The sequence below is a fragment of the Geomonas oryzae genome (assembly GCF_004117875.1).
GTDB classification, from domain to species: Bacteria; Desulfobacterota; Desulfuromonadia; order Geobacterales; family Geobacteraceae; genus Geomonas; species Geomonas oryzae.
On record NZ_RAHW01000003.1, the window covers coordinates 57,672 to 114,810 of the forward strand.

Here is a 57,139-nt window from a genome sequence, read left to right on the forward strand (position 1 = left end):
TGTCATAGCCACCGGCGTCCTCCCAGAACGCCCTGCGGAACAGTGCGTTGCCGCAGCAGTTGTTGTCGGCGAGGAAATTTTCCACCCCTCCCCCCTCAGGAAGCCAGTAGCCGTGGTGGATGCCGAACTCCTGGATGCCGCAGGTCACCACCCCGACGCCGGCATCGTTTTCGAACACGGCCAGCGCCTTCTCAAGGAAGGAGGGCGCGAAATGATCGCCGGAATCCAGGGTCAGGATGTAAGGAGTCGCCGTCGCCGCGATCCCCTGGTTGCGCGCGTTGCCGGTCCCGCCGTTTTCGGCGAGGCGGATCACCTCGACGCGGCTCTTTTTCTCTAATTCGACAAGGACCTCGCGGGTCGCACGATCTGTGGAGGCATCATCCACGATCACGATGCGAAAATCCTGACAGGTCTGTTCGAAGGCGCTGCGCACCGTCTCCGGCAGGTAACCGCCGTCGTTGTAGCAGGGGATCACTATGGTGACCTTCTCAGTATGTTCCATCATATGTGTCCCCCCACTCATCGAAGCTTCCCAAAACTGTCGCGGATGGTGCGCAAAATCGCCATAGCGTCCACCACTGAATTGCATTGCCAATAGATCGCAGCCAAATGGTGCCCAAGCGCCGCCATCCCCTGGCCACGCTCCGCGTAGGCGCGTGCGAAATGCCTGTGCAGGTCGGCGTAGAACCTGATTTCGTCGCGCCCCTTTTGTACGGAGCTTTTCCGGGGCCAGATGAAATGCCAGCTTTCACGCGGCGCCGGGCCCGCCGCACCGTACCTAAGCCACTCGCGCCTCCTGATGATCGCGGAGTTTTCCGACTGCAGTGCGGTTTTGCGCAGCGACTCCCCTTGCGGGTTGATCCGGTACTTAAGTAGCGGCACCGGCAGGTTGCGGAACTCCCCCTCCACGGCCAGTCGCGTCCAGAGGTCGTAGTCCTCGGCAGCGTGAAACTCCTCCCGGTACCCCCCGACCTTCAGCACCGCTTCCCTGCGGAACACCACCGTGGGGTGGCCAATAGCGCAGATGACGGACAGTGCGAGCTTCAGCCCCACGTCATCGACCGGCTTTGGCTCATACCCTATCGGCACCCCGGCCGCGTCGATGATTTCCAGATCGGACCCCAAAAGGACGAGGCCTGGACGCTCCCTGAACTCGGCCACCTGCCTTTCCAGCCGGTGCGGGCAGGCGACGTCGTCGGCATCCATCCTCGCCACCAGATCGGCACGGGCGAGCTCGAGCCCCTGGTTCAGGGTCGCGATCAGCCCCATGTTCCTTTCGCGCCGGACCAGGCGGATCCTCGCGTCCTCACAGGAAGCAACCAGTTCGGGGCTGCCGTCCGTCGAGCCGTCGTCGATGACGAGCAGTTCGAAGTCGGTGAAGCTCTGGGCGAGTATGCTATCCAACGCCTCGCGCAGATACCTGGCGCCGTTGTACACCGGCATCAGCACCGTGACCGCCGGCTTATGGGCCTTGCACTCTTCAATGCACATGAGAAGCCGTCACCCCGGAAGGTACTTTTTGAGCCGCGCGGTGAACCTGCAGAAGGGACATTCGTGCGGGATAAAAAGCGGAGGGAGCTTGGTATAGTGATGGAGCTTTTGCAGCATCCTTTCCCGGGTCTGCGCATCCCCGCGCTCCATGATGAAATCCAGGTGCTTTATCTTGTCAGGGCGCACATCGTACCACTCCGCGAACTCGAGGTACCTGATGAGGAGGTCGTCGACCGGAGCGGGGACCTTGACCTCGACCTGCACCTCTCCCATCGGGAAAAAAGCGGAAGCGGCGTTTTCCAGAACGCTTTCGAAGAGCGCCGGCTTGACCATGAGCTTTTCATAGGCCGGCATCGCCTCGTACAGGTCGAAACGGAAATTAAGCGCCCCCTCAAGGAGCAGGTCGACGTGCACGTGCTGCCTTTTGTGCACGTTGCTCACCTTTATGCCGTACCCCTTTGCCGCGTACCTCTTCGCCCAGGAGACGACCTTGGCGGCGACGTCGTTTACCGAATAGCAGAAAAGGTCGATGTCCTCCCCCGCCTTGTACTGCGGGAAACTTGGGGACATCTTGACGACGCAGTACGGAAGCCCCGCTATGTCGCCGAAAAAGGTCAAAAGGTCGAGCATGTTCACTCCTTGTTGCAGATAACGGCGGCGGCCAGCGAGGTCACGCCGCGATGCTTCAGGATGGCGACACGGTGCGCGCCGTCCAGCACCGCGAAGATTCCAGGCTCCTCTTCCCGCACGATGACGTAGGCGTTATCGAAAGGAGGGGCGAGGTAGTCAAACGATGCGGCGAGACGCAGCAAGCCCTCCAGGGTGTGATCGTCCGTCAGGGCGGTGCCGAGAAAGGTCCGCAGGTAAAGCCGGTAGGCCTCGCCGTCACCGCAAAGGGCGCGGTAGTGGGGGGTATCCTCCACGGCCACTACGGTCGCCTCGGGGTGATGGCGCTCTCCGGTCACCATACGGCACCTGAGCGCGGAGATGTGTAGCTCGCGGATGCAGTAATCGGTGATCTCCCCCAGGTGGTACGGCGCGCTTAGGACCACGTTCCTGTCCGCGAACAGCTCGACGCCCGGGTACCCAAGATACCTGAGGATGTGGTCGGTCTGCAGCTGGTTGTCCGAGGCGTGGATCACGTGCTCGTCGGTGCGCTTGCCGTTGCGGTAAGGGTTGAAGCGGTCGCGGATGCGCTCCTTCAGCGCCTTCATCGTCCTCGATTCGAGATGACGGAAGCTCCCCTCGCCGAAATAGTCCTCGTCGGGATCGCGGTTCTCCAAGAAAACGAGGTAGCTCTCCCTAGGCGTCGCTCTCAGGTACTCGGTCTTGTCCTTCAGGTGCTCGATGGGGGCGTAGTCGAAGCTGTACACCGCGTGCACCAGCAGGTCGACGCTCTCAGGGACATGGTGCAAAACCTTCACGATCTTGAACGCGGGATGTTCACGGATCATGGCGGCGATGGCCTCCATGTGCTCGACACCGTGCCCCCAGACCAGCATATAATCGAAACGCCTGCCGATCATGGTGCGTCCGCCGCTTCATCCCCTTCCACCTTCCAGGAGAAGCGCGCGAGGATCGGGAACGCCGCCTGCTGCCTCACATGGTTGTCGAAGGTCCCGGACTCGACGGAAAACCTGAGCGCCGAAGGGAGGTAGTCCTCGACCTGGTCGTCCTTGAGTATGGTGACATTCACGAAATACTCGCCGTAGTTGAGCGGAGGAGCGAACACCGTGCAACTGAGCGTCGTGACCGAGTTCGCGGCAAGCGTGTGGGTCTCGCCGGTCAGGTAGGAGTCACAGACGATGAGGCCGATATCGTTGCTGCTGCGAAGGCTCAGGCACATCCTGGCCGACACCGGGTGCCCGTAGCGGTTCTCCACACTGAGCGCGAGGCGCAGGTCGTCACCGACCGAGCAACTCCCCCCGACAGCGGCGCCCACGGGGCGTATCCCGGTGAGCCGTACCATCCCCTTGCCGCTGCGGTCGGATCGCTTTGAGACCTCGCTTGCCGCGGAAACAGCCATGTCGCCCAAATACCTCTCGATAACCTCTCGGGCGGGGCCGTGCGCCTTGGTGCCGCCGTTACGCAGGTAGAGGGCGGTGGAGCAAAGAGCCTCGATGGCGGCCATGTTGTGGCTCACTAGGAGAACCGCCCTCCCCTCCTCGCGGGACGCCTGCTCGAGCTTCCCCAGGCATTTCTTCTGGAACTGGGCGTCGCCCACCGCAAGCACCTCGTCGACGATGAGCACATCCGGCTCCAGGTGGGCGGCGACCGAGAAGGCAAGCCGCACGTACATCCCCGAGGAATAGCGTTTGACCGGGGTGTCCAGGAACCTTTCCACGTCTGCGAAGGCGACGATCTCGTCGAACTTTTTCTTTATCTCGAGCCGTTTCATGCCGAGAATGGCACCGTTCAGATATATGTTCTCGCGCCCCGTCAGCTCGGGATGGAAGCCGGTGCCGACCTCGAGCAGGCTCGAGACCCGCCCCCTGATCCTCGCCACCCCCTCGCTCGGCTCGGTGATGCGGCTCAGGATCTTCAACAAGGTGGACTTGCCGGCGCCGTTGCGTCCGATGATCCCCAGCCGGTCACCCGGCTGCAACTGGAAGGAGACGTCGCGCAGTGCCCAGAACTCGTCGCGGGTCTCGCGCCCTCCCCTGCCGAGACGGCAGACCCTTCCCATCCCCTCGACGATGCTGTCGCGCAACGTCGCGTACGCGTCCTTCTTTTGATGACGCAGGTAGTATTTCTTGCCGAGCCCCTCGGCATGGACCATAGCGTTCATAGCGGCCTCAGATCTCGTCCGCGAAGGCGCGTTCCGTGCGGCGGAAATACCAGACACCGCTTAGGAAAAGAAGTGCGGTGCTGGCAAGGGAGAGGACCAGAGCGTAAAGGGGAACCGCCGGCTGGTTCCCGGCCAGGGACCACCTGAAGCCGTCGATTACGGCCACCATCGGGTTTAGGGCGTAGACCAGGCGCCACTTTTCCGGGACCACGGTGCTGGAGAAACCGACCGGCGAAACGAAAAGGCCGAACTGCACCACGAACGGGACGATGTGCTTGAAGTCGCGGTAACGGATACTGAGGGCCGCAAAAAGGAGGCCGCCCCCAAGGGAAGCGAAGCAGGCGATGCCCAGGTAGAGCGGCAGCCAGAAAAGGCGCCAGCCTGGGTTCACCTGGTAAAACACCATGAGCCCCGCCATGATGCCGCAGCAAACGAGGAAATCGGCCAGCGAGGCGGCTACCGAACTCGCCGGGATGATGAGTCGCGGGAAATAGACCTTGGTCAACAGGTTCGCATTGCTGATCAGTGAGACGCCGCACTCGTTGATGGCACCGGCGAAGAACTGCCACGGAAGCAGCGCGGCGAACACAAGCACCGGGTAGGCGACACCGTGCGAAGGAAGCCCGGCGAGCCGGCCGAAGATGACGGTGAAGACGACCATGGTGAGAAACGGCTTCAGCACGGTCCAGAGCACCCCGAGCACGGTCTGCTTGTAACGGACGGTGACGTCGCGCCAAGCAAGAATGGCGAAGAGCTCGCGGTAAGCCCAAAGGTCGCGCCAATAACCGGCGCGGCTCCCGCCGGGGCGGATCAGTACTTCTTCTCCCTGCGCACTCAACCTTTCACCTCGTCGTTCATCGCGTCCGGCACAAGGCGGGCAAGTTCCGCCTCGAACCGCGCGCAGCAGCGCTGCTCCGTATTGTCGCGGGCAAAGGAGAGCCCTGCCGAGGCAAGACTCGCGGCAAGCGCGGCGTCATCCAAAAGACGCAGCACGTCACGGGCCAGGGACTCCACGTCGCCTATAGGGCTTACCAGCGCGTTCTCCTCGTGGCGAACGTAAGTGACCGCCTCGCTCGTCACGACCGGGCAGCAGCAGGCGAAGGCTTCGAGGACCATGAGGGGAAACCCCTCGGACCGGCTAGGGTAGAGGAAGAGGTCGGCGCTGCTCATGATCTCCCGCATTGCATCCACGTTCACCCGGCCGAAGCTGCGACTTGGCACGTCCGGGTTGTTCCAGGCGATGTCTTCTCCGACCGTCCACACCTCGATCGGCCTTGACGGGGCAACCATGGAGACCGCCTCGCAGGCGAGATCGAATCCCTTGCGGTGGTCGCGGCGCGCGAGCACGAGGATCGCCTTGCGCCCCTGCTTGCTTGCGACCAGCTGCTGCGACCTTGCGGGGTAGAAGATTGAGGTATCGACGCCATTTTCGACCACAAGGCACCGGGCGCCGAACCTCGCTGTGAACGTTGCCGCGAGTGCGTGCGAAACGGCGATGGTCGGGATACGGAACACCCTGAAGGCAAACAGGTACATAAACCGCAACAACAGATACACCGGGAACGGATAGGCGGTCTCGTTGTCATCCTGGGCGAAGTAGACGACCCGGCGGTTGCGCAGACGCAAAAAAAGCGCGGTCGGTACGATCGTGGCCAGGACGACGTCGCATCGCTGCGGCCTAAGAAGCGCGCTCGCGAGGGTCCCCCCTTTCCCTGGCAGGAGCGGCTTGTCGATATCGATGTACGGGTGCAGCGGGTAACCTGTGGCAACCACGTTGGATCGTATGGTGACCCGGTGCCCGGCCTCAGCCAGGTGACGCAGGTGGGCCAGCACCATCTTGTCCCCGCCCCGTTCAAGGACGCTGTGCGCGAAGTAGACGAGCTTCATAATCTCCTGAACAACCCGTCCAGATCTCGGGGACGCCGCTGTCGGCAGGGGGATAGCGCCACGAGTTCGAAACCGCGCTCCTTAAGAAAAGCGCCGACCTGGAAGAGATCGCCCGAGCAGTTGCGGAAAACACTCATCTCCACCAGGACGAACTTGCTGCGGCGCAGGAGTTCCGGCGCGGATCTGAGCACGTCGAACTCGCTCCCTTCGGTGTCGATCTTGAGAAGGTCCACCTCCCCCACTCCGAGTTCCGCGGCGATGCCGTCCAGGGTCCTGGCGGCAACGGTATGACATGCGCGATAGACGCAGTCGGGCTGTTGGACGTAGGAGCTTAGCTGCGTCGTTTCCTGCGCGACATGTATTGTGACGCTTCCTTCCCGGTCGGTTACGGCGCAGCAGAGGCTGTCGCCAGGGACAGGCGTGTTGCGTAGCAGCATCTGGTGGCTCTCGGGAAGCGGTTCCACGCTGATCACGCGCGCAGCTTCTAGGTACTGCCTTGCGAAGAAGGCGAACTGGCCTATGTTGGCACCGACGTCGACCACCACTGGGCGATTGGGCAGGTAATCCTTCAGGTGATGACTGTCGCAGTACACCCGCTGCAGCGAGGCGACCCCGAGGGGATCGTCGCAGTAAAACGGGGCGCCGAACACCGTCGCGCATCTTGGCCGCTGCCCCGGACCGGAAATGCGGCTTGCCAGGTAGTGGAGATACTTCCGCTGTATCAACCAGGCCTTGGCCGGCAGGGACATCCCCCGAACCCGGAAAAGCAGCTGAAAATCCAGTCTCAAAGACCAGGCTAGCATCCGCAACACTTTCATCGGTAGACGATCCAGGAAACCATCAGGGTCCACGCCACGCTCACGGCGAGGAGTTGCCGGTCCTTGAGAAGCGATTCGGTGGGATCCCCCCCCATGCCCGACTTCACGCGGAAGATGAAGCGCAAGAGCCCGAAGCAACAAAGGATGACGGTGTACACCAGGGCGTGGCGCGTGATGACGTACATGGTGTAGGTGACGAGGACGGCAGCCCCGGAAAGGACCAGGACTCCGTCCAGAAAACCTTCGGGATAAAGCTTCAGCGACCTGCGGTGCGCGCCTGCCACGCTCCCGAGCGAGGTGGATTCCCCGAGCCTTTTGCCGGTGCTAAGGAAAAGGGATAGGAGAAACACAGACAAGAAGAGCCATTGTGAAATGACCACGCCGAACACCTCGCCGCCGGCCTGCAGCCTAAGCAAAAAGCCAGAAGAGATGCAAAACAGGTCGACGACCGGAATCTCCTTCAGCTTCAGCGAATAGAGGGCGGATATGGCGAGGTAAGCGAGAAGCAGCGCGGTGAAACCGGCGGAGACGCCGACCGCTAGCAAGAGCGCGGGCACCAGGAGCGCGAGGCAAAACACCGCGGCGGCGGCGGAGGTGACACGCCCCGACGCGATCGGGCGCAATTTCTTCTTCGGATGGTGGCTGTCGTTCTCGCGGTCGCAAAGGTCGTTTAGCACATAGGTGGAACTCGCGGCAAGACAAAAGGCGACGAAGGGCGCAACGCCTCTTAGCAGGAGTTCCGGGTTGATGAAGTACCCGCCCAGAAACGGGGGGAAAAACAGCATCAGGTTCTTCAACCACTGCGCGGGTCGGATCATTCTGGCGACGTCGGTAACTTTCAAGCCCACCTTTCCCATCTCAGGTAGCCCCCGCGGAAAGCCTGTCGAACATCTTCTGTGCGAAAGGGCGATAGTACCCGTTGCGCGCCTTTTCCAGGTAGATGCCGAAGTACTTCCTCGCCTCCGCCGGTTCCTTGTTGGCCAGGCAGAGTTTCCCGGCGTAGTAGTAGGCATCGACGTATGTGGGATCCTTGGAGACGGCGAGGAGATGGTACCCGACCGCCTTTCGATACACGGCGCCGTCTCCCTCCTTACCCGGGGCGGACATCAGGGCGAGGATCAGATCCGTGTAGATGCTGGTCGGGCGCGGGGACAGCGAGGCGGCGCGCAGCATCGCCTCCTCGTATTTCTTCATGTCCTTTCTCGCCTGGTACACGAGAGCGAGATTCTGCCAGACCAAGGGCTCTTCACTCAGGGAGAGCGATTGCTTCATGTAGCGCTCGGCATCGTCGTAGCGCTGCTGTTCATAGGCGTAGACGCCAAGCGCCGAGTGGCTCTTCGCGAGCCCAGGTCCCTTTTTGAGCGCGTCCTTCCAAAACGCGTCCGGATCGCACCAAAGCGCAACCCTCGCCATAGTGGGGATGGCAAGCAGCATGACGCAAGCAATGGGAACGATGCGCGGCAACGACTTGAGCCTGGAAAGCCCCAAGGCGACGAGAAGCGAGAACCCGACCATGGGCAGGTAGAGGTAGCGCTCGCCAAAGGGAGTCCACGGGATCCTTCCGAGGTAGGCGAGCACCGCCGGAGCTATCCCGATGAAGATGATGAGAAGCGGCAGCAGGGTTTCGCGGCGGTGACGGCGCAAAAGGTACAGCGCGACGAGACACCCGGCGAGAAGCGCCATATATGCGACGGGCCGGTCGTAGCGCAAAATGGTGAAGTTGAGCGGGAAGGGAAACACGAGCTTTTGCAGGTAAAACCCGAAGGCGCCGACGCCGTCCAGAAGCGGAGGGGTGGTCGCGGAGCCGTTGGCTATCGCACCCTTCACCACGCTTTTGACCCCCTTGTCGACCGACACGGTACGGCCGAAGCGCAAGAAGAGGTAGATGCCGGTGGTGACAAGAACCGGCGCGGCGAGAAGAACCGCATCCTTCAGGCGCTCACGCCGGGCCTGTGAAAGCAGGTACAATGGGGCGATCGCCGCCATGGCTATGGAGGCCTCCTTGGCGCAAAGCGAGGCGAGGTAGGCGATGCCGACGAAGACCATGGCACTCGCAGTCGCCTGCTCACGCACCTTGACGAGGAGCACCGTGGCAAGAAGGAAGAAAAAGGTGCAAAGAAGGTCGGGACGCGCCGAGACCCAGGAGGCGGCCTCGCTGTTTATCGGTGCGACGAGGAAAAACAGCGACGCTATGAAGGCGAGCGAATCGACATCGTCGCGCCTAAAGAAGAAAACCAGCGCGAACCAGTAAACGAGCAGGGCGTTGGCGATGTGGATGACAACGTTCACCAGGTGGAAGTAGAAGGGATCGACTCCGGTAAACGAGGCGTTGGCAAAATAGGAGATGACGGTGAGCGGCCGGTAGTACTCGCTTGCCCCGGAGAAAAAGAGCCCCCCAAGGGTGTAGCTGTTGCTCTTTATGTTCTGGACCATCCCGACGTCATCGATGGCAAGGAAACCCGCCTGGGTGGCGCAGAGATAGGTCAGGGCACCAACGACAACCAGGGTGAGGATGGCGAGGAGACGCGGTTTCATTCACCGACCTTTTGGCCGTCGGCCGACTTGATCAGCTCGACGAAGATCTGCTCGAGGGTCCTTCTTTCCGGCTCTACGGAAAGCAGTTCGCCATGATGCGAAACCTTGGCGATCACCGCCTCGAGGTTTTGCTTCGGGACGGACAGCCTGACGGTTTCTCCCTCCCGCGCCTCGCTGAGCACGAAGCCGGGTTCCATGGCAGCTGCTGCGGCGCCGTTTCTAACCACCACTTCATATGTGCCGTAGCTCTGGTCCACGACGGTCTTCACCGGGCCGTGATACCTGACGCTGCCCCCCACGAGCAGGAGCACGTCGTCACAGATCCGTTCCACGTCGTTGATGATGTGGGTGCTGAAAAAAACTGTCTTCCCGCGCCTTTTGAGTTGCTGGATGATGTCGGCTACGAGCACCCTGCCGAGCGGGTCCAGCCCGGACATCGGCTCGTCGAGGATGTACAGGTCCGGGTCGTGCACCAAGGTCTGGCCGAGACCTATGCGCTGCACCATACCCTTGGAGAGGCTGCGGATGGGGCGGTCGGCCGCGTCGGTGAGCCCAACCTGTTCCAGCACTTCGGCGACGCGGTCGCCGCGCGCCGAAGCGGCGTCGAAATGGCATGCCACGAACTCGAGCAGCTCCCGCGGCGTCAGGTAGTCGTAGTAGGCGGGGTTCTCGGCGAGATAGCCGACCCTCTTGCGGGCGGCGGGCTCGAACGAGTTGCGGCCGTAAAAGAAGGTGCTCCCCGAGTCAGGGCGCAAGAGTCCCATGAGGATCTTTATCGTGGTGCTTTTGCCCGCCCCGTTTGGCCCGATGAACCCGAAGGCACTACCCTCCGCTACGGAGAAGGAAACGTCATTCAAGGCGCATACTTTCTTGGTGAGTTTCTTGGTGAAGGTCTTGCCGATGGAACGTACATCAATGGCGGTCATTCTTTGCTCCCTGTAAGGCCATTTTGCTCGAGGTCTTGATACGACCGTCGCTGCGGTCGTAAAAGAAGTGCCCACCGTACGGATCAGGCGGAATCCCTTTGAGGATCCCCGCGCTTACCAGTTCATCCAGCTCGGCAGGTCTGCGTCCGGTCTTCTGTTCGAATTTACGGACCGCACCTTCGAGGAACTGAATGCTTTCCAAGGTCGCAATGCGCACAAGAATCGACTTGCGCAGCTTCTGATCGAAGGTTCCCTCGTAGACCACCTTCAGATACTGGATGGCTTGCTTCGTCTTGTCAGCCTCGTAGTACAGGCGCCCCACATAGGTCGGCAGGAAGGTAGCGCGCGGATTCAGCTTCGCCGCCTGCGACATGTACTCCGCCGCCCCTTTGGGGTCGTTTAGGAAGTAAGCATGGTTGAAACCGAGGAAAAAGGGAAGATAGAAATCCCAGTCGCGCCTCTTGGCACCCCGCTCCAACATCAGGTTCATGTCCTTGACCAGCCCCGCCTCCCAGACGAGGATCGCCTGCCCCAGGTAGTAGGCGTCGATGTTGAAGGCGTTCAGTCGGGTCGCGTAGTCGATGTATCTCCCGATCATGATGTAGTCTGGGCGCAGCCCGGGCTTCTCGAGGATTGTCCCGTAATAGAAGGTGGCATCGTAGAAAAGAAGTTCAGACAGCAGGTACCTATATTCCAGGGAGGAGAAGTATGTCACTTCGAAGGATGGCTTGTAACCCAGCCGCTCAGGGGACGGTGCGTCGTTGCGCGCCGCGGTAAGCCACGGCAGGGTCGACATCAGCAGCAGACCGATACAGAGGCAGAGCAGACGCTTCATACGAAATCTCTACGGCTGAATGCGAAGGAGGCGAGCACGAGCATGACGACGATGTAGCCAATCCCGTAAAGCAAAGCCAAAAGCATGATCTTCGGGTCCACGGGGAGCGCATAAATCATCTGCACCTTGAAGTCGAAGGGAGAGAGGTTCGGGCAGATGTAGTAAAGCCACTGCACAACCACCTTGAGCGCGGGCGAAATGTTCTTGGCTCCCTCGGCAGACTCCACGTACAGCTTCACCTTCTCCGTGGTCAGGCCGATGGCATAGACGGCGACGGTCAAAACCTGGGGCAAAAAGGCGGAGGTTGCGATCGAAGCTAAGAAGATGAGGACGGCGGCCAGCACGAGCAGCTTCTCCAGATCAAAGAAAAGGTAGACCAGATAGTTTCCCCAGGCCAGAGGCTTGTCGGGGGGATAGTAGGATGCCATGAGCCCTAAGGCCGCGAGATTCACGACGCCGAGAGCACCCATGGAGAAAGCGAGCAGGTGGGCGAGTCCCAGGTACTTTTCCAGCAGGTAGCGGGTCCGCGAGACAGGGAGGGTGACGGCGGAATAAATAGTGCGGCTTTGGATGTCGCGGGGAATCAGGGTGCCGCCGATGAAGATGACCAACAGCACGCCGAAAGCCGAGACCAGTGACAGGCCGTAAGTAGTGGCCGCACCGGCAACATCGCGCATGGAAAAGGAGCCGAAGACGGGCATGGTGCAGACGAGAAGCATTGAGACGATGCCGAGCCCTAGCAGAAACTTGTCGCGCATGCCCCCCTTGAAGGTGGCTGCCGCGATGGGAAATCTTTGCTGCATGATGCAGGCGCTCCGTTTTGAAGAGGGGAATAAAAAAATGGGGCACGACAGCATGCCCCATTTCGTGTCTGCAAGTTAAGCGGAGATTACATCGTTTGGTAGCCGGCGGCTGCGTTGGTGAACACGGTCTCACCCGCGTTCAGGCCGGTTACCGGGGCAGCGGAGAAGTACTCGGAGAGGGGGTGCCCCATGTAAACGCTGTCCGTAATCTTGTAGATCGCCGTGGAAAGGTTCGAGGTCGCGTAAATGGTGTCGCCCGACAGGTGCTTGGCGGTGATGGTGTACTTCTGCGGACCGCTGGTGATCCCGTCGTTTTTGTAGCCGACCACCACCTTGGAGGAGGTCTTGAAGTTGATGCCGTCGATGGTGCTGATGTCCTGGAAGGTATTGGTGCCGGCGGCGCCGAAGGAAACCGCTGCAGTCACGGCAACAGCGGAAACGGCTAAAGCTATTTTTTTCAACATAGGTTCTCTCCTTTTAGATTAAGCTGTGCTTGTCGTTGCGGGTTCAGCCACCGATCAGGGATACTTCTGGTTGTCGGCGTAGTACGCCTCGAGCGCCGTTTTGACGTTCTTGAGGTCGCTGGCGGCTGCCGTGTTGTACGACTTGACACGGTAAGTCGAGAACTGCGGGATGGCGATCGCGGCCAGGATGCCGATGATCGCAACGACGATCAACAGCTCGATCAGGGTGAAGCCCTTTTTGCTCCTGAGTGTTCTTAACATCTAGTTTCTCCTTTTCGTGGTGGATTGCCGATTAAAAATCTGTTCTTGGCTACGGCGTTGACCGTTTTCTCAACAGCAAATTGCGCGCCAGAAATATAAACACCGATAAAGCGGCGAAAATTCGCATCTACCTACGTCACAAAGGGCTTCACGTGCTGTCACAAAACGTCACAACGACATTTTAGGCGTCCCAAAGTGACGTTTTTTGTCACTATGGGTATCTGCCATTCTCCTGGTAATAGGACTCAAGGTTCATCTTCAGAGAGCGGATATCCGCGAGGGCGCTGCTGTTATAGGCCTTGATGCGGTAAGTGCTAAAGCTGGGAATAGCTATGGCAGCGAGGATACCGATCACCGCCACCACGATCAGCAGCTCGATCAAGGTGAAACCTCTACTGTTGCCCCGAATTTGAACCATATAATCCCCCCTTATGTTGCATCCTGGTCTTCATCTTCCATGCCGAACTTGGCAAGCCGGTACCTAAAAGACCTGAAGGTCATGCCAAGGAGCACCGCGGCCCGCTTCTTGACGCCGCCGCTTTTCTCCAGGGCCTGCACCAGAAGTTTCCGTTCGAGCGTGTCGAGAAAGGCCTGCAGGTCCATCCCCTCTTCTGGAATTTCCATTTCACTGCAAGGGCGGACGGCGATGCGTTGCTCCCGCACGTTTTGAGGCAGGCAATCGAGGCTGATGACACGGCTCCCCAGCACCACGCAACGCTCCACCAGGTTCTCGAGCTCCCTCACGTTGCCAGGGAACTGGTAGTTGAAGAGTGCGTGCAGCGCCTCCGGCGTGATGATCTCTCCCGAGCCGGACCAGATCGCGTACTTGCGGTAGAAATGCTCCACCAGGGCCGGGATGTCCTCGGTCCTCTCCTTTAAGGACGGCATCCGGATCTGCACCACGTTCAGGCGGTAGAAGAGGTCCTCCCTGAAGGTCCCCTCCCGGACCTGCTCCTCGAGGTTGCGGTTCGAGGCGGCCACGATGCGGACATCGGCCTTAAGCGACACGCCTCCCCCCACGCGCCGGAATTCGCGTTCCTGGAGCACGCGCAGCAATTTCGCCTGCAGCAGCAGCGGGAGCTCGCCGATCTCGTCGAGGAAGAGGGTCCCCCCCTCGGCCTGCTCGAACAGACCGGGGCGGTCCGCAATGGCGCCGGTGAAAGCACCCTTGGCGTGTCCGAAGAGTTCGCTCTCGATGAGGGTGTCGGGTATGGCACCGCAGTTGACCGCCACGAAGGGGGCGTTTTTGCGCGGACTGTTATAGTGGATGGCCTTGGCTGCGAGCTCCTTGCCGGTCCCGCTCTCCCCCGAGATCAGCACGTTCGCCGTCGAGTGCGACACCTTGGCGATCAGGTCGTAGACCTCGCGCATGAGCTTGCTCTTGCCGATCAAGCCGCTAAAACCGAAACGCTCCTGCACCTCGGCCTTCAGACGCTTGTTCTCCTGAACGAGGCTCCGTTTCTCCAGGGCCTTTCTGACCAGCACCTTCACCTCTTCGACCTTGAAGGGCTTGCCGATGTAGTCATAGGCGCCAAGCTTCATCGCCTCCACCGCCTGCTCTGCCGTGGTGAACGCGGTGATCATCAGGACCGCGGTGTCGGGAGAATCCGTTTTGATCCTCCCTAGCAGTTCGATCCCGCCGAGCCCGGGCATGCTGACATCGGAAATCACCAGGTCGTAGTATTCCCGGGCCATGCGGCAAAGCGCGTCCTCTGCGCTCTCCGCCTGGTCCACCAGGTACCCTTCGCCATCGAGCAGTATGGCGAGAAATTCCCGCATGCTCAGTTCATCATCAACAACCAAAACCCTGGCGCGCATTTCCACAAAACCTCACTTGCTTTCGGAACGTTCCGACGGCGGCGCCGCCTCAAACCATCCTGCCTCTACGAAGGGAAATGCAGGGTGACCGTGGTTCCCTTACCCTGCGTGCTGTTGACGGTCATCCTCCCGCCGTTGGTCTCGACGATGCGGTAGACCGTGGCGAGCCCCAGTCCGGTCCCCCCCTTCTTCGTGGTGAAGAACGGTTCGAAGACGCGTTTCACGTCTTCGGGATTCATCCCCGCCCCGTTATCCCGAACCCTGATGCAAACCTCGCTGCGACCGCCGTTCTCACGGGTTATGCCGCCGGAGATCCAGATCTGCCCTTCCCCGCTCATCGCCTCGGCGCTGTTCACGAGGAGGTTCCAGAAAACCTGGGAGCACTGGTCCTTGTCGAACTGCACCGCGAGGTCGTCGGGAACCTGGTTGTCGATTTCGACGCTCTCCAGACGCGGATCGGTGGCAAGGAGCGCGCAGAGATCGACGATCACCCTGCGCAGTTGCAGCTTCACCTTGGTGGGCTGGTTCGGCTTCGCGTAGAAGAGAAAATCCCGCAAAAGGCCGTCGAGCCGGTCGGTCTCCCTTACGATGATGGAGAAAAGGCGCTGATCCTTTTCATCGACCCAGGGCCTCAGGGACACCAGCTGCACGGAACCGCTGATGGCGGCGAGCGGGTTGCGGATCTCGTGCGCCATGCGCGCGGAGAGCTCACCGAGTGCTGCCAGGCGGTCCGCCCGCTTCAGTTCGGCAGCCATCCGTTTCATCTCGGTCAAGTCGTGCAGGTCGAACAAGGCCCCCACCGTTCCGCCTTCTTTGTCGAGCAGGGGCACCGACTTGAACGACAGGAGCAGTTCCCTGCCGTCGGTCGCACCGTGGCGGAACTCGCCCTGCCCCGGTTCGAAAAAGGAGGACTCGAAGCCGGCTATGCCGGGAAGCACTTCAGCGAGCGGGCGGTCATAGGCGTCGGTCTGCGAGACGCCGGTGAGGAGTTCGGCGAAGCGGTTGAACACGCGGATCCTGCCGGCGGTGTTGATGGTCAAAAGGCCGCTGTCGATCGTGGAAACGATGGAGGTATTGAGCCGCTCCAGTTCCTCGTAATCGATCGCCTTTTCCTTCAGCGCGCTCTCGGAGACACGGGCCCGCTCCGCCATGTGTCCGGCGAGTACGGCGGTCAGGAAAAAAGAGGCCCCGTGCAGAAAGATGAGGTAGAAAAGGTATCCCGCCCCCCACTGCTGCGCAGGAGCCGAATCAAGTCCCAGCGGGGCAAGTTTGTCGTAGTACTGGAAGTCGAGGATGGCGCCGTAGAGGATCACGCAAAGCGACGCCGTGTAATACGCCTGCGAACGCGCCAAAAGAGCGCTCGCGCTGATGATGGAAAGAAAATAGAGAAAGGCGTAGTGCGAGGTGACCCCGCCCGAGACGAGGATCAGCACGGTGACGAGGATCAGGTCCCAGACGATCTGGAGGTATGCCAGGGTGCGCACACGGCGCGGAGTCGCCGGACGGAGGGCGACGAGCGACAAAAGGGAGAAGAGGTAGGTGGCGCCGATGAGGCGCAGCAGCACCTTCCCGGCCACTTTGCCGCCCACGTCGTAGGTATGTACGTCAAGATAAACGGTGGTGACCAGGAATACGGTCACCACCAGCAGTCTGAGCAGTATGAACCAGAAGACTTTCTTTTTTTCGATCATCCAACTAACCGCTGACGGCGCCGGCGAGTTTGAAAATCGGCAGATACATGGCGACGACCAGGCCGCCTACCGTGGTGCCCAAGAAGACCATCAGCAGAGGTTCCATCATGGCGGTGAGGGCTCCGACGGCGTCGTCGACCTCGTCGTCGTAGAAGTCGGCGATCTTGTTCAGCATGGCGTCCATGGCGCCGGTCGCCTCGCCCACCGAGATCATCTGCACGACCATGGGGGGAAAGACGCCGCACTCGGCGAGAGGCTCGGCGATGGTCTTACCTTCGGAAATGGACTGGCGCACCTTGTAGATGGCCTCTTCCACGATCTTGTTCCCCGCGGTCTTCGCTACGATCTCGAGGCCGTCCATGATGGGGACCCCCGAGCTGATCATGGTCCCCAGGGTACGGGTGAACTTGGCCACGGAGACCTTGCGGATGAGCGGCCCGGCGATGGGGGCCTTGAGGGCGAAGGCGTCGAGCACCTTGCGGCCGTTGGGCGTGTTGTAGTACTTGCCGATGGCGTACTTGATGCCGAACAGGATGGCGATGATCACCACGATGTACTTGACCAGGAAGTTGGAAAGCGCGATGACGAACTTGGTGGGCGCCGGGAGATCCCCTCCGAAGTCGGCGAACATCTTCGCAAAGGTCGGTATGACGAAGATGAGGATGACGCCCACGACGATGACCGCGATGGAGAGGATGGTGATCGGATACACCATGGCCCCCTTCACCTGCTTCTTGAGTTTCATCGCCTTTTCGATGTAGGCGGCGAGACGGGCGAGGATGGTGTCGAGGATACCCCCCACCTCACCTGCGGCCACGAGGTTCACGTAAAGCTGATCGAAGGCCTTCGGGTGTTTCGCCAACGCATCGGCGAAGGTGGAGCCGCTCTCCACGCTCTCCTTCACCTTGACGAGGATCTCCTTGAAAGTCTTGTTTTCCTGCTGGCTGGAAAGGATATCGAGACACTGCACGAGTGGCAGGCCGGAGTCGATCATGGTGGCGAACTGCCTGGTGAAGACCACAAGGTCCTTGGTCTCGATCTTCTTCGGACCGCCGAGCCCCGGGATCTTGAGCTCCATGGAGAGCCCCTTGCCCGCCTCCTTAACCGTGATGCCGGTAAAGCCGTATCTTTTAAGCTGCGCCTCGACCATGCCGGCGCTGGCGGCTTCCATGACGCCCTTTTGGACGTTACCCGCCTTGCTTCTTGCTTCCCAATCGAATTTTGTCATTTGTGACTCCTTTCCCGGACGGGCCGGGACTGGCTGACGCTATCTTTGCGGCGGTCTTCTCATCTGCCCCGCCGCCGCGCCGGGAGCCAGCATCTGCTTCAGCTCGTCCGGTTCGGAGGAGCGTCCGAGCGCATCGTCCACGGTGATGAGGCGCCTGGAGAGCAGGCCCATCAGACACTGGTTCATGGTCTGCATGCCGAACTTCTCCTGCCCGACCTGCATCTGGGAGTAGATCTGGTGCACCTTGTCCTCGCGGATCAGGTTCCTGATCGCGGGGTTCGGGACCATTACCTCGAGGGCGAGGGCGCGCCCGGGACCGTTGGCCCGAGGAATCAGGGTCTGTGACATGACCCCTTCGAGCACGAAGGAGAGCTGGGTCCTCACCTGGGTCTGCTGGTAGGGGGGGAAGACGTCGATGATCCTGTTGATGGTCTGGGCGCAGGAGTTCGTGTGTAGTGTCGCGAAGCAGAGGTGACCGGTCTCGGCCAGGGTCAGCGCCGCCTCGATGGTCTCCAGGTCGCGCAACTCGCCGATCAGGACGACGTCGGGGTCCTGGCGCAGCACGTACTTGAGCGCGTGCTTGAAGCTCTTCGTATCAGCCCCCACCTCGCGCTGGTTCACGATGCAACCCTTGTGCGGGTGCAGGTACTCGATCGGGTCCTCGACGGTGACGATGTGGTCGTGCCGGTTGATGTTGATGTGGTCGATCATCGAGGCGAGCGTGGTCGACTTGCCGCTGCCGGTAGGCCCGGTGACGAGGATCAGGCCGCGCGGCTTGTCGCAAAGCGCCCGCACCACGGGGGGAAGCCCCAGTTCCTCGAAGGTGAGGATCTTGTAGGGAATCACCCTGAAGACGCCGGCCACGGCGCCGCGCTGGACGAAGATGTTCCCCCTGAAGCGGGAGAGTCCCTTTACGCCGAAGGAGAGGTCGAGCTCGTTATCCTCCTCGAAGCGGTGCTTTTGGGCGTCGGTCAGGATGCTGTAGCAAAGCTGCTTGGTCTCGATGGCGGTGAGCGGAGGAACGTCCATCGGGGTAAGCTGGCCGTCGATGCGGATCTGCGGCGAGGTGTTCGTGGTGATGTGCAGGTCGGAGCCGCCCCTCTCCACAAGTTCCTTGAGCATTTGGTGGAAGTTGATCATGAAAACCCTCGTCTCAGTTTGTCTTCTTGAAAGCGTCAGTCATCGGCCACGGTCACCCTGAGCACTTCCTCGAAGGAGGTGACCCCTTCGATCAGCTTGGTGAGTCCCGACTGGCGCATGGTTTTGATCCCCAGGCGCATGGACTCCCTCTTGATCTCCGCGGTGTTGGCGCCGTTCAGGATCATCTCCTTGATCGGCTCGAGCATCGGCATGACCTGGTAGAAGCCCACCCTCCCCTTGTAGCCGGTACCGTTGCACTTGGGACAGCCGGTGCCGCGATAGCATACCACGGAAGGGGCCTGTTCCTCAGAAATACCCGCTTCGACGAGCGCTTGGACCGGCACCTCCTCGACCACCTTGCACTCGCCGCAGACGCGGCGCGCGAGGCGCTGGGCGGAGATGAGGTTGACGGCGGAGGCGACCAGGAACGGCTCGATCCCCATGTTGAGGAGACGGTTGATCGTCGATGGGGCGTCGTTCGTATGCAGCGTGGAGAGGACCAGGTGGCCGGTGAGGGCCGCCTTCACCCCGATCTCTGCTGTCTCGAAGTCACGGATCTCACCGATCATGATCACGTCCGGGTCCTGGCGCAGGAAAGCCCTGAGCGCCGCTGCGAAGTTGAGGCCTATGTCCTCGTGCATCTGCACCTGGTTGATCCCGGCGAAGTTAAACTCGACCGGGTCCTCTGCGGTGGAGATGTTCTCGGTCACCTTGTTCAGTTCCGAGAGCGCGGAGTAGAGCGAAACGGTCTTGCCGCTACCGGTAGGGCCCGTGACCAGCACCATGCCGAAAGGCTTGTGGATCTCGCGCTTGAAGTGGGCGAGCGCATCCGGCTCGTAGCCGAGCTTGGACATGTCCAGTTGCAGGTTGCTCTTGTCCAGAAGACGCAGAACGATCTTCTCGCCGAAAAGGGTCGGGAGCACCGAGACGCGGTAGTCCATGTCCTTGCCACCGCCGAGCTTGATCTTGATGCGGCCGTCCTGCGGCAGGCGGCGCTCGGCGATGTCGAGCTCGCTCATGATCTTGATGCGGGAGGTGATGGCGTTTTTCAGCTTCAGGGGCGGTTTCATCACCTCGTAGAGCACGCCGTCGATGCGGTAGCGCACCCGGAAGAACTTCTCGTACGGCTCGATATGGATATCCGAGGCCTTCTTCTTGATGGCGTCGGTAAGGATCAGGTTGACCAGCTTGACGACCGGGGCGTCCTCGGTGGCGCGCTCCAGCGAGCCGACGTCGATATCCTCTTCCTCCCCGATGACCTCGAGGTCTTCCATCTCCAGGTCGCTCATGACGTCGGCCAAAGACGCGCTCTGGTCGTAGAGCTTGTCGATGGCGGCCTTAATCGCGCTCTCGGCGACCACGACCACCTCGACGTTGTAGCCGGTCATGAACTTGATGTCATCGATGGCGAAGATGTTGGAAGGATCGCTCATCGCTATGATGAGCGTGGAGCCGGCCCGGTTCACCGGAACGATCTGGTATTTGTGGGCGATTTCGGCGGGGATGATCTTAACCACCGCGGCATCGACCTCGTAGTCGGCAAGGTTTATGGTGGGAACGCCGTACTGCTTGGAAAGAAATGAGGTGAGGTCCGCCTCGTTGATCAGCCCGTCCCGTACCAGGATGGACCCAAGGCGCAGTTGCCCCCCCGCCGCCTTCTGCTCAGCGAGGGCCTGCTTCAGCTGTTCCTTGTTGATCAGATTGTTCGTGACCAGCAGCTCACCGAGTCTGCTTACGTGCATATACTACCTCAGGGGGGTGGAGAATCCTGTGAATGGTATTTTGTAATTGCCTTAATGTCAAGGCTTACATGGTTCCGGCAGAAACGCCGCCAGTGCCCGTTCCATGCACCCTTCGGGCGGCGCTACCCCGGTCCAGATGCGAAAGGCCGCTTCGCCCTGCGCCACGAGCATGCCGAGACCGTTGGCGCACGGGATGCCAAGTGCGCCGCATTGCGCCAGAAGCGGCGTAACCGGCGGTGCATAGACCATATCGTAAATGCAGGCGCCGGACTTTAGCAGGGCCGGGTCGAGCCCGGAGAAAGAGTCGCCTGACATGCCGACCGAGGTGGTGTTGACCACGAGGTCGAAGGAGCCTATGAAGGCAGGCTCGGCGAGAGCGTCGAGGGAACCGGCGCCAAAGGCGACTCCATCGAGCCTTCCTGCGACGAGGTCGACGAGGGCAAGCGCCGCATCCGTGCTGCGATTCGCGACATGCACCCGCACCGCACCGGCACGCGCGAGCGACACGACGGCGCTTCTGGCGGCCCCGCCCGCCCCGAGCACGAGGACGCTCTTACCGCGCGGGTCGAAGGAAAGCTTCCCGGCAAGTGCCGCCACGAGGCCGAGGCCGTCGGTGTTGTAGCCGGTGAGCCTCCCTTCCCTTACGAGCACGGTGTTCACCGCGCCGATCAGTTCCGCGTCCGGGTCGATTGCGTCCAGAAACGGCATGATGGCGACCTTGTGCGGAATGGTGACGTTGAAGCCGGCGACTCCCGCGGCGGCAAGCCCCGCCACTGAAGCCGCAAGACGAGCCGGTGGTACGGGGAAAGGCACGTAGACCCAGTCCAGACCCAGTTCCTTAAATGCCGCATTGTGCATCACCGGCGAAAGCGAGTGGGCAACCGGAAAACCGATGATACCGGTAACCGTGGTCTTTCCCGTAATGGTCATTGGGCCACCCCGTTCGCGCTCAAAAGCGCTGCCACGCGCTGCCTGATCTCAGGCGCTATGCTTGCCGCCACTTCCAGGTCGCGCGCCCCCGCCTCGCGCTGCCCCATACGGAGGCGCGTCTCCCCCGACTCCAAAAGGGAAGCCGCGTAAATGAGGATCGCCTTCCCCGTGTCGAGGTCGCGGAAGAACATGTCGCGGTCTCCGAGCACGCCGCGCAGGGAGAAAAGAGGCCATACGTCGAGATCGGGAGGAGTCGCGGGGGTGCCGGCCGCCTGGAGCGCGAAAAGGATGCCGCGTTGGTGCACGACGTAATCCTTGAACTCGATGGAGTACTTGGTGGAGAAGTCGACGTAAACCGGCCGCTTGCCGTACTGCTCCCCGACCGCCATCATGAGCGTCCCGTCAGAGGTGCGCTGATCCGCGGGAAGCCCGTACAGCCCAGAGTTCTTGAAAAGGCGCGGCATGCTGTCCAGGTACCAGTCGAAGACGAGGTGCGGGGTGTGCGGCAGGTCGACATCCTCGCGCATCCTTTCGACGCCCTGCAGATACCAAAGCGGAAACGCTCCCGAATCCCCCCAAGTGAAGAGCACGGCGTCCTGCGGCAGGGACCTGAGCGTGTTGGAGGCGTAGTCGAAGGCGATGTAGTTTCGATGCTGGTCGTTCTCACGGTAGTTCAAAAGACAGACGGCGACCGGGAGCACGAAGAGAAGTGCCGGCAAAAAAAAGCGTGCGGCAGGTGCGTCTGGAAGATGCTGCACGGCCTCTTTGACGAGCGTAAAGAGCCCGACACCGATGAAGACCGCCGAGAGGAGGTACAGCGGGGTGAAGAACTCCTCGGTCAGGAAGATCATCTCGCCGGGCGTGTTGAAGTAGCCGACGATGATGAGCAGGAATGAGCCGAGTGCGATCAGGTAGCCAAGTACCAGGTCGCGCTTCGTCCGCATCAGGGCCCACAGACCGACGAGGAGGAGGAGAAGGCCCACGACGGTGAACTCGTGGGGGACGTTGAAGGCGTTCATCTGCGCCCAGAGGAGATCCAGGTCGCGGTGCGGCTTGTCGACCGGGTACCCCTTGCGCAGGATGTTCCAGAGGAACTGGGTGAGGTTTTTCGAGTCGCCCCAGTTCAGAATCGGCTTCTTGAGCGCGCGGACCACGAGGTGCAGGTGGATGCCGAAGCCCAAAAGGCCGAAGGCGAAGGCGATGAAGAACTCGCGCACCCGGAAGATGACGCGCCGGTCCGCGGACCAGAGCAGGAAGGCGTAGGTCGGGATCATCAGCACCATGATCTGGTGCGCGCCGGTGCCCAGCCCGCAGAGGAAGGCGCCCAAATAGACGTAGGCTGGGCGCTCGTTTCCTTCCAGGTAGCTCTCGCGCCAAAGGAGCATCAGGTAGAAGATGACGGCGCAGATGAAGGCGAGCAGCGGATAAGGTTTGTCGTGGTTTGACTGCAGCCAAAGCCTCGGCGTGAAGGCGAAGGTGAGCGCCGCCGCAACGCCGGCGAGTTTCGCGGCAAGCGCACCGAACCGCCCCTGCCAGAGAGTCTCCTCACCCTTTAAAAGCTGGATGGTGAGGAGATAGACGCCGAAGCAGGCAAGTCCGGCGGAGACTGCGGTCGCGAAGTTGACCCGGAAGGCTATGTTGCCGAGCGGGAGAAAGGTGAACGGCTTCGCGTAGTTGATGAAGAGCGGGTACCCCGGCGAGTGCGCCGTGCCTAGAGAAGAGATGGCGGTCAGGAACTCACCGCTGTCGAAGAAGGTGACCGTGGGCGCCAGGGTAAGGAGATATACGAACAGCGGGATGACGAAGGCCGCGATGGCGCACGGGTCGAGCCTGCGCAGGATTCCGTTAGGGTTCACGCAACTGCTCCTCGGTGTTAGTGACGCCGATGCTCCTGATGGAGACCTTGTCCCGCCAGAGGCAGTAAAGACCAACGACGGTGACCGGGAAAAAGCCCATGGCGTGAATGACGATGGCGATGCTGAGCGCCTTTTCGCTGCCGATCTGGAACGCGGAAAGGGCGGTGACGCAGGCGATGTGATACGTCCCGATGAAACCGGGTGATGCCGGTACCATCACGGCGAACACCAGGAAGACCATGATGAACATGGAGGCCGAGGGAGGCAGAAACAGGCCGAAGGAGCGCAGCATCAGGTCGACCGGCCAGATAGCGGTGGCCCACACGAGAAGCGAGGTGACCGCGACCCCGGAAATGCCGGAGATACTGGTCGGAATACGGATCCCGGAGATGAAGGAGCCGAGGAGAGCGCCGGCATGCTCAGCCAACCGCGCCGAGAAAGGATGCAGCACGCGGGTCACCACCTTGATGGTGAACTCGGTACGCCACCTGAGCAGGAAAAGAAAGGCAAGAACGCATACGTAGAGGGCGAAAGTGACGTACCCGCCGGTGACGAGCCCGTGCTGTACGCGTTCCATCCCGCTTGGCAGCTTAATGGTGAAGAAGGTGATCAGGAGCACGAGCAGCACGGTGAAACCGTCACAGAGCCGGTCGAGCACCAGGGAGGCGAAGACCGCGCTGGTGCCGATCCCCTCCTTCTGTCCGAGCGAGTGGGCCCGCACCAGTTCCCCCAGGCGCGCCGGAAGGAGGTTGTTCGCCATGTATCCGATGAGGGTCGAGGGGAAGAGGTTCCCAAGGCGCGTGCTCTTTATCGGGGCTAGCAGGAACTTCCAGCGCACCGCGCGCAGGTAGTAGCTCACGAAGGTGAGCACCACCGCGGGCACCAGGTAGCGGTAATCCATCGCGGCAAAGGCGTCCGCCATCTTTGCGAAGTCGATCTTCCTGAAGAGGAGAAAGAGGCAGAGAGCGCTGATTGCGATGCCGAGCAAGAGCTTCTTGTCTGGTTTTTGCGTGGTCAATCGGGCTCCTGTCATCGGTTTACTTGTCAATCGGCGCGGCCCGTTTCGGGGCTTGCGCAGTCCCAGTCTCCGCCGCTTTCGGACGGAACCGGGCGCGCACCGCCGAGGATCTCACGGCAACGCGCGACGTCCGCGGCAATGGCCTCTTTCAGCTCGTCGATCCCCGAGAAGCGTTTCTCCCCCCTCAGCCTCTCGATGAAGAAAAGGGTCAGCTCGCGTCCGTAAAGGTCGTCTTCGAAGTCGAGGAGGAACACCTCGATGGAGAGCTGCTGGTTGCCGAAGGTCGGGTTGGGGCCGACGTTGCAGGCACCGTCGAAGAGCCGGTCGCCCATGCAGACCTTCACCGCATAGACCCCGACCGACGGGATGAGGTCCTTTTCCGTTTCGATGTTGGCGGTGGGAAAGCCTATGCTGCGGCCGCGCTCGTGTCCGTGCACCACTCTTCCGGAGATGGAGAAGTGCCGTCCCAAAAGGCTCGCGGCGCACGAGACGTTTCCGGCGCTCACCATGCGGCGCACCGCCGTGGAGCTGTAGACGGTGGAGCCGTCCGAGATCGGCTCCAGTTCCTCAACGGTATAGCCGTGACGCTCGCCTAACTGGCGCAAAAGGGCGACGTCCCCTTCCCTGCCGCGGCCGAAGGCGTAGTCGTAGCCGATCACCAGGCGCTCGACGCCGATGGCGTCGACCAGCACCTTTTCCACGAAGACGGCGGCCGGCACCGAGGCGAATTCCTTGTCGAAGGGGATCTCGAGGAGGTAGTCGATGCCGGACCCCTCGATGAGGGCTTCCTTCTCGCGGCTCGTGGTGATGAGCCGCACCTCCTTGTGGGCCGCGACGACCTTGAGCGGGTGCGGCACGAATGTGATCACCACGGAAACGCCGTCGATCTCGCGGGCGATTTGCCGCACCCTCTTGAAGATCTCGCGGTGCCCCAGGTGCACGCCGTCGAAGTTGCCGATGGTGACCACCGGATGGCGCAGTTTTTCCCTGATCTCAGAGATGCTTCTAAAAATTTCCATGGACGATGGGGGTCCTTAGGCTTCCGCCGCCTCGGTCTCCACCTGGGGCGCCTTCTTCTTACCGAAGACGAGGGCAACCCAGATGCTGATCTCGTACATGAGGTAGAGCGGGATCATGATGACGAACATGGTGACCAGGTCGGCATGGAAAGCGGCGACGATGGCGCTGGCCAGTAGCGCGTATTTTCTGCGCGTGGCGAGCATCCGGTAGTTGACGATGCCGAAACGGGCCAAAAGGAGCGCGAGGATCGGGAGTTCGAAGATGAGGCCGAACATCAGGATCAGGCGCAGACAGAAATTTATGTAGGCCGAGATGTTGTACCAGCTCTGCAGCCCGCTCGCCTCGTAGGAGAGGGAGAAGTTTATGATGACGGGCCAGATGATGAGCAGGAAGAACATCGCCCCGACGCAGAAGGCGACGGTGGCCGTGGTGACGAAGGGAACCACCAGGCGCCGCTCCTTGCGGGTGAGCCCGGGCGCCACGAAGAGCCAGAACTGGTGAAAGAGCACCGGCAGCACGATGACGAAACCGGCCAGCATGGAGATCTTGCACTGCACGAAGAACGGCTCGAGCGGCGCGCTGTAGTTCAGCATGCGCGGCTTCTCGGCGACCTGATGTTCCTCGCCGAGCTTCATCTGCTTGTACGCCTCCGGGTAGCGCTGTTTGACCTTCTCGTAGAGGGATTTCTTCATGTCGGTCAGGTAGGTGTGACCGGTGAGCGGCTGCTCCACGAACTTCAAAAGGTCGGTGGAGAAGTTCCAGGCGACCCCCATGCCGATGACGATGGCAATTACGCTGACGATGAGCCGTTTCCTGAGTTCGACCAGGTGCTCCATGAACGGCAATACCTTTTCTTCCATATACCTCGCTTCTCCTAATTAATGCCGTGCAGAGCTCAAACAGCTTTTATATCACAGCGCTCAAATTCAGCGCAACAGCTTTCAGCGCCGTTTCGGCTTGGGACGCTTCCCCTTGATGGGGATGCGCTGGTAGGCGCTCCTGACGTCGGCGATCGGCTCGACGGGACGCTTCTCCAGGGTCCCTACGAGGGCGAATTCCACCTGCCGCGCCGGCTCGTTGACACCCGCAACCTTCACCCGGATCTTGTCCGCGATGCGGTACATGGCGCGGCTTCGCTCCCCCACCAGGGCATGGCTCTTCTCCAGGTGCACGTAGTAGTCCTGCGGGAGGGTGGCGACCGGCACCATCCCCTCCACGAAGAGATCGACGAGCTCCACGAAGAACCCGAAGGGGGCGACCCCGGTGATGTACCCGTCGTACTCCTCGCCGATCTTGTCGCGCATGAACTGCATCTTTTTCAGATCCACCATCTCGCGTTCCGCCTCCATGGCAACCCGCTCGCGCTTGCTCGTGTGCAGCGCGGTCTCGGGGAGCCGCGCCTCGAGCCGGTCCTTGTCCGCCTTATTCATCTTGCCGGCGAGCACGCGCTTCAGGATGCGGTGCACCACGAGATCGGGATAGCGGCGAATCGGCGAGGTGAAGTGGGTGTAGCTCGCTGCGGCGAGGCCGAAGTGACCGAGGTTCTCGGCGCTGTAGCGCGCCTGCTTCATGCAGCGTAAAAGCACCTCGTTGATGAGCCGTTCCTCCGGCTTTCCCGCCACCTCTTCCAGTAGCTTTTGCAGCGCGGTAGGGCTCACCTTCTCGTCCACCACTTTAAGGATGTAGCCGAAGCCGAAGACGAACTCTGACAGGTCCTGGAGCTTGACCGGGTCGGGGTTCTCGTGGATGCGGTAGAGCGAAGGGACCGGCGTCGTTTCGAGAAAATGGGACACCGCCTCGTTCGCGGCGAGCATGAACTCCTCGATGATGCGGTGCGCGAGGTTTCTCTCGGCACGCACGATCGCCGTGGTTTCCCCCTGCGTGTCGAGTATGATCTGGGGTTCCGGGAGGTCGAAATCGATGCTCCCCCTCCCCGCACGCACGCGGTTCAGCCTGAGCGCCAGGTCCTCCATCACCTTGAGATCCTCGACCAGGTGCCGGTTCGCGGCGATGGACTCCTCGTCGCGGTCCACGAGGACCTTCTTCACCGTCGTATAGGTAAGACGGGCGGAACTCTTGATGACGCTGGCGTAGAACCTCTGGTCCACACGGGCGCCGGTCGCGTCGAAGAGCATCTCGGCGGTCATGGTAAGGCGGTCCACCTGGGGGTTCAGCGAGCAGATCCCGTTGGAGAGCTCTTCCGGGAGCATCGGTATGCAGCGGTCCGGGAAGTAGACCGAGGTCCCGCGCAGGTACGCCTCGGTGTCCAGGCGCGACCCTTCGGTGACGTAGTGCGCGACGTCGGCGATGGAGACCCAGAGGCGGATATTGTCACCCTCGCGCGCGACGGAGACCGCGTCGTCGAAGTCGCGCGCCGTCTCGCCATCGATGGTCACGATGAGCCTCTCACGCAGATCGACCCGTCCCTGCCGCGCCTCCTCGCTCACCTCCTGCGGCTCGCGCTCGGCCTCCGCCATCACCTTCGCGTCGAAGACATGCGGGAGCTCGTACTTCTTGATGACGGAGAGGACTTCGACTTCGGGGTCGTCCGGCTCGCCGAGCACCTCGACGATGCGCCCCTCCAGCGGGCGCACTCCCGAAGGATACGAGGTGATCTGGGCGAGCACGATCTGTCCGGTACGCGCCTTGGCCGCACCGCCGGAGGGCCCGGGGGACACGAAGAGGTCGCGGCCGAGCTTCGGGTCGTCCGGGATGACGCGCCCGCCCTTTCCGGCCGCCTCGAAACGGCCGACGATCTCGGTGACACCTCGCTTCACGATGCCGGTGACACGCCCTTCCCTTTTCCCGTCGCGGCGCGTGGATACCACCTGCGCCTCCACGATGTCCCCGTTCATGTATTCGGTGAGATAGCGGGCCGGGACGAAGAGATCCTCGCCGCCGTCCTCGGGCATCACGAAACCGTAGCCGTCGCGATGGGTGGAGAGCCTGCCGCGCACCGTGCCGCCTGCGCCCGCCATGGTGTAGATACGCCCAGGCAGCTTAGCGATCTCCCCCGTTTCGACCAGGTAGTCCAGCTGGTCGTCCAGGTGCTGACGTTCGTGCCGCGAGACGTTGAGGGCCTTAAGCATCTGCCGGTACGGCACCGGCTCCCCCTTGCCCAGCAGTCTCAAGATCGCGTCCTTGCCTTTGCGCATAATACAAACCTCCGGGAAAAACAGTAAATTCAACATGGTGGATAATGCAGAAGGGGCGAAGGAAAGTCAAGGAAGGCGATGGAAAGGCAATTGACGATTTTGACGGTTGACCACCTGAGGCCAAAAACGGCGGCTCGACCGATCGGAATGGGAGCATATGGCGGTAGGAAGGTGTTCGTCGTCAATCGTCAATCGTCCATTGTCCATTGCATTAACAATTGCCTTTTGCGCCGCGCTTCGGTACAACTACGGGTTAGTTTTGCAACGTAAGGGAGTCTCCATGTTTTGCCGTACCATCGCAGCAGCAGCACTATTGCTTTGCGCCACCCTTCCCGCCTCCGCAGCAAACCTCAGCAAACCGGCCGACGAGGCTCTCACCACCGCCGCCAAGCGCATGCAGGTCAAGGACTACCGCGCCGCCCGCGACGCGGCCCTTGCCATAAACGACCCGGCCATCCGCTCCTTCATGACGGGCATCGCCGCCGCCAAAATGGAGCAGTGGGAAGAGGCCGCGGCACAGCTACCAGCCGCTGCGGAAGGGTATCCGCTCTTAGCCGACTACGCCCTCTACTACCAGGGGCTCGCCCTTTCCAAGCTGCAACGCCACGCCCAGGCACTCCCGCCGCTTTACAAGCTCCTAAAAGACTTCCCGGCGAGCAGGCTTTCGCGCCAGGCGCTCATCCTCTACGCCGATTCGCTCGCCGCGGCCGGCTACCCGAAGGAAGCACAGCAAAGCTACGCCACCTTCGTCGAGCGCTACCCATCCGGCAGCGATTCCATCTCCGCCCTTTACGGTTCCGCCCTCTCCCGCGAAAAAATCGGGGACACGGCGACCGCCGTTACCGTTTTACGCACCATCTACCTCAGCTACCCCGCGTCCCCCTATGCCGACAAGGCAGCCGCCGAACTGCAGAATCTCGCGGCAACCGGCATCAAGGCGGAGCCTTACAGCAGCGCGGAACTCTACAAGCGCGCCTGCACCCTTTCCGATCTCGGGCGCCATCTAAAGGCCGCCGAGGCGTTTGCCGCGATCCCGCTGAACGGTGAAAACGACGACTTCATCCGCAAGGTGAATTTCAAAAAGGGACAAGCGCTTTACAAGGCGAGGCGCTACCAGCAGGCGCAGAGCACCTTCGCGGCCCTTTCCGGATACGGCGAGGCCGACCTGTGGTTTGCCCGCACCCTCGACAAGGAAGGCAAGGGAGAAGAGGCGTTCCAGCTCTATCAAAAACTCTCCCAGGACGCGAAGCGTGGAACGGTGGCCCAGGAAGCGATGCTCGAGGCCGCCTACCTGAAACGCTTCCAGAGAAAATGGGGTGAAGCGGCTTCGTTGTTCAAGCAGTACCTTGGCGCGGCGCCGAACCAGAAGAACGTCAACGTCCTCTGGGAAGCCGCCTGGTGCAGCTACCAGTCCCGCGACTACGCCGATGCAGCGGCACAGTTCAGGAAACTTGCCGAGCGCGACGACCTGCGCGACAAGGCGCTTTACTGGCTCGGCAGGACCCTTGCCCGAAGCGGCGATGAAAAGAGCGCACAGGTGATGTTCACCGCGCTGGCTGCCGAATACCCGCTCGGATACTACACGCTGATCAGCAACCAGAGCCAGAACGCCGCCTCGCTCCCCCAGCCTCCCCAGAACCTGGCAGACGTCCTGCCGATGCCTTCGGGCTTCGAGCGGGAGAAGGCGCTCATCGCGCTCGGCCTTTTCGAGGAGGCGGCGCGTGAACTCTCGCTTTCCAAGAAAGGGAAGAACCCCGCGGGTATCGCACGTCTGTACCTCGAGATGGGGAACTACAACGGTGCCTATCACGCACTAGGGAACGAAAAGCCCAAGCGCGGTGACAACGCCACCGTGCTCGGCGCCACCTTCCCGCTCGCCTTCCGCGAAGAGGTGGCAAAACATGCCGCCGCGGTCGCGGTCCCCGAAAGCCTCGTCTACGCCGTGATGCGCACCGAGAGCAACTATTTCCCCGCCGCACTTTCGCCGGTTGGCGCGGTCGGTCTCATGCAGATCATGCCCGCCACCGCCGAGTCGATCTCCAAGGGGGACTCGAACCGTTTGACCACCCCCTCCCTCAACATCAAGCTCGGCGCACGCCACCTGAAGGACCTGCTGCAGCTGTACGACAAGAACCTCACTTTCACGGTCGCGGCCTACAACGCGGGCTCCGGGAACGTGAAGCGTTGGCAGAAAGCGTACGGCGACCTGCCGCAGGACGAGTTCGTCGAGAGCATCCCCTTCAGGGAGACCCGCGAGTACGTCAAAAAGGTGGTGACCAGCATGCAGATGTACCAGCGGCTGTACCGCCTCCCCCCCTACCAGGAGCCTGGTGCACCGAAACCGGTAATCCCGCAGCAGGCGGTCGAGGAAAGCAAGGTCGCTCAAGACGTGCCCGTGCAGCCCGCAACGTCCCCGCAATAAATAAAATCTCCCTCCCGCTCATCTAGCGAAAACAATCGAAGAATTCCTGGCCCGGCGGCAAGCGGGTCCGCGAAGATCGTAAGTGACAACGCGCTCCCCCCCTTTTCGAAGGGGGGACGGGGGGTATTTTACTTCCAGCCGGCCCCGCAGTGGCAACGACCTAATCACCACAAAAGCCCCCCTTTTACATCCTGTAAAACCCCGCTATCAAAGGCTCATTTTGCCGATTGACAGCATACTGATTATGTGCATAATGCTCTCCTTTGCCGGCGCAGCTTTTCGCCCGTGAAATCAGTTCGTTGCCCTTCGTCGGGAGGAGCTATGGAAACACGACAGACACCCACCATGGACATAGAACAGACGGTAGGCTTCCTGCTGGCTAAGGCCTACCAGCGCGCCTGCCTCATCTTCAAGGAACAGTTCGACCAGTATGAACTGACCCCGCAGCAGTTCGGGCTGCTTGGCTTTCTGTGGCAGGAGGACGGTATCAGCCAGTCGCTTCTTTCCGCGAAAAGCCAGATCGACAGGACCACGATGGGGGGGCTCATCGACCGGTTGGAAAAGGAAGGGCTCGTGATGCGCCGCCCCGACCCGGCCGACCGCCGCGCCTACCGCATCTGCCTCACTGAAAAGGGAAAGGCGCTCGAGCCCGAGCTCGTGCCCGTGGCGCTCAGGGCGCAGGCGGAGTTCATCGCGAGACTGGAACCGAACGAAGTCGAAACACTGACGTCGCTGCTGCAAAAATTACGCAGCTGATCCCGGAGCTTTCATGCATAAAGTTGTAGTTCTACTGGCGCTTTTATTCTGCGCCATCTGCAGTGCCGCAAACGCGGAAACGCTTACGCTGAAGGAATGCCTCGACAATGCGGTCGCCTCGAGCCGCGGCCTCAAGTCCGCCTCGCACGACGTCGAGATAGCGCGGGAGCAGGTCGGCGTCGCCCGCTCGACACGCCTGCCGCGCGTCGATCTGCAGGCGGGTTACGTGGCACAAGCCAAGGCCCAGGCGTTCAAGTTCGGCTCACAGTCCCAGGAGACCCAGGACCCGCGCTACCCCTTCGCCAACTTCAGCGTTTACCAGACCCTGTACGACTTCGGGCGCACCGGCGCAGCCGAGGGGATGGCGCGCATGCAAAGCGAAGCCACCCGCTACTCCTACACCGGAAACGAGCAGGACGTCTTCATGCAGGTGGTGCAGGCCTACTACGGCATCCTGACCGCAGGAAAGCTCGTCACCGCGGCCGAGGACGAGGTCTCCCAGATGCTCTCGCACCAGAGGACGGCGCAGGCGCTCTTCGAAGAGGGGGTCGTCACCAGAAACGACCTCTTGCAGGCCGAGGTCCGGGTGGCTTCCAGCCGCCAGAGCCTCTTGAGCGCGAGGAACGAGGTGCAAAAGGGGTGGCTGCTGCTGAACTACCTGACCGGTGCCCCACCCGAGCGCCGCGCGGAACTCAAAGACGACGCGCAACTCCCCAATACCCCTTCCCTTTCCGAGGCTCCCGACATGTCCAAGCGGGGCGAGCTCTCCGCGCTCAAGGCCGTGGTGGGCGCCGACGAGTACGCGGTCAAGGAGGCGAAGACCATCCACTACCCGGAGCTTTTCGCCAAGTTCGGCATCGACTACCTCTCCAACAGCAAGGTACGCGAGCAGGCCATCGTTGCCGCCACGGTCGGTCTCAAGGTGAACCTCTTCGACGGCCAGGCTTCCTCGGCACGCGTCAGACAGGCGGTACAGGCACGATCGCGCGACGAAGAAAGGCTTAGGGACATGGAGGAGCGCACGAGGCTTGAATACGCGCTCGCGGTGAGCGACATGCTGGTGGCCAGGGACAGGATCTCGGTGGCCGAAAAGGCGATCACCCAGGGGGTGGAAAACCTCCGCATCACCAAGGACCGCTACCAGGAGCACGTGGGAACGGCAACCGAGGTGATCGACGCGCAGACCCTTTTAACCAGAACGAGAACCGATTACTACCGCAGCATCTTCGACCTGCAGGTCGCCGCCGCCAGGGTGAAGAGGGCAACCGGCGAGCTTTGATCCATCTCTAACCATCCAGGGCCTTCCGTTTTACCGGATACCGGCCCGACCGGAGCAAATACCATGGCAGACGAAACCATAGAAAAAAAGCAGCCCCAGGCCAAAGGCGGACTGAGCAAGAAACAGCGCGGCGGGATCATCCTGCTGATCATCATCCTGGTCGGCGCACTCTTCGGCATGCGCCAGTGGGTGCGCAGCAAGACCCATATCGAGACCGACAACGCCTTCATCGAGGCGCACGTCCATTCCGTGGCGAGCCGGGTCCCCGCGATGGTGCAGCGCGTGGCCGTAGTCGACAACCAGTTCGTGCACAAAGGGGATCTGCTGGTGGAACTCGACCCGGCGGACTACCAGGCGCGGGTGACGAGCGCCGCGGCGTCCCTCGAGATGGCCAAGAACGAGACCTCCGGCGATTACGCAAGTGTGGAGAGCGCACGCGCCAACGTGAACCTCGCCGCCGCCCGCCTGGAGCAGGCAAGCCTCGACCTCAAGCGCGCCGAGGCGCTGTACGCGAAGGAAGTGATACCCAGGGAGCAGCTTGACCGCACGCGCACCGCGCACAAGGTGGCGGAGGCGCAGGTAAGGGAGGCGCGCGAAGCGGAGAACCGGGCCAAGGCGATGATCGGCGTTTCCGGCACCGGCTCGAAGGACGCGCGCGTGGCGCAGAAGCAGGGCGAACTCGAGGCGGCACGGCTGAACCTCTCCTACACCCGCATCGTCGCGCCGAGCGACGGGTACGTGACCCGCAAAGGGGTCGAGGTCGGCAACTTCGTCCAGCCCGGACAGGCGCTCATGGCGATCGTACCGCTCGAGGACGCCTGGATCACCGCGAACTACAAGGAAAGCCAGCTGAACGCCGTGCGCCCCGGGCAGGCCGTCGAGTTCACCGTCGACGGCTACCCCGGCCGTCACTTCAGCGGCAAGGTGGAAAGCATCATGGCGGGCACCGGTGCCGCGTTTTCCCTGCTCCCGCCGGAAAACGCCACCGGCAACTACGTTAAGGTCACCCAGAGGATCCCGGTCCGCATCGCCATCGACAAGACGAGCGACCCCGAGCACCTCCTGCGCGTCGGCATGAGCGTTGTGCCGACCATCCTGACCGGGCAGAGCTTCGGGCAGGTCGTCGGTTTCGGGCACTAGCACTACTATTGGCGGTACCATGAACAGCGCTGAAGAAAAGAACATCAACAAGTGGCTGATCACCATCACGGTGATGCTGCCGGCGATCATGGAGATCGTCGACACCTCGGTCGCCAACGTGGCGCTGCCGCACATGCAGGGGAGCCTGAACGCCGGCACCGACGAGGTCACCTGGGTGCTCACCTCGTATCTCGTGAGTAACGCCGTCGTCCTCCCCATGACCGGCTGGCTTGCGGGGATCTTCGGCCGCAAGCGCTTCCTGATCACCTGCATCACGCTCTTCACCCTCGCCTCGCTCATGTGCGGCGCGGCACCGAACCTCGGGCTCCTCATCTTCTTCCGGGTGCTGCAGGGGGCCGCCGGCGGCGCGCTCATCCCGATGAGCCAGGCGATCATGATGGAGACGTTCCCACCGTACCAGCAAGGTATGGCGATGGCCATCTTCGGCGTCGGGGCGATGTTCGGCCCGATCATCGGCCCGGCCCTTGGTGGCTGGATCACCGACAACATGAACTGGCGCTGGATCTTCTACATCAACATCCCGATCGGCATAGTGGCCGTGGTGATGGCGACCTTCTTCATCTACGACCCGAGCTACATCAAGCGGGCCCGAACATCGATCGACTACTGGGGACTGATGCTCCTGACGGTGGGGCTCGGCGCCCTGCAGATCGTACTCGACAAGGGACAGCAGGACGACTGGTTCAACTCCGGCTTCATCGTCGCCTGTTCGATCATCACCGCAGTCGCGCTCAGCGCGCTGCTCTACGTGGAACTCAACCACCCGCACCCGGTCGTCAACCTGCGCCTGTTCAAGAACGTCTCTTTCTCGGCGGGGAACCTGATCATGTTCGCGGTGGGTTTCTGCCTTTACAGCTCCATCATGCTCATCCCCATGTTCCTGCAGACCCTCATGGGGTATAACGCGACCATGGCCGGCATGGTGCTCGCCCCGGGTGGCGTTGCGACGCTCATCTGCATGCCGTTCGTCGGCGCGATCATCCAGCGCTACGACGGCAGGAAGGTCGTCTTCGTCGGTCTCATCATCGCCGCCTACTCGATGCACATGATGCAGGGTTTCACGCTGGAGGCCGCCTACCGCGACTTCGTGTGGCCGCGCGTCGTGCTGGGCGTCGGACTTGCCATGATCTTCGTTCCCCTCACCACGGTCACCCTCGCGACGATCTCGAAGGAGGAGATGGGAAACGCAACCGGCATCTTCAGCCTGTTGCGCAACATAGGCGGCAGCGTCGGGATCGCCATCGCCGCCACGCTCCTTGCCCGTTACGGCCAGTTCTACCAGACGAGCCTCGTGGCCCACGTAACCCCGTACAACCCGCTCGCGCAGTCCCAGATCGCGGTATTAAAACAGGCCATGATGGGGCGCGGCCTGGGCCCGGTCGCCGCCGAGCAGAGCGCACTCGCCATCATCTACGGCAAGATCTCGCGGCAGGCCTACATGCTCTCCTACAACAGGATCTTCTTCATCGTCGGCATCGCCTTCGTGGTGATCATCCCGCTCCTGCTGCTTCTAAAGAAACCCGTGAAACACCTGCCGCCGGGTGCGGTGCACTAGCCGCAAGACGCATGATTCAGGCACAAAAAAACGGCCACCCGTAACGGGGCGGCCGTTTTTCACATGAACCTTCGAAAGAGCCTCAGGCGGTCTTCGCCTTGACCGACTCCTTCGGGGCTTTGGGGGCCTTGAGTGCCTTGGCGGCCTTTGCCTTCACCGGGGCGGCTTTCTTCGCCTCGATGTTGGCCATGCGCACACCGCGGGCCTTGGCGAGGTTGTCGGCAAGACCGCGATCGAGGGCCATCTTGCGGCGCGCCTCGGAATAATTCTTGGCGGCGAGCGGCTGCTTGCCCGGGATGCCGAACTGCTTCTTGTACTCGCCCGGTTTCATGCCGTGGGCGGTGTTTAGATGCCGCGCCAGCGTCTTGAAACCGCCCTTGCCACACAGCATGCAAACGACTTCGCCCTTCTTGAATGCATCCTTCACAGAAACGGAAGGCTTCGCTTCCTCTAATCCCTCGACAGGTTCACCCGCTTCAAGGTTTTTGAGCGCGTTGTGCACTTTGCTGATTTCGAATATAAGCTGATCCGAGGTCATGGGAGTACTCGACGCATGCGAAGCTACGATCTGTGCCGCGATCTCTACCAAAGTGGCCATTTATTTTCCCTCCATTGATCATTACTTGCTGGCAATATAGTGGCAGGTTTCTTTGCATTGTCAAATTGGTATTTTCAATTATATTACAGAACGTCTTTAGCTATGAGTCTGAAGCAGCACTTGATCCCCAATGACAGCGGTTTTTGTTATATCTGCCAGTGCTGTGACCAAAGAGGAATTCGCAAACTCAAATCATTGCTGGGCAAAGACTGGCGTGCATCGGCAAGATGCTCATGAAACAGCACGGGAAGCCGCCGCAAGACATCACTCCGGTCACGCTATGACTTCGCAGGGGACACGCGCCGCCATCCCAGTTACGTGCGAGGAAAACATTGGCCGCAAATAACTTTTACTTTAGTCAAGAAGTCGACTTTTTGCGTTGACAGAACCGCACCACTCTTGTATTAGTATCTTCGCAAGTATTCAAGGATTCACCCTTACAACCGAATAGCATGACTTATCCAGAGCGATCGAGGGACTGGCCCTATGACGTCGCGGCAACCTCCCCTCAGGGGGGAAGGTGCCAAATCCTGCGGAACGAAAGGTTCCGGAAGATAAGGAAGTGCGGACCGATACGAAGAAAGTCCCCTCCCCCCCCCGGAAGGGGACTTTTTGCTTTGGAGGCAAACATGAACATCGCGACAACTGCAGCACAAATCGGCCTGGAGCGCGAGACGAGAACCGGCGCGGTAACGGTTCCCATTTACCAGACGGCGACCTTCCGCCATCCGGGGCTTGGCCAGAGCACCGGCTACGACTACAGCCGCTCGGGAAACCCGACCCGGCAGGCACTCGAAGAGGGAATGGCGCGCCTGGAAGGGGCCAGCCGCGGTTTTGCCTACGCCTCCGGCATGGCGGCGATCACGAGCCTCATGTTCCTTTTCGAGCGCGGCGATCACCTTGTGGTCACCGAGGACCTCTACGGCGGGAGCTACCGGCTCTTCGAAAAACTGTTCCAGCAGTTCGGCCTCAGCTTCAGCTACGTCGACACAAGCGACGTCGAGCTGGTCAGGCAGGCGATCCGCCCCAACACGCGTGCCCTTTTCGTCGAATCGCTCACCAACCCGCTTCTCAAGGTGGCCGACGTGGCGGCACTCGCTTCACTCTGCAAGGAAAAGGGGATGCTCTGCATCGTCGACAACACCTTCCTCACGCCGTACCTCGTCCGTTGTCTCGACCTCGGCGCCGACATCACCGTCTACTCGGGCAGCAAGTACCTCTCGGGCCACAACGACACGGTATGCGGCCTTGTTGCCGTGAAGGACGCCGCCCTCGCAGAAAAGGTGTACTTCCACCAAAACGGCGCCGGCGCCGTGCTCGGGCCCCAGGATTCCTGGCTCACCATACGCGGCATCAAGACCCTCACCATCCGGATGGAGCGCCAGCAGGAAAACGCGCTCGCTCTCGCCTCGTGGCTGAAGGATCACCCCGGCGTCGGGCGGGTCTACTACCCCGGCCTTCCGGAGCATCCCGGCCACCACCTCATGCAGCGCCAGTGCACCGGCTTCGGTGCGATGATCGCCTTCGAGGTGACCCGTCCCGAACTGGTCGAGCAGCTCCTTATGAAGACCCGGCTCATCTCCTTCGCGGAAAGCCTCGGCGGGGTCGAGAGCCTGATCACCTTCCCCAAGGTGCAGACCCACGCGGATATCGAGCCGGAAACGCTGCAGCGCTTAGGCATCAACGACCTGCTGCTGCGGCTCTCGGTAGGCATAGAAGACAAGGACGACCTGATCGCCGACCTGGCGCAGGCATTCGAATAAGGAGAAAACGCATGAAATTCGCAACCGAACTGATCCACGGCGGCGACCCCATCGATCCCCAGCACGGCTCGGTGAGCCACCCCATCTACCACACCTCCACCTTCGCCCAGCAGTCGATGGATCATTTCGGCCGCTACGACTACGCGCGATCCGGCAACCCGACCAGGGAGGCGCTGGAGGAGGCGGTCGCAGGACTCGAGAAGGGTGCCACCGGGCTCGCCTTCGCCTCGGGAATGGCGGCCATCGCATCCACCATCCTCCTCTTCGCCCCGGGGGACCACCTCGTCGTGTGCGAGGATGTCTACGGCGGGACTTTCAGGCTCCTGTCGACCCTTTTCAAGGGGTGGGGACTCGAGGCCACCTTCGTGGACGCCACCGACACGGCGGCCCTTGCCGCGGCGATCCGCCCGGAGACCCGCGCGCTCTACCTGGAGACCCCGTCGAACCCGCTCATCAAGATCACCGACCTTTCCGCGGCGGTTGCGCTGGCGGCGGAGCACGGCATCCTGACCATCGTGGACAACACCTTCATGACCCCGTACCTGCAGCGCCCGCTCGAGCTTGGCTGCGACATCGTGCTGCACAGCGGCACCAAGTTCCTGAACGGGCACTCCGACGTGATCTGCGGTTTCGCCGTCGCCCGCGATCCCGAGCTCGGCAAAAGGCTCCGCTTCATCCAGAACGCCTTCGGCGCGGTGCTTGGTCCACAGGACTGCTGGCTCGTGCTGCGCGGCCTGAAAACCCTCAAGGTACGCATGGAGGAACACCAGGCAAGTGCGCAAAAAATAGCGCTGTGGCTGAAAGAACAGAAGCAGGTGGAGCGGGTGTACTACCCCGGGCTCCCCGAGCATCCGGGCTACGAGGTGCACAAGCGCCAGTCGAGCGGCCCGGGCGCCGTGCTTTCCTTCGAGCTTGCCGACTTCGCGCTCACCACGCGCCTGCTCGAGGGGGTGGAGCTCGCCGCCTTTGCGGTCAGCCTGGGCGGCGTGGAGAGCATCCTCTCCTACCCCGCGAAGATGTCCCACGCCGCAATGCCGCCGGCCGAGCGGGAAGCGCGCGGCATCAAGGACACACTGGTGCGTCTCTCCGTAGGTCTCGAGGACCCCGACGACCTGATCGCCGACATGGCGCGCTTCCTGGACATCTAAAACGTGCGATGCCCACCGGTGAATAACCATCGGCTCTTCGGCCCTGTAATTCCGTAATGATGCTCACCACAAGCGCTGCAGGAGCCCCGGCGTCCCCCCCTTTGCGAAGGGGGGACAGGGGGGATTTAGCCGCCGTAGTCCCAGCATCAATCAAGCACCACGTCCCAACGCAAGAAAGCCCAGGAGAATCCTCTCCCGGGCTTTCTATTTTAAAAGATTTGACCGCGCCTGTTACCTCAGCGCTTCCACTTGAAACTCACCGTCTTCACCCCGGGGAAGGCCCTCTGGAACCCGGCCAGCCCCTCGTCGGTGATGCTGTTGCCGCTGCTGGTAAGCCCCTGCAGCCCCTGCATCCCCTGCAGGTAGACGAGGCCGCGGTCGGAGATGCCGGTCTGGTACAGGTAGATCCTCTTCAGTGCCGTAAGGGTCGAAATCCCGAGAAGCGCGGCATCGGTCAGGGCGGTCCCGCAGAGGTAGAGTTCCTCCAGACCGGTCAGATGCACGATGTGATCAAGATCGGCGTCCAGCGCGTCGTACAGAAAGAGCGCCTGCAGATCCTCCGGGTTCAGCCCCTGCAAAAGCTTAAGCTTCTCCCCTACCCCGCCCTTCACGTCCAGTCGCAAAGCCTGATCGAGATAGACCCGCACCGGACCGATGGCCGGCCCGCTCTTTTTCCAGTCGCTGAAGTTAGCGGAACGCAGATCACGCAGGTAAAGGTCGCCGCACGCGGCATCGGCCGGGAAGGAGACGATGCGCGCCTGCCTCGTCGCGCCGCGCACGGCACTGCGCGCCTTTTCCCCCTTGAGCGCGGCCAAGCGCCTCAGCGCACGGGCGATGTTGATCTCGGCCGCGGCCACCATCTCCGCGAAGAGATCGCTCCCAGCCGCCATGCTCTCGTCCAAACGCAGCTTGAAGCGGTGCACGTAACTCTCACGGAGTTCCTCGATCTGCTCGTTCACCTCGCGGATCGCCTCCACCTCGACCGCGATCTGCCGTTTCACCCGTGCGAGTTCCGCCCTGATGTCGCTCTGCTCGGCCTGCTCGGGGAAGTGCCGCCGCCAGTTTCTGAGGATCTCCCTCAGGGTGCGATGATCCTCCTCGGCGTAGGCGCGGTTCGCCTTCAGCATCAGTTCGTGCCGCACCGAATTGGGACCGTCGCCGGCAAGATCGGGATGAATCGCCTTGGCGACCTCGCGGTACAGGGCCTTGATATCCTGTTCATCCGCCTTCCATACCCGACCGCGGCTTCCGTGCCCGTCGCCGCCCCGGAAGGCCTTGCCGCTTTGATAGGTGCGGCCGTCCAGATAGTCATCCTGATCGTCCTGCGCCGAAGCGGTCCCCTCGCAGAAGTCATCCTCCGCAGCGCTGCCGGTTCCGGTGAACCGGTCGATCTCGGCTTCGATCCGTTCCAGCTCAGCCATCCGTTTGCCCAGTGTCTCCTGATAGTTCCGCTCGAACCCCGCGATCTCCTGGCGCAACTGGTGCAGCACGGCGTTCGCCTCGGCATGGCGTGCGCGCAGCGAAGCGAGCTCGGCGCGCCTCTGCTCGAGTTCTATTTCCTCAGGGGATCTCTGTTGGTAACGGGCGGTCATGGATTGTCACACAGTTCAGGATTGTTTTAAAAACGGATCTTTATCATAGCACCTTAACACGACCGGGAACTCTGATACAAAGGGATTTTATCAGATGAAAGGGAAATTGTCTGAGCGAAGTGAACAACTGTCATTGGCACCAGCACCGACTGGCGGCGCAGAAAAGAGAGTCATCCGCGTCGATGCGGAAGATCTTGGCATCCTCATGCGGTGACAGTAAACGGCACCGTGACAAGACACAGTCGTAGCGCAACACCGGCATAAGTGCGCGAAGCGTCGTCACTACCCTGACATAGCCGACGGCACGACAAAGCCGCGGCCAGTCCGGGCATATCCTGTATACTAAGCAGGAGACTTTAAACCGAATTTAAAAAAAGATTGACACGGAATATGCAGACTGGTATGGTTGCGCACCAGCGAATTCCCGCAGGTTATAACAAAATGGAAGTACTAGGGAGAAGTAAGTAAATGGTAAACGGCACTGTAAAATGGTTCAATGACAGCAAAGGGTTTGGTTTTCTTGAGCAGGAGAACGGCGAGGACGTCTTCGTTCACTTCTCCGCCATCAACAGCGACGGCTTCAAATCCCTGACCGAGGGTGACAGCGTGACCTTCGAGATCGTCAAGGGACCGAAAGGTCTTCAGGCGGCCAACGTCAGCAGGGTCTAAGCCCGACATATAGCGTAGAACTTTATCAAAAGCCCCGGAGCGATCCGGGGCTTTTTTCGTTTCCCGCTAAGCGCCGCAGACCGGGCATCCCTGCATTGAAAGCGGCTTCTCAAGGCGGCACTCCCTCAAAAGTCGCTCATCCCTGAATATCTCCAGCGTGGGACCGTCCGCGCGCACAGCCCCACCGGACAGGACGATGGTCCGCTCGCACACCTCGAGCACCATGTCGAGATCGTGGCTCGTGATGATCTTGCTGTGCCGGAAATCCTTCAAGAGTCCGATCAGCTGCCTGCGGGCGTAAGGGTCCAGGCCGTTGGTTGGCTCATCCATCACCAGCACGTTCGGCGACATGGAAAGCACCGTCGCAATGGCCACCCGCCGCTTCTCGCCGGCGGAGAGGTGGTACGGCGCCTTCCCGGCGAGATGCTCGGCGTCGACTCGGCGCAGCGCGTCGCCTACGCATCGCTTCAGCTCCTCGCCGGCGATCCCCAGGTTCATCGGGCCGAAGGCGACGTCCTCTCGGACCGTGGGCATGAAGAGCTGGTCATCGGGGTCCTGGAACACCATCCCTACCGTGCGACGCACCTGATCAAGAGTGGCGCGGCTGACCGGTACGTGCCCTATGCGCACCTCTCCGGACTCGGAAAGCAGGTGCCCGTTCAGATGGGCGAGGAGCGTCGATTTTCCCGCCCCGTTCGCGCCGATGACGGCCACGGACTCGCCGTGGGTGACGCTGAAGGTTACGTCGTGCAGCGCCTCGGTGCCGTCCGGGTAAACGTGGCGCAGGTGTTCGATCTCGATGATGTGGTGGCTCATGTCAGGGTTCCCGTTACCAGCGCCCCGAGGAGACGGGGGAGGTTGCAAAGCCTAAGGGTGATGAGAAGGGCGCCCCAGAAAAGGACGAAAAGGAGATCAGAAAGTCCGGGACGCCTGGACTCGGCCGCGGGAAGCATGCCGTTGTAACCGCGGGCCAGCATCGCCATGTGGGTACGTTCGGCGCGCTGCCAGGTGCGCAGGAGGAGATGCCCGAGCAGGGGAGCGTAGCTCGCAAGCCCCCTCCCCTTGCCGCCGAAGGAGCGCATCTCCCTTGCCCGCGCCGCGCGTCCCCCCTCGTCGGCCAGCACGAAGAGGTAGCGATAGAGAAAGAGGAGCTGCATGGCGAACACCTTGGGCATGCCGAGCCCGACGAGGGCGCGGCAGATGGGGACGAAGCCGGTGAGCGCGGTCAGGGTAAGTGCGGCGGCCACGGTGAGCGCGGTCCTAAGCATGATGGAGGCGAAGGATACCCAGCCGCCGGTCACACCGATGCCGCCTAGACGGAAGAGCACCTCCCGGTCGAGAAACGGGTTGAAGATGCCGACCGCGACGACGAAGGGGAAAACGAGCAGGACCCTCGAGGCGAGGTACCCGGCAGGCAAGCGCCCGACGGCGATGAGCACGGCGGGGTAGAAAAGGAAGGGAACCAGCGCGGAGAGTTCGTACCTCCCGAAGGAGACGACGCAGAGGATGAAGATGAGGGTGGCGAGCACCTTGGCGCGGGGATCCAGGCGGTGCAGCACGGTGTCTCCCCCCGCAAGCCGATCCAGCCGCTTCAAATCAAGCAGTGCCCCATGTACCGATGCCATGCCCTTTCCCTCGCCGAAACCACAGCCGAGCGCACCTACGCCTCGGGAGCGGCCCCTCCCCTTTTCATCCGGCGCAGAAGCGCCGCCACCGCGACCACGATGATCAGGGTGATGAGCGTGCCGAGCACACCGGCGACGCCCGGGCCCGCCTGTTGCGCGGCCACCCCTTCCCCTGCAGGCATGCGGTACTCGGCGAACCACGCGAGCTTTCCCTGCAGCGCGTGCAGGTAAGCGGCCACGCCGTGCAGAGCAACCGGCTCAGCGTTACCTGCCGCACCGGCGACGGACCATTCAAGCCCGTCAGGTTTATCGGAGGCGAAACGGGAGATCCCGCCTGCGACCAGCAGGGCGCAGACAAGGGCGGCGGCGAGAAACGGCTTGAGCGAAGGTGCCGCCTCCGCGTGGGCCCGACGGGCGAGGAGTTCCGGACGGGCCTTGCGCAGGAAAGATACCACGGCAAGGGTCACCGCCCCCTCGACGGCGCCGATGGCTAAGTGGATGGGGAGCATGAGCGCAAGGAATTTGACAAGCGACAGCTCGGACACCCCGGAGAGCGTCGTCTCCAGCACCACACAGAGAGCGCCCAGTTGCATGGCGCAAAGCGCGGCGAAAAGCGTCACCGCCGCCTCACGTCGGGGCCCCGGCGCCGGGCCGATCAGCCTGCGGTACAAAAGCGGGTAAACGATGAAGGCGGGGATCACGCCGAGGTTGAAGATATTGCACCCGAGGGCCAAAAGACCGCCGTCGGCGAAGAAGAGCGCTTGCACGACGAGCACCGACGCCACCGTTAAAAAGGCGGGACTCGGGCCCAAGAGGATGGCGAGGAGCAGCCCCCCGGTAAGATGCCCGCTCGAGCCGGTGCCGGGGATGGAGAAATTGATCATCTGGGCGGCGAAGAGAAAGCCGCCGAGCACCCCCATAAGCGGCGCGATGCGATCGTCGCTCTCGCGACCAAGGCGCGCAGATCCCCAGGCGATGGCGCCTGCGGAAACGGCCCACATGGCCCCCCCGACCGACGGGGATAGCAGAGCGTCCGCCATATGCATCCGTTTCCTCCACGTGCTTCCCGGTCGACACCGCGTAGCACGAATTTCAATATAGTGACACGGTTTTTATACAGGATGCCCCCTACCCTGTCAACGCATATCCCCCTTGGAGCGCGGCCGCCGGGGGGACGGTTGCGTATACGTTTACCACCCCACTCGATGACAGGTTTTCCTACAATTCGCTTCTCTTTTTGATAATACAATGCTAATCTGCGCGCCGAGGTGCCACTGGCGTCACGGCTGCGGCACCGGACAACGAAGTCCCGCACCTGGTTGATGCGCAAGGAGCGCTCCCGATGACCGGTTCCGAGAAGCAGACACGCCATTTCACCATAAACTGCACGGTCGTCCTCGCCCTTCTCGTAACCCTCTTCTTCCCGCTTGGCTACTTCGCGGTCAGCTACCAGCATGCGCTGGGCAGCCTCGAGACCGAGACCGAGATCAACGCCCGCATCATCACCTCGCTTGGCAATATCCGCCCGGACTCCTGGCATGACGAAGCGCACCGACTGGACGCCATCCTCTCCAGTCACGGCACCCCCACCACTGCGGAAAGGCACCGCATCCTGGACGACGGGGGAAGGGAACTGGCCGCCAGCGGGAAGCAGCTCGCAGCACCGATGATCCTGCGCACCCGCCCCATACTCTACGGCGACAAGGTCATCGGGAGCGTCGAGATCAGCAGGTCGCTGCGCCCCATCATCAAAAGGGCCGCCTTGGTAGCTGTCGCAGGATTCGGCGTCTCTCTCATCGTCTTCGTGCTGCTCCCCTTCCGCGTCATCAACCAGGCCAACCGTCAACTGCAGGACTCCTACACCTTCCTGAAAAAAGTCATGGAAAGCAGCGCCAACGCGCTCATCGTCCTCAACCTGGACGGTACCGTGGACATGGCCAACGCACGCTGTACCGAGCTCTCCGGATTCCAGGCTTCCGAATTGATCGGGCGCGACATCGGCGGATTCGTCTGCCCCTACTGCATCGACATGGTGCGGCGACAGCTGCATCTCGTCACGTCCGGCACCGCCGAGATAGTCAAGTTCGAAGCCGAATTTCTCAACAAAGACGGCGGCACCGTATCGATCGCCTGCGGCGCCACGCCGGTCTACCAGGAGGGGCACATCGCCTGCACCGTGCTCTCCATCGAAAACATCACCGAGCGCAGGCAGGCGGTGGAAGCGCTCACCGCCGCGAAGGAGTACACCGAGAACCTGATCCAGGCAGCCTGCGTGATGATCCTGGGGCTCAACCTGAAAGGGGAGGTAACCCTCATCAACCGTACCGGCGAGGAGATGACCGGTTATCGGCAGGAGGAGCTCCTTGGAAGGAGCTGGTTCGAAACCGTGATGGGTGCCGAGGCCTTCCACAAGATGTGCTTCATGCCGCAGGAGGCGGAGGCCGGCACCGGAGGCTGCGCCTGCGAGGGGCAAATCGTGACCAAAGCAGGGGCGATGCGCACCGTTTCGTGGCGCAACAGCGCCATCGTGGAAAAAGGGACCATCGTCGGCACCCTCTGCTTCGGCATCGACATCACCGAGCACAGGAAGGTAGAGGCGCAGTTGAGGCACTCGCAGAAAATGGAGTCGATCGGCCAGTTGGCCGGCGGGGTGGCCCACGACTTCAACAACATGCTGAGCGTCATGCTCGGTTACGCCCAGCTCTGCCAGCTCGAAGCGGCCGGTGCGTCCCCCATCTCCCTGTACCTCGATGAGGTCATCAAGGCCGGGGAACGCTCCCGCGACATGGTGCGCAAGCTCCTCGCTTTCTCCCGTAAGGAAATCATCTCCCCGAGAAGGGTGAACCTGAACGATCACTGCCTGGAGATGAAGAAAACGCTCAGCCGTCTGATCGGTGAGGAGATCCGCTTCGATTTCGTCCCGGACGACGCCCTCTGGCCGGTACGCATCGACCCATCCCAGGTGGACCAGATCCTCATGAACCTGGCGGTAAACGCCCGCGACGCCATGCCCGAAGGAGGCACACTTACCGTTGCGACCGGTAACGTCGCCGTCGACAGCGAGTTCTGCGACTTCCGCCTCGATGCGAAGCCCGGCCCCTATGCGTGCCTGAGCGTCATCGACACTGGCACCGGGATGGAGCGCGAAGTGGTGCGGCGCATCTTCGAGCCCTTTTTCACCACCAAAGAGGTGGGACGCGGCACCGGCCTCGGCCTTGCCACGGTCTACGGCATCGTCACCCAAAACGGCGGCTTCATCGACGTGGAAAGCGAGCCGGGACGGGGCACCTGCTTCAAGATCTACCTTCCGAAACTAACCGGCGACGCCGTGGTCCGGCAGGAGAGCAAGCCGGCAGCAATATCCGGATCGGGCACCGTACTCGTCGTCGAGGACGACGACATGCTGCGCCTCATGGCGACGCAGATGCTGGAGAAGATCGGCTACCAGGTGATCCAGGCAGCCAGTCCCCATCTCGCCCTCGCCATCTGCGGCGACACAAGCAAAAGGATCGACATGGTGCTTTCCGACGTGATCATGCCGGAGATGAACGGCTTCGATATGGCCCGTGGCATAGCGACCCTGCGTCCGGAGACCAAGGTACTTTTCATGACCGGCTACTCCGATGAGATGATCGCAAGGCGCGGCATCCATCCTGAGAAAGAGCTGCATTACATACAGAAGCCCTTCAACATGGAAGGGCTGCACGAGAAGATCATGGCCATGCAGTCCGGCTGCTGACCAGTCCCGCCCCGGCTTTGCCATCGTCGCGCGACTTTGATAGACTGGGACGGTAAACCTTGACAGTAGATCCCACCGGGAGAAGCCATGAAGAGATCCTATATACCGTTGATGCTGGCCCTGCTGTTTTCCCTTTCCTTCGCAGTCACCCCGCTCAGAGCTCAAACAGAACCCGGGTACTATACCGCTTCCGATCAATACCAGTACGAGGAGGATCTCCTCTACCCGGAAGAACTTGACGACCTGCTCGCCCCCATCGCACTCTACGCGGACCCGCTCATCGCCCAGATCCTGCCTGCCGCGACCTTCGTGGACCAGATCCACGACGCTGCCCGCTACTTGAGGTTCTACGGCAACACGCCGGACATCGACTACCAGCCCTGGGACATAAGCGTGCGTGCCGTCGCCCACTACCCTCAGATCCTCTACATGATGGACCGGGAATACCAGTGGACCGCTTCGCTAGGGCAGGCCTACATAGAGCAGCCCCAGGACGTGATGGATTCCATACAGAGGCTGCGGCGGTGGGCGTACGACCAGGGGAACCTCTACTCGACCCGCCAGCAGGAGGTGTTCTTCGACGGTGACATGCTGAGGATCGTCCCGGCAAGACCGCAGTACGTCTACGTCCCGGTCTACGACCCTTACGTGGTCTACGTTGAGCGTTTCTATCCCGCCACCCCGGCCATCTCCTTCAGCGTCGCCTTCACCCTCGGCCCGTGGCTCAACCGGGACTGCGACTGGCGCAGGCATCGCGTGTACTACCACGGCTGGCGCGGTTCCGGGTGGGTCCGGCGCTCACGCCCCTACGTGCGCGACCGGCGCGACATCTACATCAACCGCAGGGCCGCCGTAATCAGCGTGAACGAGCGGGTGATCCAGCGTGACACGCGCATGTACCGCGAGCAGCTCCGCGTTGAGACCAGAAGGCATCGTGACGAGAGAAGGCTGCCGCCGCTGCCGCCGGGCGTGGCACGTCAGCCAAGACCTGCGGTGCCTCGTCCCGGCGGCGTACAAGCGCCGCGCCCGAGAAGCGAAAGACGCAACGAACCCTGGACCGGCAGAGAGCCGTTACGCCCGGGCGTGACGACACCAACAGCACCCGCAACGAAACCCGGGGTCTCCCCGCCGGCGACGAAACAGCGCGAGCCTGCGGCCACGCCGCCGCGCGCCCCTCAGGCGCCGAAAGGACAGGCGGTTCCGCAGCAAGGCCAGCCGACCCGCGTGCAACCTGCCGCTCCCGGCAAGCCGTCATCGTCGTCCGCAACGCCCCCCACCGGGAAGCCGCAGCCATCCGCCACCACCGGCGAGCGTGGTCTTGAGCGAGGCAAGGGAGAACAAAGGCGCAGGGGGCCGCGTCCTGCCGTCAAGCCGCAACCGCAAGCACCCGCGGTGACACCTCAGGCTCCTGCGGCAGCACCGCAGACACCCGCGCCGCCGGCAGTCACCGCGCCTACGCCGGCAAAACCGGCCGAGCGCGGTACCGCGCCACGCGGAGTAAGGCATCCCCCCGCTGCCGAGCCTGCGGTAAAAGAACCGGCCGTTGTCCCCGCGCCCCAGGCGCGTCCTGTAGCGCCCCATCCGGCAGCAACGCGCCCCGCGCCCGTCGTCAAACCGCCGCAGCCGCAAAGCGTGGAACCGGCACCAAAACGCGCGGAGCCCCCCGCGCGTGAGGCCGAGCCATCCCATGGACGCGGCCGCGAAGAAGCTCCCGTCCGGCAAAGGGAACAAAGGGATGATCGCTGACGCGACAGAACAGCGAAGAAGCAGTTGCAAAACACCGTCAGGAAGCGATGAAGGCAATAAAGCAGATGAAGGCAAATGAAAAAGGGGTGCACCATGCGGTGCGCCCCTTCTCTTTTGAGTCAACCAGGAATTTCTACTATCACCTTCAGTCCACCGGCAGCAGCTCGCACACCGCCGTCGATAACGCCATCACCCCGCCCCTCAAAGTCGGCTCCGGAGCCGGAGCGTAGAGCGGCGAATGCTGCGATGGAAGCGAGCCCCCAGAAGCCGCGCACTCCTCAAAGCGGCACGGATCCGCAGCACCAAGCCAGAACATGCAGATGGGAATCTCCCCGCCGAGCCCCCAGGAACCGAAATCCTCGCTCACCATACGCGCAGCCGACCGGACCACGTTCTCCTCGCCTAGCGCCACACGCAAGGCACCGGCCAGGCGCTCGGCGAGCACCGGGTCGTTGTAGGTCGCCGGATGCGCGGCAAGCACCCGCACCACGGGAGCAAGTTCCAGCGGCACCCCGGCGGCAAGCGCAGTCCCCTCGCAGATGCGCCGAACCGACTCGATGATGCGGTCGCGCACACGGTCGTCGAAGCTGCGTATGGAAAGCTGCAGCACCACCTCCTCGGGGATGACGTTGCAGGCGGCCCCGCCATGGATCGAGCCGACGGTGAGTACCGCAGGCTCATGCGGCGATATCTCCCGGCTCACGATGGTCTGGAAGGCAAGCACGAGCTGCGCGGCAAGCACCACCGGGTCCTTGCCGCATTCGGGCGCCGAGCCGTGCGCCCCTACCCCGCGCACCGCCACCTCGACCTCGGTGAAACTGGCCAGGAAATTTCCCGGCGCCCAGCCTGCGGTCCCCGCCTTCAGAAACAGCGTGCTGTGCAGCGCAAGCGCGAAGTCGGGCCTCGGGCAGAGCCGATACGCACCGTCGTCGATCATCGCCTGTGCCCCGTCCCCCCCCTCTTCTCCCGGCTGAGCGATCAGCACCAGAGTACCCGACCAGTTCATGCGGCAGCGGGAAAGCACGCGCGCCGCTCCCAGCAGGCAGGACATGTGCACGTCGTGCCCGCAGGCATGCATTACCGCACCTTCGCTGCCGTCCCGGTAGATCCCCTTGGCCCTGCTCGCATAGGGAAGCCCCGTCTTTTCCTCCACCGGAAGCGCGTCCATGTCGGCGCGTAAAAGGATCGTCGGCCCGTCCCCGTTCTCCAGCACCGCCACGATGCCGTAGCCGGGCCAGTCGAACCGCTGGTACCTGCCGATTCCCTCGGTAACCGTGAAGCCGAGGCCGCGGAACTCCCCAGCCAGAAAAGCGGCGGTTTCCCGTTCCTGCCCGGAGAGCTCGGGATGAGCGTGCAGTTTCTTGTACGACTCGATCAGCGAAGGGAGTTCAGCCTCGACCAGGGTCTCCAGGGAGGCGCGCAGCGATTGTGTCAGCATAAAGTCTCTCGGACGTGGCGATGAAAACACCGCCGCAGGTTACTATTTTCCGCCGCCGTTATCAACCGCCAACTGCCCCGTCCGCCCAGGGGACTGGCTCCGCAGGCGCCAGTCCCCCTTTCGCTCCGCGTATGCTCCAGTGCCCCCACCTTTGCGAAAGTGCTAAGGAAATTCCGGGAAAGCAGGGCAACCGTTTCCACGAAGCAGAGCAGCAGGCGTTATGTTCCCCCCTTTGCGAAGGGGGAGCCTGCCCCACGTAGCCTTGGCGAAGGGGGGACAGGGGGGATTTGCCTTACCATGACATACCGTCAACAACCACCCGCCCAGTTCAATCAAGTGCTCAAAGCAAGGCATCATGGTTATTAAATCAGCAACACGATTACACCCATCCGGAGCGCGTATCCGTTAACACCCTGAAATACCGGGCCAGTAACAAAAGAACCCGCTGCTGGCATGCTCCGTGTAAAGCCGCAAGACCAAGGAGGGACTGCCATGACCGAGATGATCGACGGAAAGGAACACGTCACAGCCGCCGAAGCTGCGACCGAACTCTCAACCACTGAGACGAAGATCCTCATGCTGCTGAAGCAAAAAGCCCTGCAGGGAACCCTCTCGGAACAGGGGTGGTTCATAACCAGGGAGTCCCTGGACTGCTTCGACCATCACGCCGCGAACCTGCAAGAACAGCTCACCTGCAGGACGAGCTGCAGCAGTTCCACATGCGGGTGCCGCTAGGAGCCGCCATGGGGATCACCGTTCAGCCATCAGACTTGAAGTACCGGTATCCGAAAGTGACGGAGCAAAAGTTCGAGCCCAAGTTCTCAGGCCCTGGCGACCCCTCACCCTTCAACCGCGACGACCTGTACGACATCGTTCCGATGCTGACCGCGGTCATGAACGACTTACAGTGCGATGACGCAGAAACCCTGCACTTTCTCGAGGACCTCATGAACCGTGACCTGCCGCGTTTTCTTAATAGCCGTGGCGAGGTCTTCGCCTTTCTGGCCGGATGCGGCAAGGAGATGCTGCAGCACCGGCGATGAACGCCCCGACGGCGCACAACCTACGGACAGGGGAGTACGAAAACACCTGACGCACAGCCACCTCCCTGGCCCTCCCCCGCCGGGGGCGGGGACTCGTAGATATGAAATAAAGGAGCGGCAATGAACAGCTTAGCCATGAAAAGAGAGTCAATGACCGACACAACACTTACCGACTTCGCACAGGCCGGCTTCACCATCGTGCCGATGGCGGCCAGGCCGAACGGCTACCTGCTGGAACTCTCCGGCTTCCTGGCCCCCGGCTGGACCGGGAGGCTCGCCGCCGGCCTTGCCGACCACCGCGTCAGCATCATAAGCGGCTCCGCCGAAAAAGTGAACGCCAGCCACTGGCGCTCGCGCTTCGAACTTAAGAACGCTCACTTCGCCAAAAGCCCTGAAAGCATCGACTTCCTGGCCCTCGCAGCAACCGAGCCGGAACATAAGGCGGCACGAATCGAGCTTCTCGATTTCAAGATGGAACCGGCCGCACGACATGAAGGAAGCATGTTCATCGAGATCAAGGGGATCGACCGCCTCGGATTCCTGGGCGACCTGCTGGACCACTTCAGCATGCGATGCCTGTTCCCGGTAAAGATGACCATAGACACCTTGGGCGATACCGCCGTAGACCGTTTCTGGCTCAGAGGCGTAGGCGGGTCCCTTCCTTCCGAAGCGATCACCGACTCGCTCAGGCAGAGCATCGCACAGCTTCTGGTTGAAAAGCGCTAGACACCTTCCTCAATCAGTCCCTCCCCAGGCGGGGAGGGACCATCCCCCCTCCTGCCGGGTAAAACATTTTCGCTTCTTATTTTCTCTCCCACACTGTCCTTTACCGTAGCGCTTACTGCACGAAAATGTAAGAGCCGGTTGCAAATCCTAAGAGATTGGTTAAAGTCTTTAGCGTTGCCTAATCTATGGAGAATGCCATGATCATCCATATCGTGCGCCACGCAGAAGCCGTTGAGAGAACACCGGAGATACAGGAAGAGCATCGCTACCTCACCCGCCGCGGCAGACGACGTTTCAGGAAAGCGGCAAAGAGCCTCGCCACCCTTGGCATATCCCCGGACCTCATCCTCACCAGCCCACTTATCCGCGCCGTGCAGACGGCGGACATACTCGCGGAGAAACTCTTCTACAAGCGCGAGCTGATCGTCGCCACGCAGCTCGCCCCCGGTTTCCGCCCGGAGGCGCTGGATGAGCTTTTGAGGCTATGCCCGCAGGCAGGAGAAGTGGCTTTGGTCGGGCACGAGCCGGACCTGGGTCTCGTGACTCAGGCGCTTTTAGGCGAGACCGGCTCCCTCACCCTGCCCAAGGGGGGCACCGTCTCATTCAAAAGGGCCGCGGACGGGACTGGCGACGCACATTTCCTGCAACTGGTGACAGGAGCGGGACGCATCGTCACCTCGCGCGGCAAAGCGGTGGACCGTCTGCGCCAAGGCGGATAACAGTACGCATATAAGGAGCATTTACGATGGTTCAGTCGGCAGCAGACTTCAGGCAGTTGAAAGGGGTCGGCGCGATCCTCGGCAAACGGTTGTACGACGCAGGTTTTGACAGCTTCGCCAAGATCGCCCAGGCCGGAGAGGAAGGGCTGCGCAAGGTGCGCGGCATCAATACGCGCCACATCCAGTCCATCCTGCAACAGGCGACGGAGCTCGCCGGGATGGCTGAGGAGCATCAAAAAGCCCCGGCCCAGCAGATGCTCGCGCGCGTGAGCGAGGTGCGCGAGAAGGTGGAAAACCTGGCGCAGACCACGCGCGACCGGTTCGCGGAGCAGATGTCGGAGAAGTGCGGCAGAAAGCTCGGCTCGGACCTGGAGCGGATCGAGAACGCGCTCGAGCAGATGCAGGACGTCGGCCGCAAACGCTCGAAGCGCGTAGCAAAGGCGCTGCAAAAGGCCGGCAAGAAGGTGACCGGGCTGGAAGAGGCAAGCCTCAAGAAAGTGCGCAAGGGTTTCAAGAAAGCGAGAAAGGTTGTGCTGAGGGCCCTCGCCTAGCGATCCCCCCTCCCCTCCTACCGCAGTCCAAGGAGCAGCAGTTGAATAAAACCAGGCTCGCCGCGATAGACATCGGCACCAACTCCATCCGCAGCATCGTCATAGAGACCTCGGGAAACGGCAAATACAGGATCCTCGATGACGAGAAGGTACTGGCACGCCTGGGCGAAGGGCTGCACCAAACGGGCGCCATCGCGCCCGCGGCGTGGGAGCGCGCCATCGAGGCACTGACCCGGCAGAAAAAAATCATCGACGGCTACAAGGTTAGCGCCATCGACGCGGTCGCCACCAGCGCCGTACGAAAGGCGTCCAACGGTGCCGAACTGGTTCGGGCGATAAAGAAAAGCACCGGACTCGATATCGAGGTGGTCAGCGGCGAGGAGGAAGCGGAGCTTGCCGCCCTCTCGGCGCAGCATAACTTCGAGCTTGATGGGGTGCGTCACCTGATCTTCGACATCGGCGGCGGCAGCCTGGAGCTCATCTCAGCCCTCGGCACGCATACCGAGGAGATGCTCTCCCTTGAACTGGGCGCAGTGTTCCTCACCGAGAGCTTTTTAAAGAGCGACCCGGTGGTCGGCACGGAGCACCAGAAACTGCGCAAGCACATCCGCAAGGCGCTGAAGACCGCCTACACCGGCGAACGTAGCGGGATGCAGTGCCTGGTCGGCTCAGGAGGCACCGTCACCTCGATCGCCGCGATGGTCGCCGCGGCGCGCAAGGAGAAGTTCGACTCGCTGCACGGCTACGAGTTGCTGCGCTCGGAGGTCGTTCATCTGCTGGCCATGCTGGCCAGAAAGAGCGACAAGGAGAGACGCGCCATCCCGGGGCTCAACCCGGAGCGCTCCGACATCATCGTCGCCGGAGTGACCGTGGTGGACGAGCTGATGGACTTCTTCCAGGTGAACCACCTGAAGGTGAACGAGCGTGGCATCCGTGAGGGGCTCATCCTGCGCGGCCTGCGCAAACGAAACCTCCTGCCGGAGAAGAAACGGCGCTCCTGGCGCGACAGCGCGCTCGAATTCGCCCACTCCTGCCACATCGACGAAGGGCACGCCGAGCAGGTGGCGCGGCTCTCCTTGCAGCTCTTCAAGGCCCTCGCCCCGCGCTACGGCTGGGGTCCGAAGGAGATGCGGCTTTTGGATGCCGCCGCCATCATGCACGACGTCGGCTACTTCATAAGCTATTCGAGCCACCACAAGCACTCCTACCACCTGATCCGCCACGCCGAACTCTTCGGCTTCACGCCGCGCGAGCGCGAGCTGATGGCCAACATCGCACGGTACCACCGCAAATCGGTCCCGAAGAAGAAGCACGAAGAGTTCACCCGGTTGTCCCCGGACGACCAGCTACTGGTAGCCCGCCTGGGCGGCATCCTGCGCCTGTGCGACGGTCTCGACCGCCGCCGCAACGCCGTGGTACGGGAACTCGACTGCGCCCTCAGCCAAGACACATTGGCAGTAACCCTGAACGGTGAAGAAGAGATGTCCGTCGAGCTTTACGGCGCCAAGGCGAAGAGCGACCTGCTGCAGGAAGCCTGCAAGCTCAAGCTGGAACTCCATTCCGGAGCCACCGAAGCGTAGGGGACTGGCTCCGCAGGTGCCTGTCCCCTTTCCCCCCTACGTGCGTTGCTGATCGAGAACACAAAAGCCGGAAGGTCGACTTGCGACCCATCCGGCTTTCCTGTTAAAGGCTCCCTGATCAATGCCAGCGAGGATTGGAGGTGTGGTTACGCGCCTTTAAAGCAGAAAGAAGGCGGCAATGATGATGACGAGCCCGCTGGTTATTCTCACCGGTGTCAATACGAACAACCGGTGCACGCGGCTATAAAGCATCGGCAGCAGATCCAGAACGAAATGCAGAGCCACCAGCAGTAAGACAATCGATAGTATGAACTCGTGGCCATAGCTTAAGTATCCCATTGGCCACCTCCTTCTCTTGGCGGAAACGGTGTCTGACCCGCCCCCGTTTCGGGGTCCGCCGTCTGTTGCCAAACATGTAGCATAGAGGATGCCAGGGCAGCATAGGGGTGCAGGTTTATTCGCTGCGTTGAAAAGGTCGTAAATACGGCCATCAAGGCCCCGCGCCCGTTCATCGGCTGCGACCTTTACAGCCAAGCAAGTAAAGTGTAAAGCATTTCGACACTTTTTTTGAACAAAAGTGTCGAAAAGTTGAACAGATGCCCCGTTATATCCCCGCCTTCCTACGTGCTGTGACGGACTCGCCGCCGATTCCCCAGTTATCCGTATCCACCTCCTCGATGACCACGACCGTAGTAGCCGGGTTCTTGCCGAGGGTATCCACCAGCAGTTGCGTTACCCCCTTGATCAGCGTCGCCTTCTGTTCAGCAGTAGCGCCGTCTTTGGTGATCTTGATGTTGACGAATGGCATACGGCCTCCTGTTCAGTTTCGGTAAGTCCCGCTCCAAGAGCGGCGCGTACTGTACCACACAAATGTCATCACAAGCCAAAGGTAAATCTCGCCGTCCCTTAGCCCTTAGCCATGCTCAAGATGGCGTGTGAAGCTCGAGCAAAAATGGGAAGTCATCCGCCGATTTCGCATGGAAATCGACAGTTACAGGATCAAATCAACAAAGAGAGGGGGCAAACCGTCATATCAGAGCGCAAATCGACGAACTAGCACTACAATCGTCAAATCGGATGACCAAAACGACAGATTAAGAGGTCAAAGTGACGAATTAGAAGGGTGAAATTACAAATTAGAGGGGTAAAAGTGCAGATTAAAGGGCAAAGTGACAGATTAAGGAGTCAAAATGACAGATTAGCGATCAAAGTGGCAAATCAGAGGGTCAAGTGATTCATTCGGAGGCTGATGCACCCCCCTCACCCCGGGGGCAAAAGGGGACAGGTGTAAGATTATAAGTTTCTGTCCAACAACATACTCAGGTCATCACTATCTCACGCATCGCCAAAAAAACAATAAGCTGCGCGCTCGAACGGGGCAAAGGGGTCTGCCTCCGCGCCGCAACGTTGGGAGTCGGTGAAGCGGTAGTTTAAACGACAAGGGGAAGAAGGGCCGGAGCCGTTCTTCCCCTTTATTTTGGTAGGGTTTCCCCCTCCCCTGCCCTCCCCCTCCGGGGGAGGGAGTGCTTGAAGCGGCGGGTGTGAAATGCAATTGGGCTAAGCGAAGCTCGAGAAGGCTTCCTGCTCGGCGCCGGTGAACATGCGGTCGAGCTGCAACATAAGGAGCAGCTGCTCGCCGTGCTTGATGACGCCGCAGATGAAGTCCTGGTCGACGCCGCCTGCGGCGATGCTCGGCGGGGGCTGGATCTCGCCGCTGGATATCCTGATCACCTCGGAGACGCCGTCGACGATGAACCCCATGAGTTTTCCGTCGATGTCCATCACCATGATACGGGTGTGCTGGTCGTCCTCGGTGCTGTTCATGCCGAACCTGCTCCTGAGCGAGACGATGGGGATCACCTTGCCGCGCAGGTTGATGATCCCTTCCACGCTCGGAGGGGTGTTGGGGATATGGGTGATGGGGGTCATCCTGATGATCTCGCGCACCTTGAGCACCTCGACTGCGTACTCCTCCGCGCCGAGATTGAAGCTCACGAGCTGGATCAGCTCGCTGCTGGACTCACCTTTTTTGACCGGTAAATTTGCCGTAGACATCGCTTCCTCCGCAGTTGCCATGAATGTGTCGACCACTTAAGTAGATTGGCAGCGGTCACGCTTCCACTACTTTGTCTGACGTATCGGCACCTCTGCGCTTATCTTGAGGAGAAGTTATCGTAATCCTGCGCAGATACCGTTTACCGCTTCGGCTGCACCGGGCGCAGGCGCCAGATCCCCTCGTTGTACTCCGAGATGGTCCGGTCCGTTGAGAACTTGCCGCTGCGTGCGCTGTTGATGATGCTCATCCTGGTCCAGGCCTCCCGGTCGCGGTACCTGTCGGCTGCGTTGCGCTGAGCCTTCACGTAGCTGCGGAAATCGGCGGCGACCATCCACGGGTCGCGCGGGCTCATGATCGCAGCGATGATCGGATCGAAGATCCCCTTCTCGAACATGTTGAAGTGACCGCCGGATAGAAGCTGCATGACCCGCTCCAGGTCGGGGTCCGCCGCGACGATGCCTGCGGGGTTGTAGCAAGCGCGCTCCCTTTCCACTTCTTGGGCGGTGAGCCCGAAGACGAAGAAGTTATCGTCCCCCACCTCCTCGCGGATCTCGATGTTGGCGCCGT

At 61.5% G+C, this 57,139-nt stretch carries 53 protein-coding genes and 1 riboswitch (2 of these 54 only partly in view); of the genes, 16 read left to right on the forward strand and 37 right to left on the reverse strand.

Annotated elements, in window-relative coordinates; translation table 11 throughout:
- The 27 genes from D6Z24_RS08435 to rnr all read right to left on the reverse strand — a co-directional run.
- Positions 1–505, reverse strand: partial view of a glycosyltransferase family 2 protein gene (locus D6Z24_RS08435; protein ID WP_162605094.1) — the 5' portion only. 332 nt of this gene lie to the left of the window's left edge; the window shows 505 of its 837 coding nt (coding positions 1–505); the start codon lies at positions 503–505; its stop codon lies off the left edge, out of view.
- 14 nt (positions 506–519) lie between these two features.
- Positions 520–1,491, reverse strand: coding sequence for a glycosyltransferase (locus tag D6Z24_RS08440; RefSeq protein WP_129126149.1), 972 nt, complete (start codon positions 1,489–1,491; stop codon positions 520–522).
- A 9-nt stretch (positions 1,492–1,500) separates the two neighbouring features.
- The gene (locus D6Z24_RS08445; RefSeq protein ID WP_129126150.1) at positions 1,501–2,121 is read right to left on the reverse strand and encodes a hypothetical protein; all 621 of its coding nucleotides are present in this window, start codon (positions 2,119–2,121) and stop codon (positions 1,501–1,503) included.
- A 2-nt stretch (positions 2,122–2,123) separates the two neighbouring features.
- The gene (locus D6Z24_RS08450; RefSeq protein WP_129126151.1) at positions 2,124–3,017 is read right to left on the reverse strand and encodes a hypothetical protein; all 894 of its coding nucleotides are present in this window, start codon (positions 3,015–3,017) and stop codon (positions 2,124–2,126) included.
- Positions 3,014–4,279 carry an ABC transporter ATP-binding protein gene (locus D6Z24_RS08455; RefSeq protein WP_129126152.1) on the reverse strand — a complete coding sequence of 422 codons (1,266 nt, stop codon included), beginning with the start codon at positions 4,277–4,279 and terminating at the stop codon, positions 3,014–3,016. The genes D6Z24_RS08450 and D6Z24_RS08455 overlap by 4 nt, the downstream gene beginning before the upstream one ends.
- 7 nt (positions 4,280–4,286) lie before the next feature.
- Entirely contained in the window at positions 4,287–5,117 is an 831-nt protein-coding gene (locus D6Z24_RS08460) for an ABC transporter permease (RefSeq protein WP_129126153.1), read from the reverse strand.
- Entirely contained in the window at positions 5,114–6,166 is a 1,053-nt protein-coding gene (locus D6Z24_RS08465; RefSeq protein ID WP_129126154.1) for a glycosyltransferase family 4 protein, read from the reverse strand. Before D6Z24_RS08465 ends, D6Z24_RS08460 begins: the two co-directional genes overlap by 4 nt.
- The gene (locus tag D6Z24_RS08470) at positions 6,163–6,891 is read right to left on the reverse strand and encodes an FkbM family methyltransferase (protein WP_162605095.1); all 729 of its coding nucleotides are present in this window, start codon (positions 6,889–6,891) and stop codon (positions 6,163–6,165) included. Before D6Z24_RS08470 ends, D6Z24_RS08465 begins: the two co-directional genes overlap by 4 nt.
- An 89-nt stretch (positions 6,892–6,980) precedes the next feature.
- On the reverse strand, positions 6,981–7,826 hold the full coding sequence (locus D6Z24_RS08475; protein ID WP_246014614.1) for a decaprenyl-phosphate phosphoribosyltransferase: 846 nt from the start codon (positions 7,824–7,826) through the stop codon (positions 6,981–6,983).
- Positions 7,827–7,842: 16 nt separating this feature from the next.
- Positions 7,843–9,519, reverse strand: a complete 1,677-nt coding sequence (locus D6Z24_RS08480) for a hypothetical protein (protein ID WP_129126157.1) — start codon at positions 9,517–9,519, stop codon at positions 7,843–7,845.
- Entirely contained in the window at positions 9,516–10,445 is a 930-nt protein-coding gene (locus D6Z24_RS08485; protein WP_129126158.1) for an ABC transporter ATP-binding protein, read from the reverse strand. The genes D6Z24_RS08480 and D6Z24_RS08485 overlap by 4 nt, the downstream gene beginning before the upstream one ends.
- Positions 10,432–11,280 (reverse strand): hypothetical protein, encoded by an 849-nt coding sequence (locus tag D6Z24_RS08490; RefSeq protein WP_129126159.1) that lies wholly within the window; start codon positions 11,278–11,280, stop codon positions 10,432–10,434. Before D6Z24_RS08490 ends, D6Z24_RS08485 begins: the two co-directional genes overlap by 14 nt.
- Entirely contained in the window at positions 11,277–12,083 is an 807-nt protein-coding gene (locus D6Z24_RS08495; RefSeq protein ID WP_162605096.1) for an ABC transporter permease, read from the reverse strand. Before D6Z24_RS08495 ends, D6Z24_RS08490 begins: the two co-directional genes overlap by 4 nt.
- An 86-nt stretch (positions 12,084–12,169) precedes the next feature.
- Positions 12,170–12,547, reverse strand: coding sequence for a hypothetical protein (locus D6Z24_RS08500; RefSeq protein ID WP_129126161.1), 378 nt, complete (start codon positions 12,545–12,547; stop codon positions 12,170–12,172).
- Between the two features lie 54 nt (positions 12,548–12,601).
- Positions 12,602–12,808, reverse strand: a complete 207-nt coding sequence (locus tag D6Z24_RS08505) for a type IV pilin protein (protein ID WP_129126162.1) — start codon at positions 12,806–12,808, stop codon at positions 12,602–12,604.
- A 211-nt stretch (positions 12,809–13,019) separates the two neighbouring features.
- Positions 13,020–13,190 (reverse strand): type IV pilin protein, encoded by a 171-nt coding sequence (locus tag D6Z24_RS08510; RefSeq protein WP_281275022.1) that lies wholly within the window; start codon positions 13,188–13,190, stop codon positions 13,020–13,022.
- A 47-nt stretch (positions 13,191–13,237) separates the two neighbouring features.
- A complete protein-coding gene (locus D6Z24_RS08515) occupies positions 13,238–14,626 on the reverse strand; it encodes a sigma-54-dependent transcriptional regulator (protein WP_129126164.1) in 1,389 nt (462 codons plus the stop codon).
- 65 nt (positions 14,627–14,691) lie between these two features.
- Complete coding sequence (locus tag D6Z24_RS08520) at positions 14,692–16,317, reverse strand: two-component system sensor histidine kinase NtrB (protein ID WP_129126165.1); 1,626 nt, start codon at positions 16,315–16,317, stop codon at positions 14,692–14,694.
- A gap of 4 nt (positions 16,318–16,321) precedes the next feature.
- Positions 16,322–17,545 (reverse strand): type II secretion system F family protein, encoded by a 1,224-nt coding sequence (locus D6Z24_RS08525; RefSeq protein WP_129126166.1) that lies wholly within the window; start codon positions 17,543–17,545, stop codon positions 16,322–16,324.
- A 39-nt stretch (positions 17,546–17,584) separates the two neighbouring features.
- A complete protein-coding gene (locus tag D6Z24_RS08530) occupies positions 17,585–18,685 on the reverse strand; it encodes a type IV pilus twitching motility protein PilT (protein ID WP_129126167.1) in 1,101 nt (366 codons plus the stop codon).
- Positions 18,686–18,720: 35 nt separating this feature from the next.
- Positions 18,721–20,427 (reverse strand): type IV-A pilus assembly ATPase PilB, encoded by a 1,707-nt coding sequence (pilB, locus tag D6Z24_RS08535; RefSeq protein ID WP_129126168.1) that lies wholly within the window; start codon positions 20,425–20,427, stop codon positions 18,721–18,723.
- A gap of 57 nt (positions 20,428–20,484) precedes the next feature.
- Complete coding sequence (gene aroE, locus D6Z24_RS08540; RefSeq protein ID WP_129126169.1) at positions 20,485–21,357, reverse strand: shikimate dehydrogenase; 873 nt, start codon at positions 21,355–21,357, stop codon at positions 20,485–20,487.
- Positions 21,354–23,213, reverse strand: a complete 1,860-nt coding sequence (locus tag D6Z24_RS08545) for a glycosyltransferase family 117 protein (protein ID WP_129126170.1) — start codon at positions 23,211–23,213, stop codon at positions 21,354–21,356. The genes aroE and D6Z24_RS08545 overlap by 4 nt, the downstream gene beginning before the upstream one ends.
- Complete coding sequence (locus tag D6Z24_RS08550) at positions 23,203–24,231, reverse strand: lysylphosphatidylglycerol synthase transmembrane domain-containing protein (RefSeq protein ID WP_129126171.1); 1,029 nt, start codon at positions 24,229–24,231, stop codon at positions 23,203–23,205. The genes D6Z24_RS08545 and D6Z24_RS08550 overlap by 11 nt, the downstream gene beginning before the upstream one ends.
- 26 nt (positions 24,232–24,257) lie before the next feature.
- Complete coding sequence (locus D6Z24_RS08555; RefSeq protein WP_129126172.1) at positions 24,258–25,250, reverse strand: bifunctional riboflavin kinase/FAD synthetase; 993 nt, start codon at positions 25,248–25,250, stop codon at positions 24,258–24,260.
- Positions 25,251–25,265: 15 nt separating this feature from the next.
- Positions 25,266–26,111 carry a twin-arginine translocase subunit TatC gene (gene tatC, locus D6Z24_RS08560; protein WP_129126173.1) on the reverse strand — a complete coding sequence of 282 codons (846 nt, stop codon included), beginning with the start codon at positions 26,109–26,111 and terminating at the stop codon, positions 25,266–25,268.
- 81 nt (positions 26,112–26,192) lie between these two features.
- Positions 26,193–28,406 (reverse strand): ribonuclease R, encoded by a 2,214-nt coding sequence (gene rnr / locus D6Z24_RS08565; protein WP_129126174.1) that lies wholly within the window; start codon positions 28,404–28,406, stop codon positions 26,193–26,195.
- A 280-nt stretch (positions 28,407–28,686) separates the two neighbouring features.
- Here rnr and D6Z24_RS08570 point away from each other — a divergent pair, with 280 nt between their 5' ends.
- The 5 genes from D6Z24_RS08570 (at position 28,687) to D6Z24_RS08590 (ending at position 35,579) form a co-directional block, all read left to right on the forward strand.
- A complete protein-coding gene (locus tag D6Z24_RS08570) occupies positions 28,687–30,828 on the forward strand; it encodes a lytic transglycosylase domain-containing protein (protein ID WP_129126175.1) in 2,142 nt (713 codons plus the stop codon).
- 321 nt (positions 30,829–31,149) lie between these two features.
- A complete protein-coding gene (locus D6Z24_RS08575; RefSeq protein WP_129126176.1) occupies positions 31,150–31,584 on the forward strand; it encodes a MarR family winged helix-turn-helix transcriptional regulator in 435 nt (144 codons plus the stop codon).
- A 13-nt stretch (positions 31,585–31,597) separates the two neighbouring features.
- Positions 31,598–32,863, forward strand: coding sequence for a TolC family protein (locus tag D6Z24_RS08580; RefSeq protein ID WP_129126177.1), 1,266 nt, complete (start codon positions 31,598–31,600; stop codon positions 32,861–32,863).
- Positions 32,864–32,926: 63 nt separating this feature from the next.
- Positions 32,927–34,003, forward strand: coding sequence for an HlyD family secretion protein (locus D6Z24_RS08585; protein ID WP_129126178.1), 1,077 nt, complete (start codon positions 32,927–32,929; stop codon positions 34,001–34,003).
- 19 nt (positions 34,004–34,022) lie between these two features.
- Entirely contained in the window at positions 34,023–35,579 is a 1,557-nt protein-coding gene (locus D6Z24_RS08590) for a DHA2 family efflux MFS transporter permease subunit (protein ID WP_129126179.1), read from the forward strand.
- Between the two features lie 82 nt (positions 35,580–35,661).
- Here D6Z24_RS08590 and D6Z24_RS08595 read toward each other — a convergent pair whose 3' ends face one another.
- Positions 35,662–36,177, reverse strand: a complete 516-nt coding sequence (locus D6Z24_RS08595; protein WP_129126180.1) for a MucR family transcriptional regulator — start codon at positions 36,175–36,177, stop codon at positions 35,662–35,664.
- A gap of 454 nt (positions 36,178–36,631) precedes the next feature.
- Positions 36,632–36,738: riboswitch (SAM riboswitch) on the forward strand.
- 68 nt (positions 36,739–36,806) lie between these two features.
- On the opposite strand from D6Z24_RS08595, the gene D6Z24_RS08600 reads away from it, so the two are divergent.
- Both D6Z24_RS08600 and D6Z24_RS08605 read left to right on the forward strand, forming a co-directional pair.
- Entirely contained in the window at positions 36,807–37,940 is a 1,134-nt protein-coding gene (locus tag D6Z24_RS08600) for a trans-sulfuration enzyme family protein (protein ID WP_129126181.1), read from the forward strand.
- A gap of 11 nt (positions 37,941–37,951) precedes the next feature.
- Entirely contained in the window at positions 37,952–39,088 is a 1,137-nt protein-coding gene (locus D6Z24_RS08605; protein WP_129126182.1) for a trans-sulfuration enzyme family protein, read from the forward strand.
- Between the two features lie 236 nt (positions 39,089–39,324).
- Here D6Z24_RS08605 and D6Z24_RS08610 read toward each other — a convergent pair whose 3' ends face one another.
- Positions 39,325–40,680 (reverse strand): J domain-containing protein, encoded by a 1,356-nt coding sequence (locus D6Z24_RS08610; protein ID WP_129126183.1) that lies wholly within the window; start codon positions 40,678–40,680, stop codon positions 39,325–39,327.
- Positions 40,681–41,148: 468 nt separating this feature from the next.
- On the opposite strand from D6Z24_RS08610, the gene D6Z24_RS08615 reads away from it, so the two are divergent.
- A complete protein-coding gene (locus D6Z24_RS08615; RefSeq protein WP_129126184.1) occupies positions 41,149–41,349 on the forward strand; it encodes a cold-shock protein in 201 nt (66 codons plus the stop codon).
- A gap of 66 nt (positions 41,350–41,415) precedes the next feature.
- Here D6Z24_RS08615 and D6Z24_RS08620 read toward each other — a convergent pair whose 3' ends face one another.
- The 3 genes from D6Z24_RS08620 to D6Z24_RS08630 are packed head-to-tail and all read right to left on the reverse strand — an operon-like array spanning position 41,416 to position 44,020.
- A complete protein-coding gene (locus D6Z24_RS08620) occupies positions 41,416–42,165 on the reverse strand; it encodes an energy-coupling factor ABC transporter ATP-binding protein (protein WP_129126185.1) in 750 nt (249 codons plus the stop codon).
- Positions 42,162–42,974, reverse strand: coding sequence for a cobalt ECF transporter T component CbiQ (gene cbiQ / locus D6Z24_RS08625; protein ID WP_129126186.1), 813 nt, complete (start codon positions 42,972–42,974; stop codon positions 42,162–42,164). The genes D6Z24_RS08620 and cbiQ overlap by 4 nt, the downstream gene beginning before the upstream one ends.
- Positions 42,975–43,009: 35 nt before the next feature.
- Positions 43,010–44,020 carry an energy-coupling factor ABC transporter permease gene (locus D6Z24_RS08630; RefSeq protein WP_129126187.1) on the reverse strand — a complete coding sequence of 337 codons (1,011 nt, stop codon included), beginning with the start codon at positions 44,018–44,020 and terminating at the stop codon, positions 43,010–43,012.
- A 296-nt stretch (positions 44,021–44,316) separates the two neighbouring features.
- Here D6Z24_RS08630 and D6Z24_RS08635 point away from each other — a divergent pair, with 296 nt between their 5' ends.
- Both D6Z24_RS08635 and D6Z24_RS08640 read left to right on the forward strand, forming a co-directional pair.
- Positions 44,317–46,713, forward strand: coding sequence for a hybrid sensor histidine kinase/response regulator (locus tag D6Z24_RS08635; protein WP_129126188.1), 2,397 nt, complete (start codon positions 44,317–44,319; stop codon positions 46,711–46,713).
- Positions 46,714–46,800: 87 nt separating this feature from the next.
- Positions 46,801–48,459, forward strand: coding sequence for a DUF3300 domain-containing protein (locus tag D6Z24_RS08640; protein WP_129126189.1), 1,659 nt, complete (start codon positions 46,801–46,803; stop codon positions 48,457–48,459).
- Positions 48,460–48,604: 145 nt separating this feature from the next.
- Here the strand turns inward: D6Z24_RS08640 and D6Z24_RS08645 are convergent, their stop codons facing one another.
- Entirely contained in the window at positions 48,605–49,897 is a 1,293-nt protein-coding gene (locus tag D6Z24_RS08645) for an amidohydrolase (protein WP_129126190.1), read from the reverse strand.
- 492 nt (positions 49,898–50,389) lie between these two features.
- Between D6Z24_RS08645 and D6Z24_RS08650 the strand changes: the two genes are divergently transcribed.
- The 6 genes from D6Z24_RS08650 to D6Z24_RS08675 all read left to right on the forward strand — a co-directional run bounded on the left by D6Z24_RS08650 (position 50,390) and on the right by D6Z24_RS08675 (position 54,516).
- Positions 50,390–50,632 carry a hypothetical protein gene (locus tag D6Z24_RS08650; RefSeq protein ID WP_129126191.1) on the forward strand — a complete coding sequence of 81 codons (243 nt, stop codon included), beginning with the start codon at positions 50,390–50,392 and terminating at the stop codon, positions 50,630–50,632.
- Between the two features lie 8 nt (positions 50,633–50,640).
- Positions 50,641–50,940 (forward strand): hypothetical protein, encoded by a 300-nt coding sequence (locus D6Z24_RS08655; protein WP_129126192.1) that lies wholly within the window; start codon positions 50,641–50,643, stop codon positions 50,938–50,940.
- 150 nt (positions 50,941–51,090) lie between these two features.
- The gene (locus tag D6Z24_RS08660; RefSeq protein ID WP_129126193.1) at positions 51,091–51,666 is read left to right on the forward strand and encodes a hypothetical protein; all 576 of its coding nucleotides are present in this window, start codon (positions 51,091–51,093) and stop codon (positions 51,664–51,666) included.
- A gap of 197 nt (positions 51,667–51,863) precedes the next feature.
- Positions 51,864–52,385, forward strand: coding sequence for a SixA phosphatase family protein (locus D6Z24_RS08665; protein WP_129126194.1), 522 nt, complete (start codon positions 51,864–51,866; stop codon positions 52,383–52,385).
- A gap of 26 nt (positions 52,386–52,411) precedes the next feature.
- Complete coding sequence (locus D6Z24_RS08670) at positions 52,412–52,936, forward strand: helix-hairpin-helix domain-containing protein (RefSeq protein ID WP_129126195.1); 525 nt, start codon at positions 52,412–52,414, stop codon at positions 52,934–52,936.
- A gap of 41 nt (positions 52,937–52,977) precedes the next feature.
- Positions 52,978–54,516: a Ppx/GppA phosphatase family protein gene (locus D6Z24_RS08675; protein ID WP_129126196.1), complete on the forward strand. Its 1,539-nt coding sequence runs from the start codon at positions 52,978–52,980 to the stop codon at positions 54,514–54,516.
- A 156-nt stretch (positions 54,517–54,672) separates the two neighbouring features.
- Here D6Z24_RS08675 and D6Z24_RS08680 read toward each other — a convergent pair whose 3' ends face one another.
- The 4 genes from D6Z24_RS08680 to D6Z24_RS08695 form a co-directional block, all read right to left on the reverse strand.
- Complete coding sequence (locus D6Z24_RS08680; RefSeq protein WP_129126197.1) at positions 54,673–54,855, reverse strand: hypothetical protein; 183 nt, start codon at positions 54,853–54,855, stop codon at positions 54,673–54,675.
- 265 nt (positions 54,856–55,120) lie between these two features.
- On the reverse strand, positions 55,121–55,324 hold the full coding sequence (locus D6Z24_RS08685) for a 2-hydroxymuconate tautomerase family protein (protein WP_129126198.1): 204 nt from the start codon (positions 55,322–55,324) through the stop codon (positions 55,121–55,123).
- A 749-nt stretch (positions 55,325–56,073) separates the two neighbouring features.
- Positions 56,074–56,571, reverse strand: coding sequence for a chemotaxis protein CheW (locus tag D6Z24_RS08690; protein ID WP_129126199.1), 498 nt, complete (start codon positions 56,569–56,571; stop codon positions 56,074–56,076).
- Positions 56,572–56,711: 140 nt separating this feature from the next.
- Positions 56,712–57,139, reverse strand: the 3' end of a protein-coding gene (locus D6Z24_RS08695; RefSeq protein WP_129126200.1) for a glycogen/starch/alpha-glucan phosphorylase. Its footprint extends 2,071 nt past the window's final position; the window shows 428 of its 2,499 coding nt (coding positions 2,072–2,499); its start codon lies off the right edge, out of view; the stop codon is at positions 56,712–56,714.

Excerpts from the sequence above, each read along its gene's own strand:
- D6Z24_RS08595 (WP_129126180.1), bottom strand. The coding sequence starts at position 36,177 with ATGGCCACTTTGGTAGAGATCGCGGCACAGATCGTAGCTTCGCATGCG.
- D6Z24_RS08605 (WP_129126182.1), top strand. The coding sequence starts at position 37,952 with ATGAAATTCGCAACCGAACTGATCCACGGCGGCGACCCCATCGATCCC.
- aroE (WP_129126169.1), bottom strand. The coding sequence starts at position 21,357 with ATGACCATTACGGGAAAGACCACGGTTACCGGTATCATCGGTTTTCCG.
- D6Z24_RS08620 (WP_129126185.1), bottom strand. The coding sequence starts at position 42,165 with ATGAGCCACCACATCATCGAGATCGAACACCTGCGCCACGTTTACCCG.
- D6Z24_RS08450 (WP_129126151.1), bottom strand. The coding sequence starts at position 3,017 with ATGATCGGCAGGCGTTTCGATTATATGCTGGTCTGGGGGCACGGTGTC.
- D6Z24_RS08640 (WP_129126189.1), top strand. The coding sequence starts at position 46,801 with ATGAAGAGATCCTATATACCGTTGATGCTGGCCCTGCTGTTTTCCCTT.
- D6Z24_RS08525 (WP_129126166.1), bottom strand. The coding sequence starts at position 17,545 with ATGACAAAATTCGATTGGGAAGCAAGAAGCAAGGCGGGTAACGTCCAA.
- D6Z24_RS08665 (WP_129126194.1), top strand. The coding sequence starts at position 51,864 with ATGATCATCCATATCGTGCGCCACGCAGAAGCCGTTGAGAGAACACCG.
- D6Z24_RS08635 (WP_129126188.1), top strand. The coding sequence starts at position 44,317 with ATGACCGGTTCCGAGAAGCAGACACGCCATTTCACCATAAACTGCACG.
- D6Z24_RS08530 (WP_129126167.1), bottom strand. The coding sequence starts at position 18,685 with ATGATCAACTTCCACCAAATGCTCAAGGAACTTGTGGAGAGGGGCGGC.
- D6Z24_RS08600 (WP_129126181.1), top strand. The coding sequence starts at position 36,807 with ATGAACATCGCGACAACTGCAGCACAAATCGGCCTGGAGCGCGAGACG.
- D6Z24_RS08575 (WP_129126176.1), top strand. The coding sequence starts at position 31,150 with ATGGAAACACGACAGACACCCACCATGGACATAGAACAGACGGTAGGC.
- D6Z24_RS08500 (WP_129126161.1), bottom strand. The coding sequence starts at position 12,547 with ATGTTGAAAAAAATAGCTTTAGCCGTTTCCGCTGTTGCCGTGACTGCA.
- D6Z24_RS08495 (WP_162605096.1), bottom strand. The coding sequence starts at position 12,083 with ATGCAGCAAAGATTTCCCATCGCGGCAGCCACCTTCAAGGGGGGCATG.
- D6Z24_RS08490 (WP_129126159.1), bottom strand. The coding sequence starts at position 11,280 with ATGAAGCGTCTGCTCTGCCTCTGTATCGGTCTGCTGCTGATGTCGACC.
- D6Z24_RS08515 (WP_129126164.1), bottom strand. The coding sequence starts at position 14,626 with ATGCGCGCCAGGGTTTTGGTTGTTGATGATGAACTGAGCATGCGGGAA.
- D6Z24_RS08585 (WP_129126178.1), top strand. The coding sequence starts at position 32,927 with ATGGCAGACGAAACCATAGAAAAAAAGCAGCCCCAGGCCAAAGGCGGA.
- D6Z24_RS08520 (WP_129126165.1), bottom strand. The coding sequence starts at position 16,317 with ATGATCGAAAAAAAGAAAGTCTTCTGGTTCATACTGCTCAGACTGCTG.
- D6Z24_RS08660 (WP_129126193.1), top strand. The coding sequence starts at position 51,091 with ATGACCGACACAACACTTACCGACTTCGCACAGGCCGGCTTCACCATC.
- cbiQ (WP_129126186.1), bottom strand. The coding sequence starts at position 42,974 with ATGGCATCGGTACATGGGGCACTGCTTGATTTGAAGCGGCTGGATCGG.
- tatC (WP_129126173.1), bottom strand. The coding sequence starts at position 26,111 with ATGGAAGAAAAGGTATTGCCGTTCATGGAGCACCTGGTCGAACTCAGG.
- D6Z24_RS08455 (WP_129126152.1), bottom strand. The coding sequence starts at position 4,279 with ATGAACGCTATGGTCCATGCCGAGGGGCTCGGCAAGAAATACTACCTG.
- D6Z24_RS08670 (WP_129126195.1), top strand. The coding sequence starts at position 52,412 with ATGGTTCAGTCGGCAGCAGACTTCAGGCAGTTGAAAGGGGTCGGCGCG.
- D6Z24_RS08630 (WP_129126187.1), bottom strand. The coding sequence starts at position 44,020 with ATGCATATGGCGGACGCTCTGCTATCCCCGTCGGTCGGGGGGGCCATG.
- rnr (WP_129126174.1), bottom strand. The coding sequence starts at position 28,406 with ATGCGCAAAGGCAAGGACGCGATCTTGAGACTGCTGGGCAAGGGGGAG.
- D6Z24_RS08650 (WP_129126191.1), top strand. The coding sequence starts at position 50,390 with ATGACCGAGATGATCGACGGAAAGGAACACGTCACAGCCGCCGAAGCT.
- D6Z24_RS08570 (WP_129126175.1), top strand. The coding sequence starts at position 28,687 with ATGTTTTGCCGTACCATCGCAGCAGCAGCACTATTGCTTTGCGCCACC.
- D6Z24_RS08615 (WP_129126184.1), top strand. The coding sequence starts at position 41,149 with ATGGTAAACGGCACTGTAAAATGGTTCAATGACAGCAAAGGGTTTGGT.
- D6Z24_RS08685 (WP_129126198.1), bottom strand. The coding sequence starts at position 55,324 with ATGCCATTCGTCAACATCAAGATCACCAAAGACGGCGCTACTGCTGAA.
- D6Z24_RS08680 (WP_129126197.1), bottom strand. The coding sequence starts at position 54,855 with ATGGGATACTTAAGCTATGGCCACGAGTTCATACTATCGATTGTCTTA.
- D6Z24_RS08590 (WP_129126179.1), top strand. The coding sequence starts at position 34,023 with ATGAACAGCGCTGAAGAAAAGAACATCAACAAGTGGCTGATCACCATC.
- D6Z24_RS08505 (WP_129126162.1), bottom strand. The coding sequence starts at position 12,808 with ATGTTAAGAACACTCAGGAGCAAAAAGGGCTTCACCCTGATCGAGCTG.
- D6Z24_RS08645 (WP_129126190.1), bottom strand. The coding sequence starts at position 49,897 with ATGCTGACACAATCGCTGCGCGCCTCCCTGGAGACCCTGGTCGAGGCT.
- D6Z24_RS08555 (WP_129126172.1), bottom strand. The coding sequence starts at position 25,250 with ATGGAAATTTTTAGAAGCATCTCTGAGATCAGGGAAAAACTGCGCCAT.
- D6Z24_RS08580 (WP_129126177.1), top strand. The coding sequence starts at position 31,598 with ATGCATAAAGTTGTAGTTCTACTGGCGCTTTTATTCTGCGCCATCTGC.
- D6Z24_RS08445 (WP_129126150.1), bottom strand. The coding sequence starts at position 2,121 with ATGCTCGACCTTTTGACCTTTTTCGGCGACATAGCGGGGCTTCCGTAC.
- pilB (WP_129126168.1), bottom strand. The coding sequence starts at position 20,427 with ATGCACGTAAGCAGACTCGGTGAGCTGCTGGTCACGAACAATCTGATC.
- D6Z24_RS08465 (WP_129126154.1), bottom strand. The coding sequence starts at position 6,166 with ATGAAGCTCGTCTACTTCGCGCACAGCGTCCTTGAACGGGGCGGGGAC.
- D6Z24_RS08690 (WP_129126199.1), bottom strand. The coding sequence starts at position 56,571 with ATGTCTACGGCAAATTTACCGGTCAAAAAAGGTGAGTCCAGCAGCGAG.
- D6Z24_RS08485 (WP_129126158.1), bottom strand. The coding sequence starts at position 10,445 with ATGACCGCCATTGATGTACGTTCCATCGGCAAGACCTTCACCAAGAAA.
- D6Z24_RS08480 (WP_129126157.1), bottom strand. The coding sequence starts at position 9,519 with ATGAAACCGCGTCTCCTCGCCATCCTCACCCTGGTTGTCGTTGGTGCC.
- D6Z24_RS08440 (WP_129126149.1), bottom strand. The coding sequence starts at position 1,491 with ATGTGCATTGAAGAGTGCAAGGCCCATAAGCCGGCGGTCACGGTGCTG.
- D6Z24_RS08610 (WP_129126183.1), bottom strand. The coding sequence starts at position 40,680 with ATGACCGCCCGTTACCAACAGAGATCCCCTGAGGAAATAGAACTCGAG.
- D6Z24_RS08655 (WP_129126192.1), top strand. The coding sequence starts at position 50,641 with ATGGGGATCACCGTTCAGCCATCAGACTTGAAGTACCGGTATCCGAAA.